Annotated in this window: 51 protein-coding genes (2 of these 51 cut by a window edge); 37 read left to right on the forward strand and 14 right to left on the reverse strand. The window is 63.1% G+C overall.

Annotation, left to right across the window (positions count from 1 at the left end):
- On the forward strand, positions 1-512 hold the 3' portion of the coding sequence (locus tag PQR54_RS22980; RefSeq protein ID WP_408249633.1) for a YhfC family intramembrane metalloprotease. The gene continues 307 nt to the left of window position 1, outside the view; the window shows 512 of its 819 coding nt (coding positions 308-819); the start codon falls outside the window, past its left edge; it ends in the stop codon at positions 510-512.
- A 252-nt stretch (positions 513-764) separates the two neighbouring features.
- Complete coding sequence (locus PQR54_RS22985; protein WP_408249635.1) at positions 765-1,133, forward strand: DUF3022 domain-containing protein; 369 nt, start codon at positions 765-767, stop codon at positions 1,131-1,133.
- A gap of 27 nt (positions 1,134-1,160) precedes the next feature.
- On the opposite strand, the gene PQR54_RS22990 is transcribed toward PQR54_RS22985, so the two are convergent.
- Both PQR54_RS22990 and PQR54_RS22995 read right to left on the reverse strand, forming a co-directional pair.
- Complete coding sequence (locus PQR54_RS22990; protein WP_408249636.1) at positions 1,161-1,598, reverse strand: PGDYG domain-containing protein; 438 nt, start codon at positions 1,596-1,598, stop codon at positions 1,161-1,163.
- 302 nt (positions 1,599-1,900) lie between these two features.
- Positions 1,901-2,422 (reverse strand): Spy/CpxP family protein refolding chaperone, encoded by a 522-nt coding sequence (locus tag PQR54_RS22995; RefSeq protein ID WP_408249638.1) that lies wholly within the window; start codon positions 2,420-2,422, stop codon positions 1,901-1,903.
- Positions 2,423-2,620: 198 nt separating this feature from the next.
- Between PQR54_RS22995 and PQR54_RS23000 the strand changes: the two genes are divergently transcribed.
- The 3 genes from PQR54_RS23000 to PQR54_RS23010 all read left to right on the forward strand — a co-directional run bounded on the left by PQR54_RS23000 (position 2,621) and on the right by PQR54_RS23010 (position 5,453).
- A complete protein-coding gene (locus tag PQR54_RS23000; protein WP_408249640.1) occupies positions 2,621-3,505 on the forward strand; it encodes a LysR substrate-binding domain-containing protein in 885 nt (294 codons plus the stop codon).
- Between the two features lie 168 nt (positions 3,506-3,673).
- Positions 3,674-4,132, forward strand: a complete 459-nt coding sequence (locus PQR54_RS23005; RefSeq protein WP_012433266.1) for an Lrp/AsnC family transcriptional regulator — start codon at positions 3,674-3,676, stop codon at positions 4,130-4,132.
- 223 nt (positions 4,133-4,355) lie between these two features.
- Positions 4,356-5,453 carry a saccharopine dehydrogenase family protein gene (locus PQR54_RS23010; protein ID WP_408249642.1) on the forward strand — a complete coding sequence of 366 codons (1,098 nt, stop codon included), beginning with the start codon at positions 4,356-4,358 and terminating at the stop codon, positions 5,451-5,453.
- Positions 5,454-5,599: 146 nt separating this feature from the next.
- Here PQR54_RS23010 and PQR54_RS23015 read toward each other — a convergent pair whose 3' ends face one another.
- Complete coding sequence (locus PQR54_RS23015) at positions 5,600-6,217, reverse strand: P-loop nucleotide/nucleoside kinase family protein (protein WP_408249644.1); 618 nt, start codon at positions 6,215-6,217, stop codon at positions 5,600-5,602.
- Complete coding sequence (gene cydX, locus PQR54_RS23020) at positions 6,214-6,363, reverse strand: cytochrome bd-I oxidase subunit CydX (protein WP_106313749.1); 150 nt, start codon at positions 6,361-6,363, stop codon at positions 6,214-6,216. Before cydX ends, PQR54_RS23015 begins: the two co-directional genes overlap by 4 nt.
- 378 nt (positions 6,364-6,741) lie before the next feature.
- On the opposite strand from cydX, the gene PQR54_RS23025 reads away from it, so the two are divergent.
- The 12 genes from PQR54_RS23025 to PQR54_RS23080 all read left to right on the forward strand — a co-directional run bounded on the left by PQR54_RS23025 (position 6,742) and on the right by PQR54_RS23080 (position 24,824).
- The gene (locus PQR54_RS23025; RefSeq protein WP_408249646.1) at positions 6,742-7,209 is read left to right on the forward strand and encodes a hypothetical protein; all 468 of its coding nucleotides are present in this window, start codon (positions 6,742-6,744) and stop codon (positions 7,207-7,209) included.
- Between the two features lie 179 nt (positions 7,210-7,388).
- Positions 7,389-8,366, forward strand: a complete 978-nt coding sequence (gene corA, locus PQR54_RS23030; RefSeq protein WP_408249648.1) for a magnesium/cobalt transporter CorA — start codon at positions 7,389-7,391, stop codon at positions 8,364-8,366.
- Between the two features lie 350 nt (positions 8,367-8,716).
- Positions 8,717-9,679: a sugar ABC transporter substrate-binding protein gene (locus tag PQR54_RS23035; protein WP_408249650.1), complete on the forward strand. Its 963-nt coding sequence runs from the start codon at positions 8,717-8,719 to the stop codon at positions 9,677-9,679.
- Between the two features lie 300 nt (positions 9,680-9,979).
- Entirely contained in the window at positions 9,980-11,578 is a 1,599-nt protein-coding gene (locus PQR54_RS23040) for a sugar ABC transporter ATP-binding protein (protein ID WP_408249652.1), read from the forward strand.
- Positions 11,575-12,630 (forward strand): ABC transporter permease, encoded by a 1,056-nt coding sequence (locus tag PQR54_RS23045; protein WP_408249654.1) that lies wholly within the window; start codon positions 11,575-11,577, stop codon positions 12,628-12,630. Before PQR54_RS23040 ends, PQR54_RS23045 begins: the two co-directional genes overlap by 4 nt.
- 168 nt (positions 12,631-12,798) lie before the next feature.
- Complete coding sequence (locus tag PQR54_RS23050; RefSeq protein WP_408249656.1) at positions 12,799-13,839, forward strand: LacI family DNA-binding transcriptional regulator; 1,041 nt, start codon at positions 12,799-12,801, stop codon at positions 13,837-13,839.
- A gap of 596 nt (positions 13,840-14,435) precedes the next feature.
- On the forward strand, positions 14,436-16,205 hold the full coding sequence (locus PQR54_RS23055; protein WP_408249658.1) for a methyl-accepting chemotaxis protein: 1,770 nt from the start codon (positions 14,436-14,438) through the stop codon (positions 16,203-16,205).
- A 404-nt stretch (positions 16,206-16,609) separates the two neighbouring features.
- Positions 16,610-17,371 carry a 2-keto-4-pentenoate hydratase gene (locus PQR54_RS23060; protein ID WP_408249660.1) on the forward strand — a complete coding sequence of 254 codons (762 nt, stop codon included), beginning with the start codon at positions 16,610-16,612 and terminating at the stop codon, positions 17,369-17,371.
- An 829-nt stretch (positions 17,372-18,200) separates the two neighbouring features.
- Positions 18,201-20,123 (forward strand): PrkA family serine protein kinase, encoded by a 1,923-nt coding sequence (locus PQR54_RS23065; protein WP_132374241.1) that lies wholly within the window; start codon positions 18,201-18,203, stop codon positions 20,121-20,123.
- A 126-nt stretch (positions 20,124-20,249) separates the two neighbouring features.
- On the forward strand, positions 20,250-21,521 hold the full coding sequence (locus PQR54_RS23070; RefSeq protein WP_012433253.1) for a YeaH/YhbH family protein: 1,272 nt from the start codon (positions 20,250-20,252) through the stop codon (positions 21,519-21,521).
- A complete protein-coding gene (locus tag PQR54_RS23075) occupies positions 21,518-23,248 on the forward strand; it encodes a SpoVR family protein (protein ID WP_408249663.1) in 1,731 nt (576 codons plus the stop codon). The genes PQR54_RS23070 and PQR54_RS23075 overlap by 4 nt, the downstream gene beginning before the upstream one ends.
- Positions 23,249-23,519: 271 nt before the next feature.
- Complete coding sequence (locus tag PQR54_RS23080) at positions 23,520-24,824, forward strand: MFS family transporter (protein WP_408249665.1); 1,305 nt, start codon at positions 23,520-23,522, stop codon at positions 24,822-24,824.
- Positions 24,825-24,969: 145 nt separating this feature from the next.
- Here PQR54_RS23080 and PQR54_RS23085 read toward each other — a convergent pair whose 3' ends face one another.
- From PQR54_RS23085 to PQR54_RS23095, 3 genes are all read right to left on the reverse strand, one after another.
- Positions 24,970-25,191 (reverse strand): hypothetical protein, encoded by a 222-nt coding sequence (locus PQR54_RS23085; protein WP_012433250.1) that lies wholly within the window; start codon positions 25,189-25,191, stop codon positions 24,970-24,972.
- Between the two features lie 157 nt (positions 25,192-25,348).
- Positions 25,349-26,431: a glycosyltransferase family 2 protein gene (locus PQR54_RS23090; protein ID WP_408249667.1), complete on the reverse strand. Its 1,083-nt coding sequence runs from the start codon at positions 26,429-26,431 to the stop codon at positions 25,349-25,351.
- 213 nt (positions 26,432-26,644) lie between these two features.
- Positions 26,645-26,824: a hypothetical protein gene (locus tag PQR54_RS23095; protein WP_408249669.1), complete on the reverse strand. Its 180-nt coding sequence runs from the start codon at positions 26,822-26,824 to the stop codon at positions 26,645-26,647.
- Positions 26,825-27,000: 176 nt separating this feature from the next.
- On the opposite strand from PQR54_RS23095, the gene PQR54_RS23100 reads away from it, so the two are divergent.
- A complete protein-coding gene (locus PQR54_RS23100) occupies positions 27,001-27,252 on the forward strand; it encodes a DUF1488 family protein (RefSeq protein WP_408249671.1) in 252 nt (83 codons plus the stop codon).
- 53 nt (positions 27,253-27,305) lie between these two features.
- Here the strand turns inward: PQR54_RS23100 and PQR54_RS23105 are convergent, their stop codons facing one another.
- Positions 27,306-28,235: a LysR family transcriptional regulator gene (locus tag PQR54_RS23105; protein ID WP_408249672.1), complete on the reverse strand. Its 930-nt coding sequence runs from the start codon at positions 28,233-28,235 to the stop codon at positions 27,306-27,308.
- A 250-nt stretch (positions 28,236-28,485) separates the two neighbouring features.
- On the opposite strand from PQR54_RS23105, the gene PQR54_RS23110 reads away from it, so the two are divergent.
- Positions 28,486-29,259, forward strand: a complete 774-nt coding sequence (locus tag PQR54_RS23110) for an SDR family NAD(P)-dependent oxidoreductase (protein ID WP_408249674.1) — start codon at positions 28,486-28,488, stop codon at positions 29,257-29,259.
- 18 nt (positions 29,260-29,277) lie between these two features.
- On the opposite strand, the gene PQR54_RS23115 is transcribed toward PQR54_RS23110, so the two are convergent.
- Positions 29,278-30,678, reverse strand: a complete 1,401-nt coding sequence (locus tag PQR54_RS23115) for a DHA2 family efflux MFS transporter permease subunit (protein ID WP_408249676.1) — start codon at positions 30,676-30,678, stop codon at positions 29,278-29,280.
- A gap of 160 nt (positions 30,679-30,838) precedes the next feature.
- Here PQR54_RS23115 and PQR54_RS23120 point away from each other — a divergent pair, with 160 nt between their 5' ends.
- On the forward strand, positions 30,839-31,699 hold the full coding sequence (locus PQR54_RS23120; RefSeq protein ID WP_408249678.1) for a LysR family transcriptional regulator: 861 nt from the start codon (positions 30,839-30,841) through the stop codon (positions 31,697-31,699).
- A 345-nt stretch (positions 31,700-32,044) separates the two neighbouring features.
- Positions 32,045-33,619, forward strand: coding sequence for a methyl-accepting chemotaxis protein (locus PQR54_RS23125; RefSeq protein WP_408249680.1), 1,575 nt, complete (start codon positions 32,045-32,047; stop codon positions 33,617-33,619).
- A gap of 40 nt (positions 33,620-33,659) precedes the next feature.
- Here PQR54_RS23125 and PQR54_RS23130 read toward each other — a convergent pair whose 3' ends face one another.
- Positions 33,660-34,097 (reverse strand): carboxymuconolactone decarboxylase family protein, encoded by a 438-nt coding sequence (locus PQR54_RS23130; protein WP_408249681.1) that lies wholly within the window; start codon positions 34,095-34,097, stop codon positions 33,660-33,662.
- A gap of 239 nt (positions 34,098-34,336) precedes the next feature.
- On the opposite strand from PQR54_RS23130, the gene PQR54_RS23135 reads away from it, so the two are divergent.
- A complete protein-coding gene (locus PQR54_RS23135) occupies positions 34,337-35,386 on the forward strand; it encodes an NAD(P)/FAD-dependent oxidoreductase (protein ID WP_408249682.1) in 1,050 nt (349 codons plus the stop codon).
- Positions 35,387-35,478: 92 nt separating this feature from the next.
- Here PQR54_RS23135 and PQR54_RS23140 read toward each other — a convergent pair whose 3' ends face one another.
- Positions 35,479-35,715, reverse strand: a complete 237-nt coding sequence (locus PQR54_RS23140) for a hypothetical protein (protein WP_408249683.1) — start codon at positions 35,713-35,715, stop codon at positions 35,479-35,481.
- A 193-nt stretch (positions 35,716-35,908) separates the two neighbouring features.
- On the opposite strand from PQR54_RS23140, the gene PQR54_RS23145 reads away from it, so the two are divergent.
- The 5 genes from PQR54_RS23145 to PQR54_RS23165 all read left to right on the forward strand — a co-directional run bounded on the left by PQR54_RS23145 (position 35,909) and on the right by PQR54_RS23165 (position 41,069).
- Entirely contained in the window at positions 35,909-37,882 is a 1,974-nt protein-coding gene (locus PQR54_RS23145) for a PAS domain-containing hybrid sensor histidine kinase/response regulator (protein ID WP_408249684.1), read from the forward strand.
- A gap of 198 nt (positions 37,883-38,080) precedes the next feature.
- The gene (locus PQR54_RS23150; RefSeq protein ID WP_408249685.1) at positions 38,081-39,259 is read left to right on the forward strand and encodes an acyl-CoA dehydrogenase family protein; all 1,179 of its coding nucleotides are present in this window, start codon (positions 38,081-38,083) and stop codon (positions 39,257-39,259) included.
- A gap of 24 nt (positions 39,260-39,283) precedes the next feature.
- A complete protein-coding gene (locus PQR54_RS23155; protein WP_408249687.1) occupies positions 39,284-39,889 on the forward strand; it encodes a class I SAM-dependent methyltransferase in 606 nt (201 codons plus the stop codon).
- Complete coding sequence (locus PQR54_RS23160) at positions 39,886-40,542, forward strand: glycosyltransferase family 2 protein (RefSeq protein ID WP_408249689.1); 657 nt, start codon at positions 39,886-39,888, stop codon at positions 40,540-40,542. The genes PQR54_RS23155 and PQR54_RS23160 overlap by 4 nt, the downstream gene beginning before the upstream one ends.
- 32 nt (positions 40,543-40,574) lie before the next feature.
- Positions 40,575-41,069 carry a DUF421 domain-containing protein gene (locus PQR54_RS23165; RefSeq protein ID WP_408249691.1) on the forward strand — a complete coding sequence of 165 codons (495 nt, stop codon included), beginning with the start codon at positions 40,575-40,577 and terminating at the stop codon, positions 41,067-41,069.
- 10 nt (positions 41,070-41,079) lie between these two features.
- On the opposite strand, the gene PQR54_RS23170 is transcribed toward PQR54_RS23165, so the two are convergent.
- Positions 41,080-42,477 carry an MFS transporter gene (locus PQR54_RS23170; RefSeq protein ID WP_408249693.1) on the reverse strand — a complete coding sequence of 466 codons (1,398 nt, stop codon included), beginning with the start codon at positions 42,475-42,477 and terminating at the stop codon, positions 41,080-41,082.
- Positions 42,478-42,705: 228 nt separating this feature from the next.
- Between PQR54_RS23170 and PQR54_RS23175 the strand changes: the two genes are divergently transcribed.
- The gene (locus tag PQR54_RS23175) at positions 42,706-42,858 is read left to right on the forward strand and encodes a hypothetical protein (RefSeq protein ID WP_408249695.1); all 153 of its coding nucleotides are present in this window, start codon (positions 42,706-42,708) and stop codon (positions 42,856-42,858) included.
- A 291-nt stretch (positions 42,859-43,149) separates the two neighbouring features.
- On the opposite strand, the gene PQR54_RS23180 is transcribed toward PQR54_RS23175, so the two are convergent.
- Positions 43,150-43,290 carry a hypothetical protein gene (locus PQR54_RS23180; protein ID WP_408249697.1) on the reverse strand — a complete coding sequence of 47 codons (141 nt, stop codon included), beginning with the start codon at positions 43,288-43,290 and terminating at the stop codon, positions 43,150-43,152.
- A gap of 492 nt (positions 43,291-43,782) precedes the next feature.
- Between PQR54_RS23180 and mprF the strand changes: the two genes are divergently transcribed.
- From mprF to PQR54_RS23205, 5 genes are all read left to right on the forward strand, one after another.
- Positions 43,783-46,335: a bifunctional lysylphosphatidylglycerol flippase/synthetase MprF gene (mprF, locus tag PQR54_RS23185; protein WP_408249924.1), complete on the forward strand. Its 2,553-nt coding sequence runs from the start codon at positions 43,783-43,785 to the stop codon at positions 46,333-46,335.
- On the forward strand, positions 46,332-47,594 hold the full coding sequence (locus PQR54_RS23190; RefSeq protein WP_408249699.1) for a virulence factor family protein: 1,263 nt from the start codon (positions 46,332-46,334) through the stop codon (positions 47,592-47,594). Before mprF ends, PQR54_RS23190 begins: the two co-directional genes overlap by 4 nt.
- Before the next feature lie 346 nt (positions 47,595-47,940).
- Positions 47,941-49,515 carry a threonine ammonia-lyase, biosynthetic gene (gene ilvA / locus PQR54_RS23195; RefSeq protein WP_408249701.1) on the forward strand — a complete coding sequence of 525 codons (1,575 nt, stop codon included), beginning with the start codon at positions 47,941-47,943 and terminating at the stop codon, positions 49,513-49,515.
- 241 nt (positions 49,516-49,756) lie between these two features.
- Entirely contained in the window at positions 49,757-50,935 is a 1,179-nt protein-coding gene (locus tag PQR54_RS23200; protein ID WP_408249703.1) for a 4-hydroxybenzoate 3-monooxygenase, read from the forward strand.
- A 321-nt stretch (positions 50,936-51,256) separates the two neighbouring features.
- Positions 51,257-52,021 (forward strand): ParA family protein, encoded by a 765-nt coding sequence (locus PQR54_RS23205; protein ID WP_408249705.1) that lies wholly within the window; start codon positions 51,257-51,259, stop codon positions 52,019-52,021.
- Between the two features lie 39 nt (positions 52,022-52,060).
- Here the strand turns inward: PQR54_RS23205 and PQR54_RS23210 are convergent, their stop codons facing one another.
- Complete coding sequence (locus PQR54_RS23210) at positions 52,061-53,311, reverse strand: Hsp70 family protein (protein ID WP_408249926.1); 1,251 nt, start codon at positions 53,309-53,311, stop codon at positions 52,061-52,063.
- Between the two features lie 277 nt (positions 53,312-53,588).
- Between PQR54_RS23210 and PQR54_RS23215 the strand changes: the two genes are divergently transcribed.
- From PQR54_RS23215 to PQR54_RS23230, 4 genes are all read left to right on the forward strand, one after another.
- Positions 53,589-54,725 (forward strand): porin, encoded by a 1,137-nt coding sequence (locus PQR54_RS23215; protein WP_408249928.1) that lies wholly within the window; start codon positions 53,589-53,591, stop codon positions 54,723-54,725.
- Positions 54,726-54,888: 163 nt separating this feature from the next.
- Positions 54,889-55,626: a GntR family transcriptional regulator gene (locus PQR54_RS23220; RefSeq protein ID WP_408249707.1), complete on the forward strand. Its 738-nt coding sequence runs from the start codon at positions 54,889-54,891 to the stop codon at positions 55,624-55,626.
- A gap of 180 nt (positions 55,627-55,806) precedes the next feature.
- Positions 55,807-56,790 carry a substrate-binding domain-containing protein gene (locus PQR54_RS23225; RefSeq protein ID WP_408249709.1) on the forward strand — a complete coding sequence of 328 codons (984 nt, stop codon included), beginning with the start codon at positions 55,807-55,809 and terminating at the stop codon, positions 56,788-56,790.
- 33 nt (positions 56,791-56,823) lie between these two features.
- Positions 56,824-57,177, forward strand: partial view of a tripartite tricarboxylate transporter substrate binding protein gene (locus PQR54_RS23230; protein WP_408249711.1) — the beginning only. 645 nt of this gene lie beyond the right edge of the window; the window shows 354 of its 999 coding nt (coding positions 1-354); the start codon lies at positions 56,824-56,826; its stop codon lies beyond the right edge, outside the window.

Consider the following 57,177-nt stretch of genomic DNA (forward strand, 5'->3'; position numbering starts at 1 on the left):
TCAGGCGCGCGGCGGCGAAGGCCGGCTCCACGTCGCTCGCGGCGGGCGCGAACGACGGCACCGCGCTGACCTACGGCCTCGGCCACGGCGGCGCGGAAGCGTGGCTCGTCGGCGTGCTGGTGCAGATTCAATGGATCCTGTTCGCGGTCTTCGAAAACCGCGGCCAACTGGACGGCTATCTGAGCAATCTGCCGACCGATTCTTTGATGCGCATCCACCTGATTCTCGCCAGCCTGACGCCGCAGACGGCCGGCATTTTCGCGCTCGAACGGGTGGCCGCGCTGGTGTTCCAGATCGGCTTGTCGGTGTTGATGTGGCGTGGCTTGCGGGCCGGCTGGCTCGGCATTCTGCCGCTCGCGATCGGGCTGCATGCGCTGGTGGATGTGCCCGCCGCGTTGTTTCAGGCGCAGCTCGTGCCGCTTGCGGCGGTGGACGCCGTGTATGCGGTGGGAGCGGTGATCGTCGCGGGGTTGTTGTTTCGGGCGTACCGGCGTCCTGTCGTGGCCGCTTGATGGCCGTTCAATGTCCGCTTTGTGTACGCACGACGACGGCGTGAAGACTGCGTGACGACCACGCGATAGGCGCATAGCGGCCGCTTGATTGCCGCGCTGTGCGCGCTCGAAGACCGCGTGACGACCACGCAATAGCTACGCTTAGCCGCATGACGGCCGCTCGATGGCGCGCATGAAACGCGCCCCGTCCTGAGCTGTCACCCGTTCTCTACAATCGGCCTTTTTTCGAGGCCACCCTTTCGGCACACTTCAATGGAAGAAGCTTACCAATACGACTGCGCCAATCCCGAGTTCGAGGAACTGGCGCGCGTCATCAGCGATCTGTTTCCCGAGCAGACGCAGTTCATCCAGCGCGCCGCGGAAGACGGCACGCCGACGCTGGCGATTCACTGGGTGGCGATGCGTTTCGGCTCGACCGCGCGCCGTATCGTGATGACCGTGGTGATCGCACCGGCCGCGTTGGCGCGTTATCGCGCGTTGCCGGCGCGGCTGCGCGGCCGCAGTTTCGCGGTGCTGCGCGCGTATGTCGAAGCGAGCATCGGCTCGCTCGAAGAACAGTATGCGAACGGCGAAGCGGTGCCGCGCGATGTCACCGTGGATCTCGGCGACGAGTTCGCTTAAAGCCCATGCGCAACCGGCTCGATCAGCTCAGTCGGCGAGCCGGTAGACCTTCGCGAAGCGGGCTGCCTGCACCACGCCGTAGTCGCCCGGCGCGTATTGCATGACCCAGTCGCCGGCGACGCCGCGCAACACGTCGCCGCCGTTTGCCGAGCGCGCGAGCGTGAACGCTTCGTGCATCTGTTTGGCCAGCACGACGGCGGGGCGGTTGCGGTACGCGCCGGCTTCGCCATGGGAGACGGCGGCGTCGGCGGGAACGTATTTGGCGTCGAAGCGTGCGCGCGAGACGACCCAGCGCTCGCCCGTCGAGCCCGTGATCAACGCGTCACCGCGCACATAGCGGTTGGGGCCTTCGAGGCTCATCAGTTCGCCTTCGGCGGTGGCGAATTCAACGCTGACCGTTTCGTCTTTGACGACGCGGCAGGCGTCGGCGTCTTGACTCAGGTCGAGATTTTTCAGTTCGGTCATGAAGCGAGCAGGTGTGGAGAGTTTGACGGCGGCGCCGGACTTGAAGTCTTCGGGCCGCGCACGACTCGCATCATGCCAGATGCATCTGACGACCGGTTTCTTTTGCGATGGATGGCGGCGCGGATCGTTTGCTTGTCGCGCGGAATTGCCCAGGGCGCAATAGCCGAAGCGGCGTGTGGACTGCAGGAAAGTTCGACGTGCGGCAAGCGTGAGGGCAGAACCTCTACGGCGCACGGCAAATAAATAATATCCGCCGCGCGCAGCGTGAACAACCGACACTGCGCGCAAGCGGTTTCTTACACTTACGGCTTCACCGTGGCGTCGCTTGCCGGCGCAGGCGCGGCCTTGCCGCCTTTACCCTTGCCCCTGCCATGATGACCATGGCCTTCCACACCACCCGGCTGATGGAAGGTCACGTCAGCCAGCTTTTTCTGTTCCGGCGAGAAGCTGTTGTACAGCGGATCGAACGCATCGACGAGCTTCTTCATGCCGTCCGCATGCGCTTGCGCGATCGTTGCGTATTGCTTCATGTCGTCGAGCGCAGTCACGTTGGTGGCGGCCCGGCGTTGCTGGAACAGTTGGCCCATTGTCTGGCCGTTGCCGCGCATCACGTCGGCGAATGCGTTCCACTGCGATTCCTGCGCCGAGGTGATCTTCAGTTGCGAATGCAGGTAGGCGATGCGGTCTTCGACGTTGCGCTCATGGCCGGCCTTGCCGGCGGGTGCGGAAGCGGCGCTCACCGGTGCCGACGCCGGCGCGGAAGTTTGTGCGAACGCGCCGCTCATGGCGACTGCGGTGGCCAGCATTACCAGTGTTTTTTTCATCGAAACTCCTGATGTCTATTCGAATTAGGACAAGGCTTGCGAGCGAGCGGCCCGTCGTGCAGTGGTCATGCGCGAGTCATGACGATGCACGGCGGCCGGCTGCCCACTTTGCCGTCGCCGCTATTAGTATCACGATATCCCTACAATGCGGCTCTTGTGCGACAAACGCTTACAACCGAAACGATCAGGAAATAGCGGGTGGACAAATTCGTCAGCATGGAAATCTTCGTTGCCGTGGTCGAGGCGGGCAGCCTGACGGCGGCCGCCGAGCGCTTCGACATTTCGTCGGCGATGGTGGGCAAGCATATTCGTTCGCTCGAAACGCGGCTCGCCACGCGGCTGTTGACGCGCACCACACGTCGGCAAAGTCTGACAGAGATCGGCCGGCAGTATTACGAGCAATGCCGGCGCATTCTGGCCGACGTGAGAGAAGCCGAGTCGCTCGCCGAGGCGATGGCCGCCGCGCCGCGCGGCGTGCTCAAGGTGACGGTGCCGCTCACTTACGGCGTGGAAGTCTTCTCCCCGGCGATGACCGAGTTCCTCACCGCATGGCCGGACATCACGCTCGAACTCGATCTGTCGAACCGCATCATCGACCTGGTAGAAGAGGGCTTCGACGCGTCGGTGCGCATTGGCCGCTTGCCGGATTCGAGTTTCGTGGCGCGGCCGTTGAAGCCTTACCGGATGCGCGCGTGCGCGTCGCCCGCGTATCTGGCGCGCGCTGGCACACCGCGCACGCCGGAAGATCTGATGCATCACGAATGCCTCGGGTTTCTGCATTGGGGCCGCGAAGGTTTGTGGCGTCTGGGCGGCGACAACGCGGATGAATGCCAGTTGCGCGCCGGACGGTTTCGCGCGAACAACGGTCAGGCGCTCAAGGTGGCCGCGTTGCATGGCTTCGGGCTGGTGTTGCAGCCGGAGGCGCTGCTGGCGAGAGAAATTGCCAGCGGCGAACTGGTGTCGGTGCTGGAAGATTATTTGCCTGATGGCGCGCCGGTCCATCTGCTGTATCCGCGCGATCGCCGCGCCACGCCCAAGCTCACCAGCTTTATCGATTTCGTAGTCGAACGGTTCGGTGTGTGAGCCTTGGCGGCGGATGCGATGCGGCGTCACACGAGGAACGCCTGCCGGTTCGCGACATCTCGTGCGATTTCACTCGGCGCGTTCATGGCGATCGACCCGGTGACTTTCCCATTCGCCGATGAAGACGCGCGATAATCCGCCTCACCTGAGCCACTTCCTTTTCCCTCGATGAGACCTCCGCGCCTCGACCAACTCGACGACCTCGACCGCAACCTCGTTGCGCTGCTGCAGGCGAACGCTCGCGAGAGCGTCGCCAACCTCGCCCGCCAGCTCGGCGTGGCGCGCACCACGGTGATCGCGCGCATCGCGCGGCTCGAACGCAGCAACGTGATCGCCGGGTACAGCGTGCGGCTCGGCCAGGACGTGCTCGACTCGAGCATCGTGGCTTATGTCGGCATCATCATCGCGCCGAAACATGGGCCTGCCGTGCAGAAACGCCTCGGCAAGATGCCCGAGGTGCAACTGCTGTGCGCGGTGAGCGGCGAGTTCGATTACGTTGCGTGGCTGCGCGCCGATTCGCCTGATCGCCTGAACGATCTGCTCGATCAGATCGGCGAACTGGAAGGCGTGGAGCGGACCACGACTTCGATCATTCTGGCGCGCAAGATCGATCGCGGGATGGTGTGAGGGCCGGCTGACGTTTACGCCATTTTTATACTTTTACGACACATTGGCTGATTAGTTTGTCATAACGTCGAACCTCATGGTCATACCGCAGCATTTTGCGCGTATGAACTGTTTTTGCTTCTCCCTAAACTGTTGCTGAAGGGTACAGCCCGCCGGGCGCCGCGCCACGCGCGCAGCGCACTTCCCAAAGCTGGAGACAGCACACAATAATCAGGAGAAGCGCATGAAAGTAGCCATCGTTGGCGCAGGTTTGATCGGTCACACCATCGCCCACATGTTGCGCGAAACCGGCGACTACGACGTCGTCGCATTCGACCGCGACCAGCACGCGCTCGACAAACTCGCCGCCCAGGGCATTCCGACCCACCGCGTGGATTCCGCCGATGCCGCCGCGCTGCGCGCCGCCGTGCAAGGCTTCGACGCGCTCATCAACGCGCTGCCGTATTACCTCGCGGTGAACGTGGCCTCGGCGGCCAAGGGCGCGGGCGTGCATTACTTCGATCTGACGGAAGACGTGCGCGCCACGCATGCGATCCGCGCGATCGCCGACGACGCCGATCACGCTTTCATGCCGCAGTGCGGTCTCGCGCCGGGCTTCATCGGCATCGCCGCGCACGAACTGGCGAACCGCTTCACGGAAATCCGCGACGTCAAGATGCGCGTGGGCGCGCTGCCGGAATTCCCGACCAACGCGCTGAAGTACAACCTGACGTGGAGCGTCGACGGTCTGATCAACGAGTACTGCCAGCCGTGCGAAGCGATTCGCGACAGCCGCACGCAGTGGGTGCAGCCGCTCGAAGGCCTCGAACATTTCTCGCTCGACGGCACCGAATACGAAGCCTTCAACACCTCCGGCGGCCTCGGCACATTGTGCGAGACGCTGTCGGGGCGGGTCGAGTCGCTCGACTACAAGTCGGTGCGCTATCCGGGCCACCGCAACCTGATGCAATTCCTGCTCGAAGACCTGCGTCTTGCCAGCGACCGCGACACGCTCAAGACCATCATGCGCCGTTCGGTGCCCTCCACGGCGCAAGACGTGGTGCTGGTCTTCATCACGGTGAGCGGCATGCGCGACGGTCAACTGGTGCAGGAAGTCTTCACCCGCAAGATCTTCGCGAAGACGGTGTGCGGCGTGCCGATGAGCGCGATCCAGATCACCACGGCCGGCGCGATGTGCGCGGTGCTCGATCTGTTCCGCGAACAGAAGCTGCCGCAAAAGGGCTTCGTGCGCCAGGAGCAGGTGTCGCTGCGCGACTTCCTCGCGAACCGCTTCGGCCAGTTGTACGAAGGGCGGGCGCTGGAGACGATGGCGACTGTCTGAAGGATCGGCACCGAGGGCCGTGCGACAACGCGGCGACACGCATGAAATGTCTGCCGCGAGCAGCAAAGACGGCTTCGCAGAGAGCCGAGGAAACGCCCCGTTATTCGGGGCGTTTTCGTTTCTATCGACGCCGACGCGACGCCACCCTACACAGGCATAGGCGGCATGAGCGTCGCCGCCCGCGGCTCGCCGACGATGCGCGCGAGCAGGGCTTCATAATCCGATGAGGTAGGCGCGGTATTGTCGAACATCAACAGGTCGTCGCGGATATCGCCGCTCGGCTCGAAACGGCGCTGCCGATATTCGTCCCAGTGCGCGAGTTTGTAGGCGTCGTTCGGATTGGCGCGCTCCAGGATCCGCTGACGCGCGGTCTCTTCCGACGTAAAGACCCACACGACCCGCAACGCCACGTCCGCACCGACTCCGAGCCACGCGCGATCGAACAAACGCCGCTCGCGCACTTCGCGCGAGAGCGGCCCGACGACGATCGCGCTGATGCCGAGTTCGAGATTGTCGCGGGCGGTATCGAGCAGGCCGCGATATTCGGGATCGCGCAGATGCTCGAGGAACAGTGGGCTGTCGCGGTCGTTCGGATCGCCGGTCAGCATGGCCATGGCGGCCGCGCTGTAGCCGCCGTAGAGCGTGTCTTTATCGAGCACGCAGGCGGGCGTGGCGCTCGCTTTCATCAGCGGGCCGTGCAGTTTCTTCGCGAGCGTGGTCTTGCCGGTGCCCGCGTGACCGCAGAAGAAAACCAGATGAGTCACGAAGGCGCGTCCTCGGGCGTGGCGGGTACGGCGCCGGCGCGTTGCGGGTCACGCGTGAACTTGTCGCCGGCCTCCAGCCACATCACGTTGATGATGCCGAAGCCCAACGCCACGCCGATGCCGAGTATCCACGTGAAATACCACATTGCAGTCTCCTTGATCGTATGTCGGACGAGGCCTGACCTGAAGCGTTGCGCATTATCGTTAGAGCGATAGCCAGATGCCTGTGGGCGAAGGTATGCGCTGAAACCGAGGGTAAATCCGCAACGCGGACCTCACATACGATAGCCCACGGAACCGCCCTTTGCAGCGATCATGAAGAAGAACTCGGCGCCGTGCAAGAGGTCGTGGGGTCGGCCGTTCGGCCAGGCTGGCAGAACGGGCGGGCGTTGCTATGATGCATGGCAAAGGTCGGGCAGCAGCAACGGGCAGCAGCAATCAGGATGGCCAGGTATCGTTCTGCATCCCGATCATAAAGAAGACGCCCACAAGCAGGACCATAACCAACAACACGGGAGACCAGCATGCCGACGCGTCCGGACCACCACCGCCAGACCGCGCGCATCGCATTGGCGAAGCTGGGCGCGCTCGCCGCGCTGAGTCTCGGCGTGCTCGCCGGCTGCGCCTCGACACCCGCCGAGCCGGTTCCGTTCAAGCCGGTGCCGGCCGAGCGCATCGTCCAGCCCGGCTACACGGAACCGGGCACGGGGCTCGTCGCCGTGGACGTGCGCCGTGAGCGTTCCCGCGACGTGATCGTCCGGTTTCGCGACGCCCTCGTGTATATCGACGGCGAGCAGGTCACCGATCTGATGAACGGCGAGCACGTGGTCTTCTATCTGAGCCCTGGCGTGCATCGCATCGGCGTGTCGACGCAGTTCGATCCGGTCGTCGAAATGCGCTTCACGGTCACGGCCGATACGCGCTACACGAACCGCGCGTCGGTCACGTTCGGCGACGATCACCGCATCGCGCTGCGCAGGGTCGCGCAATAGAAATGCTCTGCCTTCCGGCGTGGCGAATCGTCGGTCGCGAGGCTTAACAATTCGATACATGGCCTTCGCGCATAGCCCTTAACATGGCGGCTAACGCAAATTCGTTCATGCAGAGCCGTCGCCAGGCTTACGTATCGTAAGCGTTCGGCCGGTCTGTTCCGTTTTCAAGGTAATCCAACATGCTGATCAATTGCGCCGCCTATCAGGACGGCCGGAAGCTGGCAGACATCGACATCGATAGCATCAGCGACTACGTGGCGCGGCCCGAGTGTTTCGTCTGGGTGGCGCTGAAGGACCCGGGCCCGGGCGAGCTGGCCGTGATGAAGCACGAGTTCGGCCTGCACGAACTCGCGATCGAAGATGCGCAGAACGGCCACCAGCGTCCCAAGATCGAGGAGTACGGCGAGTCGCTGTTCGCCGTGATGCACACGGTGGAAATGGACGAAGAGGGCGAACTGCTGATCGGCGAAGTCGACGTGTTCGTCGGCGCCAATTACGTGCTGTCGGTGCGGCGCGGCACCCGCACCGGCTTTCAGAACGTGCGTGCCCGCTGCGAGCGCGAGCCGCAACTGCTCAAGGAAGGCTCGGCGTTCGTGCTGTATGCGCTCGCCGACGACATCGTCGATCGCTATTTCCCGATCATCGAGGCGATGAACAGCGAGATCGAAGCGCTCGAAGACCGCATTTTCGACCGCAACAATTCGGCGGCGTCGCGCGCGATCATTCAGGATCTGTACTCGCTGAAGCGGCGCCTCGTGATCCTGCAGCACCATATCGCACCGCTGCAGGAAGCTATCAGCAAACTGACGGGCGGCCGCATTCCGAGCATCTGCGAAGGCATGCAGGCGTACTTCCGCGATGTCTACGACCACCTCGAGCGGATCGTGAGGATCATCGACGGGCGGCGCGAAATGGTCGTCACCGCCGTGCAGGTCAATCTCGGCATGATTTCGCTGGCCGAGAGCGAGGTGACCAAACGGCTCGGTTCGTTCGCGGCGCTGTTCGCGGTGCCGACCATGATCGCCGGCATCTACGGGATGAATTTCCAGAGCATCCCCGAGCTCCACTACAAGTACGGCTATCCGATCTGTCTTCTGGTCATGCTGAGCGTCGACCTCGTGCTGTACTGGCGCTTCCGCAAGGCCGGCTGGCTCTGATGGCGGGCGGGGTGGCGTTCGTCGGCGCCGCTTCGTGCGTGCACCGCGCGCAATAAAAGTCCAGCATAGGCGGCCCGTCGGCCTGCGATCTTGCGGCCGGCGGTCAATCCGCCACGCACGGACCAAGCGAGGAGCCTTGCCAGACGCCACCTGCCGGCGCGCCAAAACAGCGCGCCGCTTCGATTCGACCGGACGCACAGCATCGTCGCGCAGACTGCGTGCCGATGCACTGCAACACCGCGCATCGTTGACAATCAGAATAGACTGCGCTGAGAATGGGCCTCGCAAACGTTTGCGCACTAATTAAAAATAAGGCTCCGTCGCGAGCCTGACAGACCCTGGAGATATGCATGAGCCAACGCATTCGCCGCCGCATCCTGACGGCCGCCGTCCTCGCTACCGCTACCGCCGCCTTGCCGTTTTCTTCCGCGTACGCGCAGAGCGCGCCCGCGCATAAGCCGAAGGTCGCGCTGGTGATGAAGTCGCTCGCCAACGAGTTCTTCCTCACGATGGAGACCGGCGCGAAGGACTATCAGAAGCACAATCCGTCGCAGTTCGACCTAATCACCAACGGCATCAAGGACGAGACCGATACCGCGAACCAGATCCGCATCGTCGAGCAGATGATCGTCTCGAAGGTCGACGCTATCGTGCTGGCGCCGGCCGACTCGAAGGCGCTGGTGCCGGTCGTCAAGAAAGCGGTGGACGCCGGCATCATCGTCGTGAACATCGACAACCGGCTCGACCCGGACGTGCTCAAGTCGAAAGACCTGAACGTGCCGTTCGTCGGCCCGGATAACCGCAAGGGCGCGCAGAAAGTCGGCGACTACCTGGCGAAGAAGCTGAAGTCGGGCGACGAGGTCGGCATCATCGAAGGCGTGTCGACCACCACCAACGCGCAGCAGCGCACCGCGGGCTTCAAGGACGCGATGCAGACGGTCGGCGCCAAGGTCGTCTCGGTGCAATCGGGCGAATGGGAAATCGACAAGGGCAACGCGGTGGCGTCGGCCATGCTCAACGAGTATCCGAATCTGAAGGCACTCCTCGCCGGCAACGACAACATGGCGATCGGCGCGGTCTCGGCCGTGCGCGCGGCGGGCAAGCAAGGCAAGGTGCTGGTGGTCGGCTACGACAACATCAATGCGATCAAGCCGATGCTCAAGGACGGCCGCGTGCTTGCCACCGCGGATCAGTACGCCGCCAAGCAGGCCGTGTTCGGTATCGACACCGCACTGAAGGCGCTCAGCGGCCACAAGAAGCAGGCGGAACTCTCCGGCGTGGTGGAAACGCCGTGCGATCTGGTCACGAAGTAAGCATCGCCCGGTCAGTGCCGGGGTAAGTCGGGTACGCGGATTTGCGGCGCCGTTTCATGCTTCATGCTCGACCTGCGCTCGCAAACCCGCGTCTATTCAACAAACGCTCAAGAAACCTGCCGCGCCGCCGTTAATTCCAGAGGTAAGCGTCATGACGGTGCCGCGCGACGGGAGGGTGCGTGGCTGTTAGCGCCTGCGCATTCCGCGCATTGGGCCGGCATGACACGGGGCGCAAGGGCCGCAACTTCATACGAGCGAATCGCATGAGGCCGCGGCTGCCGCCCCGGAACCAGGATTGCGATGGATTCAACCGATCACGACGCCGTGCCTGCCGTCCTGTCTGTCAGCGGCATCGGCAAGACCTACGCCGAACCTGTGCTCGCCGACATTTCGCTGTCGCTGCGCGCCGGCGAGGTATTGGCGCTGACGGGCGAGAACGGCGCGGGCAAGAGTACGCTGTCCAAAATCATCGGCGGGCTGGTCGATCCGACCGCCGGCACGATGCAGCTCGGCGGCGTGCCGTACGCGCCGGCGAGCCGCACTCAGGCCGAGGCGCTCGGCGTGCGCATGGTGATGCAGGAGCTGAATCTGCTGCCGACCTTGTCGGTGGCCGAAAACCTGTTTTTGAACCGCTTGCCGCGGGCCGGCGCGTTCAGCTTCGGCTGGATCGACCGGCGCAAGCTGCGCGAAGACGCGCGTCAGGCGATGGCGCAGGTCGGCCTCGACGCGATCGATCCGGACACGCTGGTCGGCGAGCTCGGCATCGGCCATCAGCAGATGGTGGAAATCGCGCGCAATCTGATCGACGACTGCCGCGTGCTGATCCTCGACGAACCGACCGCAATGCTGACCGCGCGCGAAGTCGATCTGCTGTTCGAACAGATCGACCGGCTGAAGGCGCGCGGCGTGGCGCTGATCTACATCTCGCACCGGCTCGAAGAACTCGCGCGGGTGGCCGAGCAGATCGCGGTGCTGCGCGACGGCAGGCTGGTGCATGTCGACGCGATGGCGAACCTGACCAGCGACGAAATCGTCACATGGATGGTCGGCCGGGAGCTCGGTGAGCGGATCGATCTGGGCGTGCGCAACATCGGCGCGCCGTTGTTGAAAGTGGACCGGCTCGCGCGCGGCAAGGTGGTCCGCGAGGTGTCGTTCGAAGTGCGCGCGGGCGAGATTTTCGGCATCAGCGGGCTGATCGGCGCGGGCCGCACGGAGTTGATGCGGCTGATTTACGGCGCGGATCCGAAGGATAGCGGCACCGTTTCGCTGGCGGCAACGCCGGGCGCGCCACCCACGCCGGTGCAGATCGCGTCGCCCTCGGACGCGGTGCGCGCGGGCATCGCGCTGATCACCGAGGACCGTAAAGGCGAAGGCTTACTGCTGCCGCAGCCGATCGCGGCTAACGTGTCGCTCGGCAATATCGGCAGCGTGGCGCGGCACGGCATCGTGGATGCGAAGCGCGAGAACGCGCTGGCGCAGACGCAGATCGCGGCGATGCGGATTCGCACTTCCGGGCCGGGGCAGATTGTCGGCGAGCTGTCGGGCGGCAACCAGCAGAAGGTCGTGATCGGCCGCTGGCTGGCGCGCGACTGCCGCGTGCTGTTATTCGACGAACCTACGCGCGGCATCGACGTCGGCGCGAAGTTCGATATTTATGGCCTGATGGGTGCGCTGGCCCGTGAAGGGCGCGCGCTCGTCGTGGTGTCGAGCGACCTGCGTGAGCTCATGCTGATCTGCGACCGGATCGGCGTGATGTCCGCGGGCAGCATGACCGGTGTATTCGAGCGCGATAACTGGTCGCAGGATGCGTTGCTGGCCGCGGCTTTTGCCGGCTACCGCAGCCGCGAAGCGTTGCTGCACGATGTCCCGGACACCAGCAAAGCAGGGAGTGTGTCATGAGCGAGCAACCGTTGCGGAAAGCATCGGGCGACAAGCCGGGTACGGCGAGCGGCACGGGCACCGTGACCCCGCCGGCCGATCCATCGGCGCCGCTCGCGAGCGGCAAACCGGCCGGCACGCGCTTGGGCTTTTCGAATTACCTCGGGCTCGCCGGCGCGTTGCTCGGGATGATCGTGCTGTTCTCGCTGCTGAGTTCGCACTTTCTGACCTACGACACATTCAGCACGATCGCCAACCAGATTCCGGATCTGGTGGTGATGTCGGTGGGGATGACCTTCGTGCTGATCATCGCCGGGATCGATCTGTCGGTGGGATCGGTGCTGGCGCTGGGTGCGTCGGTGGTGAGCGTGGCGGCGTTGAAGTGGGGCTGGGGCGCGTTGCCGTCGGCGCTGCTCGGCGTCGCCGCGGCCGCGCTGACCGGCACCATCACCGGCGCGGTGACGGTGGGCTGGCGGATTCCGTCGTTCATCGTCTCGCTCGGCGTGCTGGAAGCGGCGCGCGGCATGGCGTATCAGATGACGAATTCGCGCACCGCCTATATCGGCGACGCGTTCGACTTCCTGTCCAACCCGATCGCGCTCGGCATCTCGCCGGCGTTCCTGATCGCGGTGGCGGTGATGGTGATCGCGCAACTGGTGCTCACGCGCACGGTGTTCGGCCGCTATCTGGTCGGCATCGGCACCAACGAGGAAGCGGTGCGGCTCGCGGGCGTCAATCCGCGGCCGTACAAGGTGATCGTGTTCGCGCTGATGGGCGCGCTCTCGGGGCTGGCCGCGCTGTTCCAGATTTCGCGTCTGGAAGCGGCCGACCCGAACGCGGGCCAGGGCGTGGAACTGCAGGTGATCGCGGCCGTGGTGATCGGCGGCACCAGCCTGATGGGCGGGCGCGGTTCGGTGATCAGCACTTTTTTCGGCGTGTTGATCATTTCCGTGCTGGCGGCCGGCCTCGCGCAGATCGGCGCGAACGAGCCGACCAAGCGGATGATCACCGGCGCGGTGATCGTGGTGGCGGTGGTGCTGGATACGTATCGCAGCCGCCGCAAGCGGGCCTGACCGATGAAGGTCACCGCAAGCCGGCAGAGTAACGCAAGCGAGGCAGTCGCAGACTCATAAGCGGTAAAGCGTAAGAATTCTTGGGTTGGGTCGGTCTTCGATGAGGACGTCCGGTGGGTCGCCAGGTGGCGCGGCCGGCGGGTAAAACAGGCGGGAGAGCAACAGGTTATGGCGACGATCAAGGATGTAGCGGCTGCGGCAGGCGTGTCGTTCACGACGGTATCGCACGTGGTGAACAACTCCCGGCCGGTGTCGGCGGACGTGCGCGCGAAGGTCGAGCACGCGATCCGTCAGCTCCACTATGTTCCGTCGGCGGTGGCCCGCTCGCTGAAGGCTCGGGCCACGGCGACCATCGGGCTGGTCGTGCCGAACGCCACCAACCCGTATTTCGCGGAATTGGCGCGCGGCATCGAGGACGGTTGTTCGCGCAACGGCTACTGCGTGTTCTTCTGCAATTCCGACGACGATCCGGCCAAGCAGCGTAACTATCTGCGCGTGCTGCAGGAAAAGCGCATCGACGGTCTGATCGTCGCGTCCGCCGGCGACGACGCCGTGCTCGCGCAGACGCTCGCCAATTCGCACGAGCCGCTGGTTATTCTGGATCGCAACATCGAAGGGCTGAACGCGGATCTGGTGCAGATCGACCACGAGAAGGGCGGCTATCTGGCCACCCGGCATCTGCTCGAACTGGGGCATGTAAGGATCGGCTGCATCACCGGGCCGGTTCAGACGGCGGTCAGCGCGATGCGCGTGCACGGCTTTATCCGCGCGATGACAGAGCGCGGCATCGAGATTCCGCCCGACGCGATCGTGGAAAGCGATTTTTCGGGCACCGGCGGCCACCGTGCGGCCGCGCAACTGTTCGACACGGTCAGGCCAACGGCGATTTTTGCCGGCAACGACATGATGGGCATCGGCGCGCTGCGCGCCGCCGCGGAACGCAATATCAGCGTGCCGCGCGATTGCTCGATCATCGGTTTCGACGATATCGAACTGGGGCGTTTCACCTATCCGGCGCTCTCGACCGTCGGGCAGTCGGTGCGCGCGCTCGGCGATATGGCCGCGCAGACGCTGATCGAACGGATTGCCGGGACCTCGTCGGGCACGCCGCGCGCGCCGGGCCGCCGGCGCGTGGTGTCGCCGCGGTTGATCGTGCGTGAATCCACCGCCGCCTGGGCTGGCTCGGCCAAGCGCGATCTGGCCGCCTGACCGGATACGATGCGCGGATTTCGAACGCGCATTTGCGGGTAGCGGAGCGGTGCTCGCGCGGGCGATTCATTCGGCTAACACGTCGCCTTCGATTTTCACCCGCAGCGGGCCGCTGAACACCTCGGCGGTCCTGTTTGCGTTCTTTGCTGCTGTGCTGAAATAGTGCGCATGTCCTGGCACTGAGCAGCACTCCGGCGCTGGCGCTTGTCGCACGAGGAAAGCGAGTCGCTCGGATTGAACCTTGCGGCGCTCGCTATCGTCGCGCGGGTCGCGCGGAATCCAGCACCTGCGACAAGACGCCGCCAGCACATTGCCAGCCGCCGCAACGGCGTGGCATCTCTCACAGCCGACCCTAAGCCACCGCCGCTCCCGTTCAACATCAACGGCCTGCCGACTGGCACTCTGTCAGCCTCTTGCAATTTATTCCATTGCTTACAGCGCCTTTCTTCCTACCATATAAATCCTTCAAGTACGCGGTCCCCATGCCGTAAACAGAACTATTAGAGCGCGCCATCAAAAACGCGCCACGACGCAGACGCCACACGCCAAACCGCGCTGCGGACGCAGCTCTCATTTTGTTAAGCACAGGAACAAGCATGTTGAACAAGGGCATTACGATCAAGGCGCGGATTGGCCTCACGATGGCTTTTCTCGCCGCGCTGCTCGTCGCCATCGGCGTATTCGGTCTGTTCGGCATGAGCCGTTCGAATGACGCCTATAAGGACACGTTCACCAACGCCATGCCGAGCGCGGTCGATATCGGCAACGCCGAGCTTTTCGCCGCGCGCGAGCGGCTCGCGCTCGATCGCGCGGCGTTCATGATCGGCACGCCGGAAGCGGCGCCGACGCTCGAGCGCGCGCGCAGCATGCGCGCCACGTCCGACATGTGGTGGAAGAAATACATGGACCTGGCGCGCGATGCGGATGAAGACCGCCTCGCGCAAGACGTTGTCTCCAAACGTGAGGCGCTGCATCAACAGATGGACGCCTTCGCGACGATCGTCGCCGCGAACGAGCCGCCCAAACTGGTCGATGGCGCCAAGCGTCTGCAAGCCGCCTACAACGACCTCGCCAATTCCGACGATGCGCTGCGCAAGTACCAGTTCACGTCGGCGAGAGAGGGTTACGACTCCGCGCAAAGCAGCTTCGGCGTGTTCCGCCTGGTTAGCACAAGCGCCTTGCTGATCGGCGTGCTGGCGGCGGTGATCTCGTACCTGACGCTGAGCCGCGCGATCGCCCGGCCACTCGATGCCGCCCTCGGCCATTTCGACGCGATTGCGGCGGGCGATCTGCGCCGCCCGGTCGTCGTGACTTCGCGCGACGAAATGGGGCAGTTGCTCGACGGCATCGCCAAAATGCAGCGCAGCCTCACCGAAACGGTGCGTACCGTGCGCAGCGGCAGTGAATCGATTGCGACGGCTACGCGCCAGATCGCGGCCGGCAATATCGACCTGTCCTCGCGTACCGAAGAGCAGGCGTCGGCGCTGCAGGAAACCGCGTCGAGCATGGAAGAGCTGACCGGCACGGTCAAGCAGAACGCCGACAACGCCCGCCAGGCGAGTTCGCTGGCGGCCAATGCGTCGGAGATCGCCAACAAGGGCAGCGCGGTGGTCGGCCAGGTGGTCGGCACGATGGGCGACATCAACCAAAGCTCGGCCAGGATCGCCGACATCATTTCGATCATTGAAGGGATTGCGTTCCAGACCAACATCCTCGCCCTGAATGCGGCCGTGGAAGCGGCGCGGGCCGGTGAGGAAGGGCGCGGCTTCGCGGTCGTGGCCGGTGAAGTGCGCAGCCTCGCGCAGCGTTCGTCGGCGGCGGCGAAGGAAATCAAGGAGCTGATCGATACGTCGGTGGAGCGCGTGCAGTCGGGCTCGGCGCTGGTCGACGAAGCCGGCCGCACCATGACCGAGATCATCGGCGCGGTGCAGCGCGTGACCGACATCATGGGCGAAATCGCCGCGGCCTCGGAAGAGCAGAGCAGCGGCATCGATCAGGTGGCGCGCGCCGTCACGCAGATGGACGAAGTCACGCAGCAGAACGCCGCGCTGGTCGAAGAAGCGGCGGCTGCGGCTTCTTCGCTCGAAGACCAGGCCGGCAAACTGCGTACCGCGGTGGCCGTGTTCCAACTCGAGGAAAGCGGTTACAAGGCGCCCGTGAGTACGCCGCCCAAGCGCGCGTCGACACCGCTGCGTTCGGTGGTCGCACGCAAGGTCTCGCACGCTCGCGCTGCACAAGCCGCGCCGCACGCCGCGATTGCAGCGAAAGCACCGGCCGCGGCGGCGCAGCCCGCTGCCGCAACGACACGCGCGCCGGCTAAAGCGACCGCTAGTGCGGGCAGCGATCAGGATTGGGAAACGTTCTGAGCGCAAGGCGTTCGCAACATTCATTCCCGGCGCCGCAGCCAATCCCATTAGATGGGTAGGTGCTGTGAAAGAAGACACCGCCTCGCTTCAAAAGACCGCGATTGCACGGGCATTCGCGGTCTTTTTTTATGGTGTGCGCATTAAGTAACGTTTGCGGCATCAGTCGGCACCCTGGCGAGCGCCATGATCCGGTACATTGACGGACGCACCGAAGCAACTGTGCCTGGTGAACGCTGCCCGGCATGGTGTGCGGCAGGCGCCGCTGGCACTTAGTCCGCGCGCGTGCTTGCGCCGCCTTCGACCGCCGCAATGCATGGCCTAACGCATGGCCCGACGCATGGCCACCCCCCCACCAGCACGCCGCCACAACCAACCGCTCAATGCGCCAGCCACAAAGGACCGACATGACGCCATACGACCTCGCGAACCGCCTCGTCGAAGCACGCCGGCAGCATCGCCCGATCGATGCGCCCGCACCCGACAGCCTGCCGCCCGATGCGGCCACCGCATACGCGATCCAGCAGGCGGTCATCGCAGGTCTCGGCGACTCGACCGGCGCCTGGAAGATCGGCGCCAAAGCGCCGGGCGGCGCTGCCGCGGGCGCGCCGATTCCGACCTCGCTGGTGCTGCGATCGCCGGCGCGCGTCGCGCATGACGGCTTCTTCAGGGTGCTGGTCGAGCTGGAAATCGCCTTCCGTTTCGCCGAGGCCATCGAACCGCGCGGCCGGGCCTATGCGCGCGACGAGGTGCTCGCGAAGGTCGGCGTCGTCTTGCCGGCGATCGAGATCGTCGACAGCCGCTTCACCGAGTGGCCGAATGTCGCGCCGCTCGCGCAGCTCGCCGATGCCCAGAACAACGGCGCGTTGATCACGGGGCACCCGGTCGCTTATGCCGGGCTCGCGCGCGGCTTCGACTTCGTGTCGCCCGAACTGGAACTGAGCCTGGACGGCGCTTCGCTGCTACCCGAAGCCACCGGCAATCCGGCCGGCGACCCGCGCGAACTGCTGGTGTGGTTCGTCAACCATTGCGCCGCCATGGGCATTACGATCGAGCCCGAGTGGACTATCACCACCGGTTCGTACGTCGGCGCACACAGGCTGGACCAGGCGGGCGTCGTGCGCGGCCACATCGACGGCCTTGGGGAAGTGGAGATTGAACTGACCTGAAAGAGCCGCGCTCGCAACAACGCGCTTGTAACAGCACATTACGAAGCTTCATCAAAACGGCTGCCTGAGGGTGGCCGTTTTACATTCCCGTGCATCTGTGACTGCGGCTCTGCCGTATACACCTATTGAAGCGATACATGGCGAGGTCGTCATCCAGTTATACACGTGGCTAACCATGCTCACGACGCGGTTAATGCGCACACTTCCCGCACGGCGATTCATGACACGCCATGTAAATGACGCGGAACAAAACCGTTCATGAGTTGACGAACCGCATGAAGCTGCACGGACTTTGCTTAAGCGTGAGACGGCGCGAGAGACGCACATGAAGCGCGCATGAACATGTAACAGGCCTGTGTCGCTGTAGACCGAACGCTCGTGTCGCGCGTTGAGGAAAAAGCACCCGGACACAGAAAGCGTGTAGACGTCCGCGCTTTTAGCAACAAAGTGTGCGTGTGCAGACATGCCGTCCGATATTGCAGTGGGATCGTTCGATGAACGTAACGGCTGGTGCAAGAGAGTATTGCAGAGTGTTGCGGGACACTTCGATGAGCATCGAGCAGCATTGCAGTAGAGTGCTGCTGAGGCGGCAGGGCAGCAGTAGAAGGGCAGCGACGTGTGACCGCAATCGCAGCGGTATGAGCGCAAGATTGTAGGTGGTCGAAACTTTGTTTCCAAGTGAGGAATTGTTGGGAGGCGAATACGGCGCGATTTTCGCAACGTAGTTCGTGAAAAAAAATTTAAAAGGGTTTAGGATGAATTCGAGCGATGTCGTTTCCGAATAGCGCGCCGCGCACGACATCGGTCTAGACTTCGGCGAGGAGGTAGCATGGATATCTACAGCAGTTTCGCGACCCGCTTCGAGAAAACGCGAGAAGATGAGCTCTCGCTCGAGGAGTATCTCGCGCTCTGCAAAGACAATCCCGCCGCGTACGCCACGGCTGGCGAACGCATGTTGACGGCGATCGGGGAGCCGGAACAGATCGACACTCGTAACGATCCGCGCATGTCGCGCATCTTCGCGAACAAGGTCATCAAGGTATACCCCGCATTCCGTGAGTTCTACGGAATGGAAGAGGTGATCGAGCAGGTGGTCGCCTACTTCCGCCACTCGGCTCAGGGGCTCGAAGAAAAGAAGCAGATCCTTTATCTGTTGGGCCCGGTCGGCGGCGGTAAATCATCGATCGCGGAACGTCTCAAGCAGCTCATGGAACGCGTGCCGTTCTATTCGATCAAGGGCTCGCCCGTGAACGAGTCGCCTCTCGGTCTGTTCGACTACGAGGAAGATGGCCCGATTCTCGAAGAACAATATGGTATTCCGCGCCGCTACCTGAAGAGCATTCTTAGCCCGTGGGCGGTCAAGCGCCTGCACGAATTCAACGGCGACATCCGCAAGTTCCGCGTGGTGCGCCGTTATCCGTCGATCCTTCGCCAGATCGGTATAGCCAAAACCGAGCCGGGCGACGAAAACAATCAGGACATTTCGTCGCTGGTCGGTAAGGTCGACATCCGCAAGCTCGAACAGTACGCACAAGATGACGCGGACGCATACAGCTACTCCGGTGGCTTGTGTCTCGCCAATCAGGGCCTGCTCGAATTTGTGGAAATGTTCAAGGCGCCGATCAAGGTCCTGCACCCGCTGCTTACCGCCACCCAGGAAGGCAACTTCAAGGGCACCGAAGGCTTCGGTGCGATCCCGTTCGACGGCGTGATTCTGGCTCACTCGAACGAGTCCGAATGGAAGGCGTTCCGCAACAACCGCAACAACGAAGCACTGCTCGACCGGATCTTCGTGGTGAAGGTGCCTTACTGCCTGCGCTACGGTGAAGAGGTCAAGATCTACGAGAAGCTGCTGCGTAATTCGTCGCTGGCGAATGCGGTTTGCGCGCCGGGCACGCTGAAAATGATGGCGCAGATGTCGGTGCTCACGCGCCTTCAGGAGCCGGAGAATTCGAGCCTGTTTTCTAAGATGCAGGTGTACGACGGCGAGAATCTCAAGGACACCGATCCGAAGGCCAAGTCGTATCAGGAGTACCGCGATTTCGCGGGCGTGGATGAAGGGATGACCGGCGTGTCGACCCGCTTCGCGTTCAAGATCATGTCGCGCGTCTTCAACTTCGACTCGACCGAGGTCGCGGCCAATCCGGTGCACCTGATGTACGTGCTCGAACAGCAGATCGAACGCGAGCAGTTCCCGCCGGAAACCGAGCAGAAGTATCTGTCGTTCATTAAAGACGTGCTCGCCTCCCGCTACGCGGAGTTCATCGGCAAGGAAATTCAGACTGCTTATCTGGAGTCGTATTCCGAGTACGGTCAGAACATCTTCGATCGCTATGTGACGTACGCTGACTTCTGGATTCAGGATCAGGAGTTCCGCGACCACGACACCGGCGAGAGTTTCGATCGCGCGGCGCTGAACGCCGAACTGGAGAAGATCGAGAAACCGGCGGGCATCAGCAACCCGAAGGACTTCCGCAACGAGATCGTGAACTTCGTGCTGCGCGCGCGTGCTGCCAATGGCGGGAAGAATCCGGCATGGGTCAGCTACGAGAAGCTGCGCGTCGTGATCGAAAAGAAGATGTTCTCGAACACGGAGGAACTGTTGCCGGTGATTTCGTTCAACGCCAAGGGCTCGGCGGAGGAACAACGCAAGCACGAAGACTTCGTCAATCGCATGGTGACGAAGGGCTATACGCCGAAGCAGGTGCGCTTGCTGTGTGACTGGTATCTGCGCGTGCGCAAGTCGTCATGATGCGTATTGCGTGCCGCCCGCGCGGTCCGACCGCGCGGGCTCCCTGCGAGGCGCAAGCTGCATGGACATAGCGTTGCCTTGGGCAGCTACGTCTCGCAAACGCGATATTACAGCGGGAGACCGGGCGTGCTTCATCAAATTATCGACCGCAGGTTAGCAGGCAAGAACAAAAGCATTGCGAATCGCGAACGTTTTTTGCGTCGCGTTAAGAACTACATTCGTCGCGCCGTTTCGGAAGCCGTGCGCGACCGCAGCATCAAGGACATTCAGAACACCCAGAGCATCACCATCCCGCGCAAGGACATCGCGGAACCGTCGTTCCGGCATGGCCCCGGCGGCAAGCGGGAAATGGTGCATCCGGGCAATTCCGACTACATCCGCGGCGACAAGATCCAGCGCCCGCAAGGGGGCGGCGGCGGAGGCGGGGGCAATCAGGCCAGCAATGAAGGCGAGGGTCAGGACGACTTCGTGTTCGAGCTGAGCCGCGAAGAATTCATGCAGTATTTCTTCGACGATCTCGAACTGCCGCGACTCGTCAAAACCCATCTGCTTGCCGTGCCGACGTGGAAAAGCATCCGCGCGGGCTGGGCTGCCGAAGGCACGCCGAACAACATCGACGTGGTCCGTTCGCTGCGCAGCGCGCTCGGCCGCCGCATCGCGCTCGGTGCGCCGCTCGTGAACCAGCTGCACGAGATGGAACGGCAGCTGGAAGTCATGAAGGCTGATCCCGACGATCGTCGCGAAGAGATCAAGCTGCTCGAAGAAGAGATTCACCATTTGCGCGGCCGCATCTGGCGGATTCCGTTCATCGATCCGTTCGATCTGCGTTACGTGAATCGCGTGAAGCAGCCCACGCCGTCCAGCCAGGCCGTGATGTTCTGTCTGATGGATGTGTCCGGTTCCATGGACGAGCAGCGCAAGGACCTCGCCAAGCGTTTCTTCATCCTGCTGTATCTGTTCCTCAAGCGTAACTACGAGAAGATCGAAGTGGTGTTCATTCGCCACCACACGCGCGCCGAAGAGGTCGACGAAGACACGTTCTTCCATTCGACGGAAAGCGGCGGCACGGTGGTGTCGAGCGCGCTGGAGCTGATGCAGAAGGTAATGGACGAGCGTTATTCGCCGACTGAATGGAATATTTACGGCGCTCAGGCGTCCGACGGCGACAACTGGACCGACGACTCGCCGAAGTGCCGCAAGATACTCTCGGATGACATCCTGGAGAAGGTGCGCTATTTTGCGTATATTCAGGTGACGCCGGAAGAACAGAATCTGTGGCTTGAATATGCGCAGTTGGCCTTGAGCCAGCCGCACATGGCGATGAAGAAAGTCGAGACCGCGGCTGACATTTATCCGGTGTTTCGCGAGTTGTTCGAAAAGCAGGCGGCGAATTCATGACGAACAAGCACCTGCACGACGAAGCGCACGGCGAGCCAGCGAACGGCGCGCCGCAGCGCGGGAAAGGCGTGCCGCAGCAGCAACAGTCGGGGCATGCCGAGGCAACGGCGGACGATACCGGAACCGCCGCAGCCGGAGCAGTCGACACCGCTGCAGCACGGGGACACACCGGAACGCCCACTCAGGGGCAAAGGGAAGTCCGTATGAACGTAGCCGATAGACGGCCTCTGCCGTGCCCGTCCGACTGGACCTTCGAATTGATCGAAGAGTACGACTCGCATATTGCCCGTGTTGCAGAGCAATATGAACTCGACGTGTATCCGATCCAGCTCGAACTCATCAGCGCCGAACAGATGATGGATGCGTACGCGTCCGTCGGTATGCCGGTGAACTACCGTCACTGGTCGTTCGGCAAACACTTTCTCTCCACCGAAAAAAGCTACCGTCGCGGGCAGATGGGGCTGGCGTACGAGATCGTCATCAATTCGAACCCCTGCATCGCGTATCTGATGGAAGAGAACACGATGACGATGCAGGCGCTCGTCATCGCCCATGCGGCCTATGGGCACAACTCGTTCTTCAAGGGCAACTATCTGTTCAAGCTGTGGACGGATGCGCACGCGATCATCGACTACCTCGTTTACGCGAAAAATTACATCGCGGAGTGCGAGGAGCGTTTCGGGCTCGACCGGGTCGAGGAACTGCTCGACTCGTGCCACGCGTTGATGAACTATGGCGTGGACCGTTACAAGCGTCCGCAGAAGCTGTCGCTGCAAAAGGAGTTTGCGGCGCGCCGTGAACGCGAGGCCTATCTGCAGTCGCAGGTGAACGAACTGTGGCGCACCTTGCCGACCCGGCATACGCCGTTGCCGGAGGAGGTCGAGGAGCGTTATCCGCCGGAGCCGCAGGAAAACCTGTTGTATTTCGCGGAGAAAAACGCGCCGCTGCTGGAGCCGTGGGAGCGGGAAGTGATCCGCATCGTGCGCAAGGTCGGCCAGTATTTCTATCCGCAACGGCAGACCCAGGTGATGAACGAGGGTTGGGCGACCTTCTGGCACTACACCTTGCTCAACACCATGTACAACCAGGGCAAGCTGGAAGACGGCTTCATGATGGAGTTTCTCCATTCGCACAGCAACGTGGTCTACCAGCCGCCGGTCACCAAGCCGTACTACAGCGGTATCAATCCGTACGCACTCGGGTTTTCGATGATGAGCGACATTCGCCGCATCTGCGAAACGCCCACGGAAGAAGACCGCAAGTGGTTCCCGGAACTGGCGGGCAGTCCGTGGCTCCCGGCCATGCACTACGCGATGCGCAACTTCAAGGACGAGAGTTTCGTCGCGCAGTATCTGTCGCCGCATCTGATCCGCGAAATGCGCCTTTTCTCGGTGCTCGACGACGACATGCGCGACGCGCTCGAAGTCTCGGCGATTCATGACGACAGCGGCTATCAGTACGTGCGTCAGGCGTTGTCGCGCCAGTACGACATGCATCACCGCGAGCCGAATATTCAGGTGTGGGCGGTGAATACGCGCGGCGACCGGAGCTTGACGCTGCGGCACTTCATGAGCGACAACCGGCATCTATCCGGCGATAGCGAAGAAGTGCTCAAGCACATGGCGCGGCTGTGGCAGTTCGACGTGTATCTGGAAAGCGTCGATGAGAATGGCACGGTCCGCAAGCGGTATGAGTGCCGTTATGTGCCGCCAGCGGTGAGAGTGTGACCGGTGGGTTGCAACGCAATGCGCTAGGTTCGGCGCGATAAACATAAGCCAGCTCCTATTCGAGCTGGCTTTTTTCTTATATGCGGCGCAGCAGATTGAGACGCGAGCGCCGCTGCGCGACAACGTCGCCACCTAACCGCTCGAACAAAGCCCCAACTCTTCCTTGCGATTCTGTAAAATTAGCTCGCGCGAGATAAACACTCCCGCGCACGCGATCTGACGGCGGCGCCACCACGGTGACCTCCGTTCAATTACAAGGATAGAGACCAGCATGACCGACCTAACCGACCAAACCGTGGCCTCGGCTCACGACACCCGGCGCCGCATCTTCGCGATCGTTGGCGCTTCATCGGGCAATCTCGTCGAGTGGTTCGACTTTTACGTGTATTCGTTCTGCGCGCTGTACTTCGCGCCGGCGTTCTTCCCGAGCGGCAACACCACCACGCAGTTGCTGAACACGGCGGGCGTGTTCGCGGCCGGCTTCCTGATGCGTCCGATCGGCGGCTGGTTTTTCGGCCGCCTCGCCGACAAGCACGGCCGCCGCACCGCGATGATGGTGTCGGTGTTCATGATGTGCGGCGGCTCGCTCGTGATTGCCGTGCTGCCCACCTACGCGCAGATCGGCGCGCTGGCGCCGGCGCTGCTGCTGGTCGCGCGGCTGTTCCAGGGCTTGTCGGTGGGCGGCGAGTACGGCACCAGCGCGACCTACATGAGTGAAGTCGCGCTCAAGGGCCGGCGCGGTTTCTTCGCGTCGTTCCAGTACGTCACGCTGATCGGCGGGCAGTTGTGCGCGCTGCTGGTGCTGGTGGTGCTGCAGCAAACGCTTTCCACCGATGAGCTGAAAGCATGGGGCTGGCGCGTGCCGTTCGCAATCGGCGCGGTCGCGGCATTGATCGCGCTGTATCTGCGTAAATCGCTCGACGAAACCACCACCGCCGAAACCCGTCAGCGCAAGGAAGCCGGCACGCTGCGCGGCCTGTGGCTGCACAGAGGCGCGTTCATGACGGTGCTCGGTTTCACGGCCGGCGGCTCGCTGATTTTCTACACGTTCACCACCTACATGCAGAAGTACCTGGTCAACACGGCCGGCATGCACGCGAAGACGGCCAGCAACGTGATGACCGCGGCGCTCTTCGTCTACATGGTGATGCAGCCGGCGTTCGGCGCGTTGTCGGACCGCATCGGCCGCCGTCGTTCCATGCTGTTCTTCGGCTTCTTCGCGACCATTGGCACTGTGCCGCTGCTGCACGCGCTGAAAGACGTGACGAGCCCGTATGCGGCCTTCGGTCTGGTCGTGGTGGCGCTGGCGATCGTCAGTTTCTATACGTCGATCAGCGGCCTGATCAAGGCGGAAATGTTCCCGCCGGAAGTGCGTGCGCTCGGCGTGGGGCTTTCGTACGCGGTGGCGAATGCGATCTTCGGCGGCTCGGCGGAGTATGTGGCGCTGTGGCTGAAGTCGGTCGGCAACGAGTCGATGTTCTACTGGTACGTGACCGCGCTATGTGCGATTGCCGGCATCGTTTCGCTGCGGATGCGCGATCCGTCGAAAGAAGGGTATTTGCGTCTCGAGCCTTGACGCTTTGAATCGAGGCCCGCTCGCTCGCGAAGTACGTTCGGGCGATGCATGAGAACGGCGGTCCGGAGCAACCCTGGCCGCCGTGTTTTTTTGTTCGCGTGAGCCGCGATGCAAACCCGCAGCGCATCGAGGCCAAGGCGCATGCTCAAGCCACGACGATCTCCGTGCCCAACGCATGCAACAGATCGCGCAGCGTCTCGGCTTGCGCCATCTTTGCGTCGCTGCGTAAATGAATCTGCAGCGCTCGCCCCGCGATTCCGTCGACGGGTTGCGCGAGCCATAACTCCACGGCGAGGCCCAATCCTTCAGGCTGGTTGACGACGACGGGTTCGATCACACGCGGCTTGAAACAGGCACTGTCGGACATGCGAGTTACCTCGGGACTGGTAAAGGTGCGCTTTCATCGTAATCAGTGCGCCACAACGGACCAAGCAACAAATCCGTGTTTGCTTAGCATGGGATGCTTAGCACAAAACACGCTTATTGCTGAGGGCTTGCACGCGTTGCGCGCCGGCGGCGGCGCGTCAGACCGGTTCCGAACCATCGCTGACCAGTTCGGAGACGAGTTCCTTCACCACGGCGGCCGGCTCCGCGGCCACGACGGGCGCGGCCGCCACCGCCGCAACCGCGGCCGCCGCGACGGCCTGCTGAGGCGCGCTCAGCGCGGCACGCGCAAGCGTCAGAAGATGATAGTAAAGCCGCGTGCTCAACCCGTAGTTGTACGCGAACAGATGCGTGAAGGCGACCTTGAACCCGTCGAGCACCTGACTATTTCTGGCGTGAACCGACACCACGATCGGCGCGAGCCGGCGCAACGCCAGCTTGCGCGACGGCTCCAGTTGCGCCGGCAGCTGCAACGCCTTGACGAACGCATACGCGCTGACCGTAGGCGCGACCGCTGTGCCGCGCGTGCTATGCGAGATCGAGCTCGCCGTCTTTCGATACACCGACACATAGTCGTGCAGATAGAACACCTCGCGTGCGGCGAGACAGAGTTCGGTGCCGAATACGAAGTCGCAGCACACGCCGTACTCTTCCCGGTAGCCGATCCGCTTCACGAGTTCGGCGTTGGCCATCCAGCCGTTATTCGGAAACATCTGGATCAGACCGGTTCGGCCCGGCTGCGACTGCAGGCCTTCGGCGTCCTTCGTACGCCGAAATGCGGCGTTCAGCTTCGCGCTCGCCTCGAAGTCGATGGCGCCGCCGTGATCGGCTTCGTACTGGTCGCCGAATGCCACATCGAGTTGCGGGTGGAGCGTCCATAGCGACACGAGTTTTTCCACGCCGTCGGTGGTGAGCAGGTCGTCGTCGTGGATCAGCAGGATCTTGTCGCCGCTCGCGCGCTCGAACAGGCTCGCGACATTGCGCGCCTGGCCGAGCGGCGGCTGATTCTTCACATAGCGCACGCGCGGTTCGTGCGCGTAACGGGCCGCGATCAACCGCTCAGTGCGCGCGTCCTTCGAGTCATCGCCGATCACGATCTCCAGATCGTCGTAGCTCTGCGCGAGGCACGAGTCGATGCACGTTGCGATCAGCTCAGGGCGATCGCAGGTCGGCAGACAGATGGACACGTGGGGGCGGTGAGGGGGAGTCGAGGAGATGGACATGAGCGTCGCCTTTGTTATCTGTTGAGGGGCGGCAGCTGGTCCGCTTGGCGCACACGTCGCTGCAAGCAGAAAAATAGTCCATCACGCGGAAAAAATAATCGGTAAAAAACAGGAAGAAATGTTTGGCTTATGAAAGCCGTCAGAAGGGAAAAATTTATGCGGCTTCGCTAGCGAAATGCAGCAAAGCCGCTCCCGGATTGGCGCTTAATCTAATCAGCCGACAGGCGGCTCGCCCTCGCCGGGTTTTTTGCCCGGATTGTCCGACGGCGCTTGATCGCGCCCTTCGTCGTCGCGTTCCGGCAGCTTGCTCTTCTCGTTGTCGCTGTGCGCGGCAGGCTGCGGATGTTCGATATCGGCCGGTTTGTCTTGGGCGCTTTCTTTGGTTTCGCTCATGATCCTCTCCTGGTTGGATGACATGAGCATTGCAGCAAACGGCAGACCTGGGCTCGTCTCTCGTGTTCTGATCGGGGCTGGCCATCCCACCGCGCGCACTTACAAACAAGCTCTTGACCCGTGCCCCCATTCAGCGCACCGTGGAAGGAGAACCCTATATATCCCGGGAGTACGAAATGTCCCTCAACTTCCCGAATCCCAGCCGCAGCTACGACGCCTCGCATCACTGCGTGAATTTCTGGGGCTACGACAATGCGCGCGAAATCGCTTTCACCGTCAACCGTTCGGTGATTTCGAATCTGAGCCCGAGCGTGGGCTCCGACGAACCGGCCCTGCTTGCCGCGTTCGACCAGCATCGCGAGCAGATTCTCACGCTCGCGCGCGGTCTGTACATCGGCGGCCCGCAGAACCGTTATACGATTACCTGACGCGGCGCAGCGCACACTGTTGTGCCGTTGCGCGGACGTCGCCGGACACGGCCTCAAGCCGCCGTTTCGCGCGGCGCGCCGCCGGTCAGCGACACGATGAAGTCGTAAAACGCCCGCACCTTCGCCGGCGGATGATGCCGCGAAGGGTAGAGCGCATACAGCGGATAAACCTCGTCGCCCCAGTCGGGAAATAGTTCGACGAGTTTTCCGCTCGCCATCAACGACTCGCTGCCGAGCGAGAGGATCTGCGCGACGCCCTGGCCCGCCGTGCAAACGCTATGCAGCGTGCCCACGTCGTTCACGGTCAAACGACCCTGCGGCGTGATCACGATTTTCTTGCGGCCGCGATGAAATTCCCAACAGAACGGGTAGCCCGTAAGCGGATCGCGAAACTTGATGCAGACATGCTTGCCGCTTTCGAGCTCAGCCGGATTCACCGGGTGCCCGTGCTTCTTCAGATACGACGGCGCGGCCACGGTGAGAATCCGCGTGTCCAGCAGTTTGCGCGCGATCAGTGTCGACACCGGCGGATCGCCGAAACGGATCGCCAGATCGAAGCCGTCGCCGACCAGATCGCCCATCTGATCGCGGGTGACCAGTTCGAGCTGCAGATCGGGATGCTTGTCGATAAAGCCGCCCAGCCGTGGCCCGAGCACGAGGCGCGAAAAGAACGGATCCATGTTCACGCGCAAACGTCCGCGCACGGCAGTCGCGCCCTGCGCGGCGGAAGCCGCTGCTTCTTCGAGTCCGCCCAGCAGCGGCACGATCTGTTCGTAGAAGCGCCGGCCTTCGTCGGTCAGCGTGACAGAACGCGTGGTGCGGTCGAAGAGCCGGATGCCCAGACGCGCTTCGAGCCGCGCGACCGAACGGCTCACCCCGGATTGCGACATGTCGAGCGCTTCTCCGGCTGCCGCAAAACTCCCGCAATCGACAATCGCCGTCAAGACGCCCATGCCGTTCAGCATGCGCTCGTCAAATGGCATGTGATAGTCCTTTGTTATTCGTTAATGCGTGACATGCTAACGCGAAAATCCGTTTGAATTCACGCGTGGGTTCGGGGAAACGCCGCCTGGTAAGGTGGACGAATGATGTCGTGTCATGAGTGGAATGACAGCCAGGCTATCGCGTCAGTCGAGTGGCGGGCGTTAATCTGTTGGCGTTCGCCCGAAGTACCAGGACATGTGATTCTCGTCATGCATCGGGCATATTCGAATTGAACAACGAGGACGTCCCATGTCGCGAATTTTTATTACCGGTTCCGCAGATGGTCTCGGTCAGATGGCCGCGCGTCTGCTCGTCGAGGCGGGCCATCAGGTGGTGTTGCATGCGCGTAGCGCGGCGCGCGCCGACCAGGCGTTGCAAGCCGTGCCGCAAGCGCAAGCCGCGCTGATCGGCGACCTGTCGAGCATCGCGGCCACGGTTGCGCTCGCGGACCAAGTCAACCAGCTAGGCCTTTTCGATGCGGTGATTCACAACGCGGCGGTCGGCTATCAGGAGCCGCGCCGGGTCGCCACCGTCGACGGCTTGCCGCACGTGTTCGCGGTCAATACGCTGGCGCCGTACATTCTCACTGCTTTGATCGAGAAGCCGAAGCGGCTCGTTTATCTGAGCTCGGGCCTGCATCGCAGCGGCGACGCAAGCCTCGACGATCTGGCCTGGGAGCGTCGCCCCTGGCGGGGCACGGCGGCGTACTCGGACTCGAAACTGCACGACGCGTTGCTGGCGTTCGCGATGGCGCGGCGCTGGCCGCAGGTGTTGTCGAATGCGCTGGAGCCGGGTTGGGTGGCGACGAAAATGGGCGGCCCGGGCGCGCCGGACGATTTGCAGGCCGCGCCGAAAACCCAGGTGTGGCTCGCCGTCAGCGACGAGCCGGCGGCCACCGTCAGCGGTGCGTACTTCTATCACATGAAGCCGTGCGAGACGCACCCGGCCGTGCGCGACGTCGCCGTTCAGGAGCGTTTGATCGAGGCGTGCGCGGGATTTTCCGGCATCCGCTTGCCGGACTGAGGTGATGCAAGGCCTGGATCAGCGCCCCGCGCCTTGCGTCGCTTGCCCGCGCACCGGGCGCGAAGCAGGCGCTTCGTCGAGGTGGCGAAACACCCACGCCGACACCAGTGTGATCACGCCGACGCACACGAAGGCGAGCCGAAAACCGAGCGCGGCCGATCCGACTTGCGCCGAGAACAGATTCACCAGCCCGCCGCCGATCGACACGCCCAGCCCGATGGCCAGCATCTGCACCATCGAAAAAAGGCTGTTGCCGCTGCCGGCATCTTCGTGCGAGAGGCCTTTGAGCGTGACGCTGTTCATCGCCGCGAACTGCATGGAGTTGGCCGCGCCGAACACGGCGAGAATCGCGATCTCGACCACGAGCGGCGTGCCGCGCGTAATCAGTGCGAACGCAACGATCGACGAACCGACGATGATCGTATTGACCAGCAGGAACGTGTCGTAGCCGTAGCGGCGCACGAGCGGCGCGATCCAGCGTTTGGCGACGGTGCCGGCGAGAGCCGCGGGCAGCATCATCAGACCGGAATGCAGCGGCGAGTAGCCCAGTTGCAGTTGCAACAGCAAGGGCACGAGAAACGGCACGGCGCTCGAACCGATGCGGCACACCAGGTTGCCGATCAGGCCGACGCTGAAGTTCGGCTCGCGAAACAGCGACAGTTTGAAGAGCGGATTAACGCGGCGTCTTGCATGCGGGATGTAGGCCAGCGCACTGACGGCGGCGAGCGCGAACAGCGCCACCGACCATGCCACGCGGTGCGTGGGCATCGGCGAGTCGACGGCGAGCGAGAACGCGATCATGCACAACGACAGCAACCCGCAGCCGACGAAGTCGAACGGCGGCGCCTTTGCTTCGCCATGCGACGGCAAGAAGCGCTGCACAGCGTACAACCCCACGGCGCCGATCGGCACGTTGATCAGGAAAATCCAGTGCCACGTGATCGCCTGAACGAACCAGCCGCCGAGCGTCGGCCCGGCGATCGGCCCCAGTTGCCCGGCCACAGAAATGAACGCGAGCGCCGCGACATACTGATCGCCCGTGACGCTGCGCAGGACGGCGAGCCGCCCGATCGGCAGCAGCATCGAGCCACCCACGCCTTGCAGCACGCGCGCCATCACCAGTTGGCCGAGCGTATGCGCGCTCGCGCAGCAGATCGAGCCGAGTACGAACACGAGAATGGCGGCGAAGTAGACGCGCCGCGTGCCGAAGCGGTCGGCGAGCCAGCCGGAGGCGGGCGTGAGCATCGCCATGGTCAGCGTGTAGGCGACCACGATCGGCTGCATCGCGAGCGGTGCGACATGCAGGCTGTTCGCAATCGACGGCAACGCGGTGTTGACGATCGTCGTGTCGAGCGACTGCATGAAAAAGCCGGCGGCAACGATCCAGAGCAAAGCGGTCTGGGAAGAATCCTTGGTCATCTTTTAACGGAGCCGCAGCGCGGCGGCATTGGCGGCCGCCCCGGCTCCGAGCATTCAGTGGGGCAATTCCGTCATCATATTGACATCCTCGTCAATCGGGAACCCCACTAAGGGCATTGACTATTATCGACTTTGCCGATGAGCAGCGCGACAATGCCCCATGCTCAATCCCATCTGGCTCAAGACCTTTTCGACGGTCGCGGCCTGCCACAGCTTCACCGAGGCGGGGCGGCGGCTCAATCTGACGCAATCAAGCGTCAGCGAACACATCCGGCGGCTCGAGCAGAGCGTGGGCCGGCGGCTTTTCGTACGCGACACCCATTCGCTCGCGATGACGCCGGACGGCGAAGCCATGCTCGCGCACGCCAGCGTGATTCTGCAGGCGCTCGCGCGGGCCGAATCGCAGTTTCGCGCGCCGCGTCTGAAAGGCCGCGTGCGGCTCGGTTCATCGGACGACGTCGCGCTCGGCCCGCTGCCCACCGTACTGGCGGCGTTTCGCGACGCGCATCCGGATGTCGAGCTGGAAATCACCATCGGCATGACAGGCAAGCTGTATGAACTGCTCGACGCGGGCGCAATCGATCTGCTGGTCGGCAAGCGGCGTCTCGGCGACCGGCGCGGCGTGCCGCTCTTCACCGGGCGGCTGGAGTGGCTGGCGCGCGCCGGTACGCTGGTCGATCTGAGCCAGCCGTTGCCGCTGATTCTGGTCGCCGAACCGAGCGTGACGCGCGCCGTCGTGCTTGACGCGCTTGCCGAGGCGGGCTTTAGCTGGCAACTGGTCTGCACGAGCAGCAGCCACGCCGGGTGCATCGCGGCCGCGCGCGGCGGGCTCGGCATTACGGTTCGTCCGCAGTATCTGGCGGCGCGGGGTCTCGCGGCGCCCTTGAACATGGCGAGTCTGCCGACGCTGCCGTCGGTGGAATTCATCGCGCTGGCGGCGAAACGGCTCAGCAGGCCGGCGGGCACGCTGTTGCAATTGCTGCACGACAGCGATCTGCGCGGGTCGTGGATCGGGGAATAGCGGCCAGGCGTGAGGCGTTAGGACCGACGCCACGCATGGATATAACGCTGACGGATTGCGCATCCGCACAAAGACTCTGCGTGGTGCGTTCTGTATAGCTAGGATTCCAGAATAATCCGCAGAATGGTGTCGCTGTTTGCGCTGTCCACCGGCGAAACAGGCACGCCGCGGCCTGTTGCGCGTTTACCGCGCCCGCGAAATTTTGTTTTTTCGGCGGAAGGCGAATCGCTATACTTTCCATATACGGTTCATTGTTCCATATAAGGAACATTCAATCGTTCACGTGCGCTGGGGCCGCACGTCATAAGCCAGAGCGCCGAACCAGCCAGAGCGATAAAAACCACGATGACCAAGAACCTGACCATCAATCTTCGGATCGCGATCACCATCGCGTTTCTCGGCGTGCTGCTGATCGCCACCGGCGTGCTTGGCATTCTCGGCATGCACGAAAGCAACTCGGCGCAGCGCGACGCCTACACGGTGCATTTCGCTTCCGTCGTCGCACTTGGCAAATCGGGCACGGCCATGTCGCGGGCGCGTTTCGGGCTCGACTGGGCAATGAGCAATCCGCGCTCGCCGCAACTGAATGCGCAACTCGAACGTGCGCGCATGCTGCTCGGCGATTCGGATAAATGGTGGAACAACTTTCGCGATCTGCCGAAAACGCCCGACCTGCAGCGCCTCACCGACGACCTCGACGCGAAACGCACCGCCGTGCGCCGCGACGGCATCGACAAACTGATCGAGGCGATCCGCACCGGCGACGCGAGCTGGATGGACGAAACCCGCGCCAACCGTCTGATCGGCCTTTACACGGCGATGAACGCGAGCCAGGGCGCGCTGGAGGACTATCTGAACCAGCAGGCGAGCGACGCCAACGAGCGGTCGGTCACGCTCTTTCATACGCTGTTGGCCGCGTGCATCGGCAGCATTCTGCTCGGGCTGACGGTTGCGTTCATCAGTTGGCGCACGCTGCGCCGCGCGATCATGGCGCCGCTGAACGACGCGTTGCGCCAGTTCGACGCGATCGCCGCCGGCGAGCTGACGACCCACGTGCCGATTCGTTCGAACGACGAAATGGCGACACTCTTGCGCGGTGTCGCGTCGATGCAGGACAAGCTCGGCGCCACGGTCACCACGGTGCGAGCCGGTTCACATTCGATCGCTTCGTCGACGCAGCAGATCGCCGCCGGCAATCTCGATCTCTCGCAACGCACCGAGGAACAGGCCGCATCGCTCGAAGAAACCGCGGCGGCGATGGAGCAGCTCACGTCGACCGTGCAACTGAACGCGGAGAACGCGCATCACGCGAGCGAACTCGCGTCGCGTGCTTCGGAGATGGCCGCGCGCGGGCGCACGTCGGTCGGCAGCATGGTGGAGACGATGCGCGTGATTCACGCGGGTTCGTCGAAAATGACCGGCATCATTACCGCAATCGAAGGCATTGCGTTTCAGACCAATATTCTCGCGCTGAACGCGGCCGTCGAGGCGGCGCGCGCGGGCGAGGAAGGGCGCGGTTTCGCGGTGGTGGCGGGCGAGGTGCGCAGTCTCGCGCAGCGTTCGGCGGCGGCCGCGAAGGAAATCGGCGCACTGATCGCGGAGTCGACTTCGCGCGTCGAGAGCGGCGCGGGGCTCGTCAATGAGGCGGGCGATACGATGCAGGAAATTGAGGCGGCGATCGACCGCGTGGCGCGTATCGTCGGCGAGATTGCGGCGGCGTCGAAAGAGCAGAGCGAGGGCATCAGGCAGGTGAGCCTCGCCGTCACGCAGATGGACGAGGTCACGCAGCACAATGCGGCGCTGGTCGAGGAGAGCGCGGCGACCGCGAACTCGCTCGCGGATCAGGCGCGGCAATTGAGCGAATTGACCGCGGCCTTCAAAGTCGCGAGCGATGCGGCGCAGCGCGAACCTGCGTTCTAACTGAAGCGGACTGAACTGATTGCTTCTGGGCGCGGGGCGCTCAGGCCGGCAGCTTGCGGAACGAAATCGCGAAGCGATTCCATGCATTGATCGCGGAGACCAGCAGCGTCAGATCGACCAGTTCTTCGTCGCTGAAGTGCGGGCGCACGGCTTCCCAGACGGCGTCGGGCACGTGCTCTTGCGATACCAGCGTCAGCGCTTCCGTCCATTCGAGCGCGGCGCGTTCGCGGTCCGTGAAGAACGGCGTTTCACGCCAGACCACCACGGTTGCCAGACGGCGGTCGGTTTCGCCGCCCTTGCGGGCGTCGGTGGTGTGCAAATCGACGCAGTACGCGCAGCCGTTGATCTGCGAGGCGCGCAGACGGACCAGTTCGGTCAGCGATTTTTCGAGCGCCGATTTGCCGATGCGTTCTTCAACGCCGATCATGGCCTTGATCGCGGCGGGGTTGGCTTTGTAGAAGTCGAGACGTTGTTCCATGATTCACTCCTGAGTTGGGTTGGACGCATTCCGTGATGCGATGAGTGAAGATTAGGCGCTCGACTGGTTCCGGGAAATAGCCGATTTCGAGTATTTTCAGGTAACCACTTCGACTCGGCGGCGACGCACGCATGCGGCACGCCGAGCGTCCTTACCGGTGGTAATGGCATCGTTGCCGGGCATCGGACGATTCGGTATGGTGGGTCATTCACCCATCTATCCATCTGAAGAGATTGCGCATGACTTCCGCCGCAGACCAACAACCGCCGCCGATCCGCACCGACGTCCTGATCGTCGGCGCCGGCCCCGTGGGGCTTTTCGCCGCATTCGAGGCGGGCGTGATCGGCCTGTCCTGCCAGATCGTCGACGGGCTCGATAAGGTCGGCGGCCAGTGCATCGAGCTCTATCCGGACAAGCCGATCTACGACATTCCCGCTATTGCGTCATGCACCGCGCGTGAACTGGTAGAGCGCCTGCTGGCGCAATGCAAGCCGTTCGATCCGCCCATCCATCTCGAACAACGGGTCGAGTCGGTCGAACAAAACGACAACGGACGCTGGACGGTACGCACCGATCGCGGCCTCGTGTTCGATGTCGCGGCGATCCTGCTGGCTGCCGGCAACGGCGCATTCGTGCCGCAGAAGCTGGCGCTGGCCGAAGCCGTGCCGCTGGAGTCGCGTCATGTGCACTACAGCGTGCCGCGTGTCGCGGACTTCGCCGACAAGGTCGTGGTCGTGGCGGGCGGCGGCGATTCCGCGCTCGACTGGGCGCTGGCGCTGCGCAAGGTCGCGCGCCGGGTGACGCTGGTGCATCGGCGCCCCGGTTTCAGTGCGGCTGATTCGAGTGTCGCGTCGATGCGGCGCGCGGTCGAGGCGGGCGAGATGGACTTCATAGTCGGTGCGATTGCGGGGCTCAACGTCGAAGGCGATGCGTTGAAGTCGATCACGTTGCGACATATCGAGGGCGAGACGCAGCTCGCGGCCGAGCATCTCGTCGCGCTCTATGGACTCGTTGCCGATCTCGGGCCGATCGCGCAATGGGGGCTATCGATTCACGCCGGGCGCGTCGATGTGGATACCTCGAATTACGAGAGTTCGCGGCCCGGCATCTTCGCGGTGGGCGACATCGCCAACTATCCGAACAAGCAGAAGCTGATACTGTCGGGTTTTCATGAGGCATCGCTGGCGCTGCGGCGCGCGTACTCGTACGCTTATCCGGACAAAAAGCGCGTGCACGTGCATTCAAGTTACGACGCAAAGCTGGCGGAAAAGGTCAGCGCCGCCGGGTGACTATCTTGCGGAGATAACGAGTCTCTGATTGATCGAGCCGGTAGCGATCCGCAGACCACTACCGGCCACTACCGGCTCTTTTCTACACGCCGTTATTTCCCGGCGGGTTGACTCCCGGCCGCGGCCGCGCTGGCTTCTTTGTCCTTCTTCCTGGCCTCGTGATGGCCGATCGCGCAGCCGGCCGCCGCGCCCGCTACCCCGTGGCCCCCCGCGACGTGGCCGGCCACGCCGCCCACGACAGCGCCTTTCGTACAGCCTTCGGCTTGCGCGGCGGTGCAGGTGAGTGTCAGCGCGGCAGCGAGAGCGAGGGTGGTGAATGCCTGTTTCAATTGCGACTCCTGTTGTTTGATGACGTTGCGATGAGGGAGTAGCAATTGCGGGGCCCGGCGATCGAGCCGGCGCTTTTCTCGACGCGGACTCTGGCGCCGGGCCTTTCGCGCTGACCTCAGGTGAAACCATAGGCGAAGCAGGCGGCGATCGGCGGTGTATGCTTTTGGCCGTAGCCCTTAATTTCTGACCACAATGAAACAGCTTGATGTCCCTTCCGCCGGCGAAAACGGCAAGCCCGCCAAAGTCCCGGCCGCGGCCCGCCCGAGGGCGTCTGTCGAGGTCGATTACTGGGCACTGCTGGAGGCAATCGAAGACTATGCGATCTTCCTGCTCGATCCGTCCGGGCGGATCGTGAGCTGCAACGCCGGGGGGCACAAGCTGACAGGTTACTCAGAGCAGGAGATCGTCGGCGAGCACTTTTCGCGCTTCTATACCGAGGAAGCCGTGGCGCGCGACTGGCCCGCCTACGAACTGCAACAGGCTTCGCTGACCGGCCGCTTCGAGGACGAAGGCTGGCGTAAGCGCAAGGACGGCACGACCTTCTGGTCGAATGTCGTGATCACGTCGATGCGCAACGACGCGGGCATACTCACCGGCTTTGCCAAGATCACGCGCGATCTGAGCGCGCAACGCGAGTACGTCGAAGCGCTGCGTCAAAGCGAAGAGCGTTTCCGTTTGCTGGTCGACTGCGTCAAGGATTACGCGATCTTCATGCTCGATCCGCAAGGGTACGTGGTGAGCTGGAATTCGGGCGCCGCGCGCATCAAAGGCTATACGCGCGAGGAAATCGTCGGCCGGCATTTCTCGACCTTCTACGTACCCGAGGAAGCGGCGGCGGGCAAGCCCGCGCGCGAACTGGCGATTGCCCGGCAGATCGGCCACGTCGAGGACGAAGGCTGGCGCGTGCGCAAGGACGGCACGACCTTCTGGGCCAACGTCGTCATCACCGCGGTGCATGACGAATCGAACCGGCTGCGCGGCTTCGCCAAGGTCACGCGCGATCTGACCGAGCGGCGTCAGCGTGAAGAACTGGAACGTTCGGGCGAACGCATGCGCCAGTTTCTCGCGACCCTCGCCCATGAATTGCGCAATCCGCTGGCGCCGGTACGCAACGCGATCGGCGTGATGCAACTCGAAACCGGCGTGAGTCCCACGCTGGCGCGTTCGCGCGATCTGATCGACCGGCAGGTCACGCATCTCACGCGCCTCGTCGACGATCTGCTCGACGTCGGCCGGATCATGTCGAACAAGGTCGAGTTGCGCCTCGGCCGTGTCGATCTGTCCGAGGTCATGGCGCGCGCGATCGAGGCCGCCCGACCGTTCACGGATGCGCACGAGCAGCGGGTCGTCCAGCATATGCCCGACGAGTCGGTGATCGTGCGCGGCGACATGACGCGCCTCGTGCAGGTGTTGCAGAACCTCTTGCACAACGCGGCAAAATTCTCGCCGGTCGGCAGCGCCATCGAGGTCGCGGCGCGCATCGACTACCACATGGCCGTGCTCGAAGTGCGCGATGCGGGTTGCGGCATTCCTGTGCGCTCACTCGACCGGATCTTCGAGTTGTTCGCTCAGGAAAAAGACGGGCAGAATTCCGGCGAGGGCGGTCTCGGCATCGGCCTCACGTTGTGCAAGTCGCTCGTCGAGATGCACGGCGGCAGTATTATCGCGAGCAGCGAAGGGCCGGGCTGCGGCAGCACCTTCACGCTGAGTCTGCCGCTGGCCGCCGCGCCGCCCGAAGCGACGGGCGATGAGGCGAACGCGGCGAACACCGAAGTCGGGCCGCTGCGCATTCTGCTGGTCGACGACAATCGCGATTCGGCTGACAGTCTCGCTATGCTGCTCGAACTCAAAGGCCACGAGGTGCGCATTGCCTACGAGGGCGAGCAGGCGGTGCAGGTCGCGCCGCGCTTTGTGCCTCACCTCGCGGTGATCGACATTGCGATGCCGAAGATGGACGGCTATCAGACCATCGCGGCGCTGCGCGCGATGCCCGAACTTTCCCAGACCCTGTACGCCGCCATGACCGGCTTCGGCCACGCGAGCGATCGCAAGCGTACCCGCGAAGCCGGTTTCCATGCGCATCTCGTGAAGCCGGTTGGACTCGAGCTGTTCGATGCGCTGCTCGCCGACGTGGAAGCGCGGCGCAGCGGACGCGGTCGCGGTTAGCCCTTCGACCGGGGCACGCTTCCTTCATACCAGCGCGGTGTGACGGCTTGCGTGCGTCGGCATTCCTGATTCCTGAAGAAAAGTGCTGCGTGTCCCGGCGTTCCGCGTCCGAGGCACGCCGCTTGCTGTGGGTCTTTTGTGCGCGGCGGCCCCGTGAGAGTCCGCCGGCAATCGATCGAACAGCTTCAGGGAGGCACGATGCTCGATATGCGTGATCGTGCGGCCGGCGTCAATGCGCGGCCGCCGCAAAGCCCCGGCATGACCGCGTCACGCGATTCTCATGCAGCCGCGAGCAGGACCCGGAAGGACGCGCAAGCTGCTGGGTCGCTTGAAAAATTTCTGCGTGATACGCCTTTCGATCCCAACGACTCCGCCGCGCTCGGCGACGTGTTGCGCGCGCTGGTCGAACGCGGCTTCGACCGCGCGCCTTTTTTGCCTTTGCCCGGCCATGGCGAGACGCTGGTGCGCTGGCGCAGCCTCGCAGCGGTGGCCGCATGCGATCTCGGGCTCGTCAAGCTGTTCGAAGGACACACGGATGCGCTCGCGATTCTCGCCGAGCTTCACGGCCCCACGCCGCCCGTGGACAGCCGCTGGGGTGTCTGGGCCGCCGAGCCGCCCGATGCGCGCGTGCAGGCGCTCAAAGTAGGAATCCGAAGCGACGGCGAGGACCTTCGTCTCACCGGCACGAAAGCCTGGTGCTCGGGCGCGCGTGTCGTCACCCATGCGCTCGTTACCGCATGGTTGGACGATGAGCCGGTGCTGGCGGCCGTCGCGATGAATCAGCCGTCCATCTCGATCGACACGTCGAAGTGGCAAGCGGTCGGCATGCAGGCCACGGCAAGCGCCGACGTGAGCTTCGATCAGGCATCCGCGACGCTGGTGGGCGGCGCGCATTCCTATGTACAACGTCCCGGCTTCTGGCACGGCGGCGCCGGTATCGCCGCATGCTGGTATGGGGCCGCCGCGCAGATCGCACAGATGCTGCGCGCGGCGTGCACGCAGCGCGTGGATCCGCATCGGCTCGCGCACCTCGGCGCGGTCGAGGTCGCACTGGCCGGCGCAGCCGCGGTATTGCGAGAGACCGCCGCATACATCGACGCCAATCCGTTAGCCGACTCGCAACGCGAGACCATGCGCGCGCGCCTCGTGGTGGAAGAGGCCGCGACCGCCGTGATGAATCACGCGACGCGTACGCTTGGCGCCGGCCCGTTGTGCCGCAACGCGCGCTTCGCGCGTGCGCTGGCGGATCTGCCGGTGTTCCTGCGGCAGAGCCACGCAGAGCGCGATCTCGCCGCGCTCGGCGAATTGATCGTTGCGGCGCAAGCCGCTGAAGGACGCGATGGTCCGGATGCCGGAGGTGCCCCGTGGATGCTCTGACGCCCTACACGGAGGGCCGCTGACATGAGCTCAACGGCTACCTACTTCGATGAACTCTATCGACACAGCGACGACCCCTGGAAGTTGCGCGAAGGCTGGTACGAGAGCCGCAAGCGTTCGTTGACGCTCGCGTTGCTGCCGCGTCCGCGCTACCGGAACGCGTTCGAACCCGGCTGCGCGAATGGCGAACTGACCGTCGAGCTGGCGAAGCGCTGCGACATGCTGCTCGCGGCGGATCTGCACGAGCGCGCGGTGCAGCTGGCGCGCGAGCGCGTCGCTGACCTGACGCACGTGCGTGTCGAACAGCGCACGGTGCCGCTCGAGTGGCCGACCGAGGCCGGCCCGTTCGATCTGATCGTGATCAGCGAGTTCGCCTATTACCTCGATTCGGCGGAACTCGAAACGCTGGCTGCACGGATCGCCGCTTCGCTCACCACGGACGGCACGCTGCTCGCCTGTCACTGGCGCAGACCTTTCGCCGAAGCGCTCGAATCCGCCGATACCGCCCATGCGCTATTCGACACACGCTGCGGCCTCACACGTCTCGCGCATCACGATGAAGCCGATCTGCTGATCGATGTCTGGTCGCGCGACGCACGCTCGGTCGCGCAACGCGAGGGGCTCCTATGATCGGCGTCATCGTTCCGGCGCATAACGAAGAGGCGTTGCTCGCGCCTTGTCTCGCTGCCTTGATCGCCGCCTCGCGCCACGAAGACCTGGCGGGCGAAACGGTGCGCATCGTGGTCGTGCTCGACGCATGCGACGACTTCACCGGTGCGATCGCGCGGGCCTACGGCGTCGAGACGCTGACGGTGAAGGCGCGCAATGTCGGCATTGCGCGCGCGGCCGGTGCGGATTTCCTGCTGGCGGACGGCGCGCGCTGGCTCGCGTTCACCGACGCCGACAGCCGCGTGTCGTCAGGCTGGCTGGTCGCGCAGCTTTCGCTCGAAGCGGATGCGGTGTGCGGCTCGATTGCCGTCGACGACTGGACCGCGCATCCGCACAGCGTGCGCGAATATTTCCGCAAGACCTACGTGGATGCGGACGGTCATCGTCACATTCACGGCGCGAACCTCGGCGTGTCGGCCGACGCCTACCGGCGCGCGGGCGGCTTTCCGCCGCTCAAATGCAGCGAGGACGTCGCGCTGGTCGACCGGCTCATCGCGATCGGCGCGCGCATCGCGTGGAGCGCGGCGCCGCGCGTGATCACGAGCGCGCGCGCGGCGGCTCGCGCTCGGGGCGGCTTCGGCGATACGCTTGCTTCGTGGGCGGCCGCCGGGTAAGCGGTCGCCGCTCGCTGTCAAAGGAGGGCGGCATGATGGAAGCGAGCTTGCTGCTATTCGGCCAAGGCCGAACGCTCGACCCGCTGCAGATGGCCATGCGCGCGATCGTCGTGTTTCTGATCGCGCTGGTGCTGATCCGGATCTCGGGCCGGCGCTCGTTCGGACAGCGCTCGCCGTTCGATTCGGTGGTGGTGATCCTGCTTGGCGCGACATTGAGCCGGGCCATTGTCGGAGCGTCGCCGTTTATCGCCACAGTGGGGGCGTCGTTCGTGATCGTCATCTGTCACCGGGCGCTGGCGTGGGCATGCATGCGCTCGCGCGCGCTGGAGCGGCTGGTGGGCGGCGTCGAGCGCGAGGTGTTCAGCAATGGTGAGTTCAACGCGCGCGAGATGGACGCCGCGCTGATCAGCCGAACCGATGTTCAGGAAAGTGTGCGGCAGAAAACCGGCTCACGTTCGATGGAAAACGTGGCCGCGGCGATTCTCGAACGCAACGGCGAAGTGAGCGTGATCCGCAAGAAGGCGTGAGCCGAACGGGTCAGCCCCGGCCGCCGCGCGCGATTTCCTCGCCGGCGCCGCGCGGCATGCGCAGCGTGACCGGAATCGACGCGAACGAGCACAGCCCGACCACCAGAAACGCCGGCCAGAAATCCGACCATGTGATGCCCGGATGCCCGTGCAACACGCGCGAGATCTGCAGCACGATGCCGCCGATCGTCACGCCGAGGCCGAGCGACATCTGCTGCACGACACTGCCGAGACTCGTGGCGCGGCCCACGTCGCGGCTCGCGATTTCCGCGTAAGTGAGCGAGTTCAGACTCGTGAATTGCAGCGCCGGGAAGAAGCCGCCGAGCAACACGACCACCCAGATGATCCAGGTCGGCGTGCCGGGGAAAAACAGTCCGCAGGCCGCGATCGAGAGTCCCGACAACGCGGCGTTCACTACCAGCACCGAACGGAAACCGAAACGATGCAGCACGCTCGAGGCGACCGTGCGCATGAACATGCCGCCGAACGCGGACGCGCAGGTGATCAGGCCGGATTCGAACGCGCTCATGCCGTGGCCTTCCTGCAGCATCAGCGGCAACAGGAACGGCAGTGCGCCGAGACCGATCCGGAACAATGAACCGCCGAGCACGCTTGCCTGGAATGTCGGCACCTTGAAAAAGCGCAGGTCCAGCAGCGGCAACGGGACGCGCTGCGCGTAGGCGACATAGCCTGCGAGCAGCACGGCGCCGCACGCGCACATGCCGAACGCGTCGCGATTCGAAATCAGTTCGCCGCCGACCAGCGACAGCCCGAGCAGAAGCAGCACCGCACCCGCCGCCGACAGAAAAAAACCGATCCAGTCGAGCGGACCCGGATCCGGCTCGCGCGTATTGGCGATGTGCCTGTTGGTCAGATAGATGCCGAGAATGCCGATCGGCACGTTGATGAAGAAAATCAGACGCCAGTGCAGATACGTGGTGATGAAGCCGCCGAGCAGCGGCCCCGCGGCGGGGCCGAGCATCGCGGGAACGCTCAGATAGTTCATCGCGCGGATGAAGTCCGCCTTGTGCACCACGCGAAAGATGATGATCCGCCCGACCGGCACCATCATCGCGCCGCCCACGCCTTGCACGAACCGCGCGAGCGTGAAGGTGGCGAGAGAATTCGACGCGGCGCACAGCAGCGAACCCGTCACGAAGATGCCGATCGCCGTGCGGAAGATCGTGCGTGCGCCGAACCGGTCGGCGAGCCAGCCGCACACGGGGATGAAAACGCCGAGCCCCAGCACATAGCTCGTGACCGCGATTTTCAACGTGACCGGATCGCGCCCGAAGTCGCGCGCCATGGCGGGTAGCGCGGTCACGATCACGTTGGCATCGACGCTTTCCATGAACATCGCGCACGCGACGATAAGGGGCGCAATCAGGGCTTTCTGGACGGCGGTCATGAAGGCGGGATGCGGCGAACGGTCGCGGGCAAAGGGGTCATTATTGCACCTGTACGGTGCGGATTGTTAACAGCGGGGGAGCCGATATCACCCTTTTTAGGATTGGGGTGGAAGCGCATGTGACCGTCGTGCAACAGTCTGCGGCTTTATTGATATTTGTTGCGGTGCGGCAGGAGATGGTTATAATCGGGTTATTGCCTAGGTATAAACCCTATACAGGAGTCCGCCATGAACACCGCTTCCAACGCTTCCGCCGTCCGCGCTACCGTCGCCGCCAACAACACGTTCTTCGGCAAGATGCGCGCCTTGGCTCTCCATGCACTGAACCTGCACCTGCAAAACTGCGCCGTGATCGCCGAAGCGCATCGCCGTCCGGAGTAAGACAACGGCCGCGCGCCGCATGCGCGGACCGATAGAGCAGGGCGCGGACATGCATTTCTGTCATTCGCACGACGCCACTGCCTAGCATTATTTCTGCGTTACTTATGCCGCCAGGCCGCGACATCACCGCGGGCCGCCGGCATGCGCAGCGAGCGCTGCGCGATCCGGTTCTTCCATCATTCGAATGTCGTTGCAGTGGCGGCACGCGCTTCGTTGCGCCGTGCGAACGTCATTCGTGACGCCTCTCGTGTTCTGATCTCGTACGGCATCGTGCCGTACGTCGTGGCTTGATTAGTCGTGGGCGCGGCTCGATATCTTTACCGCGGTCTTGCGTTCCCTGGTCGCTCGCGTGGCCAGTGCGCTCATCAACAGCGCCATCGACACCAATCCGACCAGATACACGCCCGCCATCATCCAATCCTGTTCCGCCATCTTCATTCTCCTTCGAGTACCGAAATTCACCCGGCAAATGCGCCGCGTTTCACTGAGCTATTGCTCTCGATTACGGCACGCGAAGCGCAAATCTTGATGCTGCTTTTCAACGCATCGAGCAATACGGCATGCGCACACCATCGACGCAACGTCGAATCTTCATTCGCAGCGCGCAAATAGCGTTTAAACTTCAGCCCCCTGTCAGCTATCAGGCGCGTCTCATCGCGGCCCAACCGGCAATATCGACCGTTTTATTCACGCAGATAGCCGCGGCGCGCCGCTCGGCGCAGTCAGATCCAATGGCCGGCTAAGGTTAAACCCCGCAATACGGCTGACACTGTCAACCTTTTTACCCCTGTGCCGTTATCCATTTGTAATCGCCAATAACCGGCGATGCCGCGGCAGACGATCCGTCGTCGCAACAGTTCCACGCAAGGCCCAGCATTGACCATGTTCCATCGATATAACTATAAATTCGACCGGCTAGGCGCGATGTTCGACCGTGCATCGAAAACGCTCGGCAACCGGGGACTTCTCTCGCCCCTGCTCGCGCTTGTGATTGGCGTGTTGCTGCTGGTCGTCTTGCAACATCTCTCGCAAGCAGTCGACTACCGCTCGGTGATGCGCGAACTGCGTCGACTGACTGCCGGCGAATGGACCGCCGCGCTCGGCGCTACCGCACTCAGCTATGTGGCGTTGATCGGCCGCGATGCCGTCGGTTTGCGCTATCTGGGCGCGGTCGTGCCGCGTGTGGCGCTGTGGATCGGCGCCACGGCGGGCTCGGCGCTCGGCAACGCCACCGGCTTCGGCGCGCTGACGGGCGGTGCCGTGCGCGCGCGCGTTTATGGCGTGGCGAGCGTCACGCCCGCGCAGATCGGCCGCATGACGGTGTTCACGAGCGTGTCGCTCGCGCTCGCGCTTGTACTGATGACGGCGCTCGGCATGGTCGGCGTGGCCGGCACGCTCGCACCGATGCTGCATCTCGAACCTGTCACGCTGCGTTGGATCGGCATGGCGCTGCTCGCCGTGCTCGCATTGGCGGCCGCCGCCTGCCGCGGCGAAACGCGCCTGGTGCGCACGCGCTGGCAGTGGCTCTCTTTCGATATCCCCGCACGCCGCGATCTGCTCGCGCAAGTGGCGCTCGCGGTGCTCGACGTGGTGGCCGCGGGCCTCGCCTTGTGGGCGCTGCTGCCGCATGCGGACGTGAGCTTCGTGACCTTCATCACGGTGTACGCCGCGGCCATGCTGCTCGGCATGATCGGCCACACGCCCGGCGGCGTCGGCGTGTTCGAAGCGGCAATGGTGTTCACGCTGAACGGCAGCGTGCAAACGCATCAGATGGTTGCCGCCTTGCTCGCGTATCGCGCGATTTACTTCGGTGTCCCGTTGATCGTGTCGGCCGCGCTGCTCGCCGGTTTCGAAGGCCGCGCGCTGAAAAGCCGTTTGCCGCTGCAACATGCCGCTGCGGCGTCGAAGCTCGCGCCGCTGTTTCTGAGTCTCGTCACATTCGTGGTCGGCGGCATGCTGGTGATTTCCAGCGCGACGCCCGCGTTCTGGCAACGCATTCACATGCTGCGCAACGTGCTGCCGCTGTGGGTGCTCGAAAGTTCGCAGATGCTTTGCAGCGTGCTCGGCGTGCTGCTGCTGTTCGTCGCGCGTGGTTTGCTGCGGCGCCTCGATGCCGCGTGGTGGATGACGCTTCTGCTGGCGGTGCTGAGTCTCGCGTTGTCGCTGACCAAAGGGCTTGCGTTCGTGGAAGCCGGCGTGCTCGGCATGCTGGTCGCGTTGCTGCTGTCCACGCGCCGGCGTTTCAACCGTCATTCGTCGCTGTTCGCGGAGCGCTTTACGGCGGGCTGGCTGGTGTCGGTGGCGATGGTGCTGATGCTGGCCACATGGGTGATGCTGTTTGCTTTCCGCGACGTGCCTTACACGCGCGACCTGTGGTGGCAATTCGCTTTCGACGAACGCGCGCCGCGTGCATTGCGCGCGACGCTGGCCGCGAGCCTGTTCGCCGCGACATTCTCGTTCTGGCAGCTGCTGCGTCCCGCGCCGGGGCGCTTCGTCAAACCGGCGCCGCAAGATCTGCACGACGCGGCGCGCATCGTACGCGCGCAGGAACGCAGCGACGCCGGCCTCGCGCTGATGGGCGACAAGAGTTTTCTGTTCTCCGAGTCGCGCAAGGCTTTCCTGATGTACGCGAAATACGGCCGCACGTGGGCCGCTTTGCACGATCCGGTGGGTCCGCGCGAAGAGTGGGCCGGTCTCATCAGCAAGTTCGTCGCGCTCGCGCACGCGCACGGCGGGCGCGCGGCGTTCTACCAGGTGCGCGCCAACGCATTGCCGCTTTACCTCGACGCGGGCCTCACGCTGATGAAGCTCGGCGAGGAAGCGCACGTCGTGCTCGACGATTTCGACCTGAAGGGCTCGCATCGCGCGCATCTTCGCTATGCGTTAAAGCGTGGCGAGCGTGACGGCTTCACCGTCGAAGTGATCGATCAGGCGAACGTGCCCGCTTCGCTCGACACGTTGCGCGAGATTTCCGACGGTTGGCTCGACAGCCGCGACGCGCGCGAAAAGAGCTTCTCGGTGGCCGCTTTCACGGACGAATACCTCGCCGCGCAATCGGTGATGCTGGTGCGCCAGAACGGCGAGCCCGCTGCCTTCGTCACCTTCATGACGACCGACATGAATACCGAGGCGACCGTCGGCGTGATGCGTCATGTGGAAAGCGCGTCGCCGTATGCGATGGAATATCTGTTCACGCAACTGGCGCTGCATCTGAAGCAGGCGGGTTTCCGCTCGCTCAGTCTCGGCATCGCGCCGCTCTCCGGCATGCAGCCCACACCGCTGGCGTCGCGCTGGCACCGGTTCGCCGGCATCGTATGGCGCTTCGGCGGCCGTTTCTATAACTTCCGCGGACTGCGTGCTTTCAAGAGCAAGTTCCAGCCGCATTGGGAGCCGCGCTATCTCGCGGCGTCGGGTTCGGTCGGCGTGTTCTTCACGCTCGCGGACCTGTCATTGCTGGCAGGAGGCCGGCGTTCATGACATTGCATTCGTTGTTCAAGCTCGCCGTGGCGGCGAGCCTCGTGACCGCTGGCGCGCTCGCGCACGCGGCAACCACCACGGTGCCCGGCGGCCGTTATGGCGACGTCACGGTCACTCAGCCGAGCGGTCCGTTACGCGGCTTCGTGGTGCTGTATTCGCAAGCGAGCGGCTGGAGCGCGGCGGACCAGCAGAGCGCTGATGCGCTCGCCAAGGCCGGCGCGTTGACCGTCGGTGTCGATACGGCTCGCTATGCCGCGAATCTGGTCGCGAAGAAAGAGGCCTGCCATCAACTGGTGGGCGATGCGGAAGCGTTGAGCCATCAACTCGAACGGCAATCGCAGTCGAGCCATTATTTCGCGCCGATCGTCGCGGGCACGGGCCAGGGTGCCACGCTCGCCATGCATGTGCTCGAACAGGCGCCGTCGAATACGATTGCCGGCGCGGTCGCGGTGGACGCCGAGCGCACGCTCGATGCGCGCTTTCAGCCTTGCCCGCCGGACCCGACGATTATCCGCGACAAGGTGCCGGGCTTCGTCGAAAAGGCGGCCACGGGTAACGCCGATCGCGCGCGCCTCGTCGCGTTGCTCACGCCGCATTTGCAGGCCGTGTCGACGGGTGATGACGACGTCTCCGATCTGCCGCTCATCGAATTGCCGGCGGCGCATCCGAACGGCCTGATGGCGATCGTGATTTCCGGCGACGGCGGCTGGCGCGATCTCGACAAGACCATCGCGCAGGCTTTGCAGAAAGACGGCGTCTCCGTGATCGGTTGGGACAGCCTGCGCTATTTCTGGAGCGAGAAGCCGCCCGCGCAAACCAGCCGCGACCTCGCGCGCGTGATGCAAACCTACGGCGCGCGCTGGAACGCGCAGCATATCGCGCTCGTCGGCTATTCGTTCGGCGCGGATGTGATGCCGTTCGCCTATAACCGTCTGCCGGAAGCGCTGCGCGCGAAGGTATCGCTGATCGCGCTGCTCGGCTTTGCGCCCGATGCCGATTTTCAGATTCGCGTGGGCGGCTGGCTCGGCATGCCGGCCAGCGACAAGGCATTGAAGGTCCAGCCGGAATTGACGCGCGTGCCGCCCGCCATCGTGCAGTGCTTTTACGGCGAGAACGAGAAGGACACCTTGTGTCCGACGTTGACCAAAACCGGCATCGAGGTGATTCGCACGTCTGGTGATCATCACTTTGGCGGCGATTACAACTCGCTGGAAAAGCGCATTCTCACGGCGTTCAGGAAGCAGAGCGGGGTGCGTTGATCGTCGCATCGCGCAGACTCAGCGTCGTCGTCGCGATGCTGTTCATGACGGCGGGTAAGCCTGGCGGCGAGCGCATGCCGCAGCCATGCGGAGAGCTCGCCGCGGCGCGCATCGCAATCAGCGGGGATTGACAAAGCGCCTCAAGTCAACGAAGATCCAACGCATGAACTGCCTCCACATCCGTATTGCGCTGATCATTAGCATCATTCATCGAATGGTGGGTTAGCGCGCGTCGGATAGCAGTGACACATAACCCGCCCCACGAGGCGGGTTTTTTTATGTCCGCTTGCAGCCTGCCTCCTGGTGAACTCTCTGCTGATTCGTCCTTGCCGCACAGGAGCTTGCCTTGTCGTTACACCAACTCAAACAGGCCGCCGAAGCCGCCGATAGCGTCGCGCTTCGTCACGATTACCTGAAGAAGACACTGACCGCGCGCGTCTACGACGTGGCCCGCGAGACCGAACTCGAACGCGCGCCGAATCTGTCGGCACGTCTGCGCAATCCGGTGTATCTGAAACGCGAGGACAACCAGCCGGTGTTCTCGTTCAAGGTGCGCGGCGCGTACAACAAGATGGCGCATATTCCGTCTGAAGCGTTGGAGCGTGGGGTGATTACGGCGTCGGCGGGCAATCATGCGCAGGGCGTGGCGTTGTCGGCGGCGCGCATGGGCGTGAAGGCGATCATCGTGGTGCCGGTTACGACTCCGCAGGTCAAGGTCGATGCGGTGCGCGCACACGGCGGCCCGACTGTCGAAGTGGTGCAGTTCGGCGAATCGTATAGCGACGCCTATGGCCACGCGGTGAAGCTCCAGGAAGAGCGTGGCCTGACCTTCGTGCATCCGTTCGACGATCCGTACGTGATCGCCGGCCAGGGCACGGTCGCGATGGAGATTCTCAGCCAGCACCAGGGCCCGATTCACGCGATCTTCGTGCCGATCGGCGGCGGTGGACTTGCGGCGGGCGTGGCTGCGTACGTGAAATCGGTGCGGCCGGAGATCAAGGTGATTGGCGTCCAGACCGATGATTCGTGCGCGATGGCGGCGTCCTTGAAAGCCGGCGAGCGGGTCACGTTGAACGAAGTCGGTCTGTTCTCGGACGGCACGGCGGTGAAGCTGGTCGGTGAAGAAACCTTCCGCCTGTGCAGCGAATATCTCGACGATGTACTGCTCGTGAATACCGACGCACTCTGCGCCGCGATCAAGGACGTCTTCCAGGACACCCGCAGCGTGCTGGAACCCGCGGGCTCCTTGGCCGTGGCAGGCGCCAAGCAGTATGCGGAGCGCGAAGGCATCGAGAACCAGACGCTGATCGCGATCACGTCGGGCGCGAACATGAACTTCGACCGCATGCGCTTCGTGGCCGAGCGCGCCGAAGTCGGTGAAGCGCGCGAAGCGGTGTTCGCCGTGACGATCCCCGAAGAGCGCGGCAGTTTCCGCCGCTTCTGCGAACTGGTCGGCACGCGCAGCGTCACCGAATTCAACTATCGCATTGCAGATGCGAACTCCGCCCATATCTTCGTGGGCGTGCAGATCAGGAATCGCAGCGAGTCGGCGCAGATCGCGGGCGCGTTTGAAGCGCACGGCTTCGCGACCGTCGATCTCACGTTTGATGAACTCTCGAAGCAACACATCCGCTACATGGTCGGTGGCCGCTCGCCTTTGGCACACGACGAGCGCCTGTTCCGTTTCGAGTTTCCAGAGCGGCCGGGCGCGCTGATGAAATTCCTTTCGTCGATGGCGCCGAACTGGAATATCAGCCTGTTCCACTATCGCAACCAGGGCGCGGACTACAGTTCGATTCTGGTCGGCATCCAGGTACCGGACAGCGAGAACGAGGCGTTCAACAAGTTCCTCGCCACGCTCGGCTATCCGAACTGGGAAGAGACGCAGAATCCGGTGTATCGGATGTTTCTCGCGTCGTAGAGCGGCTCGGGGTTTACCTTGATCCGCCGCAACGCTGTGCGAACGGCGAGTCGTCAGGCGAACGGGCCACAAGCCCCGTCTGGGCGGCCTTAGGGCTCAATTGCGCTTACCAGTTGCATGTGCCCGAGCGAGGTTTATATCTTTAAATTAGATACGACCTATCCGCCATATCGCGTTGCGCGATACCGTATGTGATCGTCAAACTGAGCGCAAATCTAACCCCGCATTCAGGAGACAACTCATGCGTACTCAAGTTGGCATCATTGGTGCCGGGCCTGCGGGCCTGCTGCTTTCTCATCTCCTCCATCTGCGCGGCATCGACTCCGTCGTGCTCGAGTCGCGCAGTCGCGATCAGATCGAATCCACCATCCGTGCCGGCGTGCTCGAACAAGGCACGATGGACCTGTTGACCGAAGCCGGCGTCGGCGCACGGATGAAAGCGGAAGGCGCGCTGCATCACGGCTTCGAACTGGCTTTCGAAGGCAAGCGCCGGCGCATCGATCTGACGGGACTCACGGGACATTCGATCACGGTCTACGCGCAGCACGAAGTGATCAAGGACCTCGTCGCGGCGCGCGTGGCCGACGACGGCAAGCTGCGTTTCGGCGTCTCGGAGACGTCGATTCACGGCATCGATACCGACACGCCGTCGATCCGCTATCGCCACGAAGGCGAAGCGTACGAATTGCAGTGCGACTTCGTGATCGGTTGCGACGGTTCGCAAGGCGTGTCGCGCGCAGCGATTCCGCAGGCGTTGCGCAAGGACTTCGAACGTGTGTATCCGTTCGGTTGGTTCGGTATCCTGTGCGAAGGGCCGCCGTCATCGGATGAATTGATCTACGCGCGTCACGAGCGCGGCTTCGCGCTGATCAGCACGCGCTCGCCGAACGTGCAGCGCATGTATTTCCAGTGCGATCCGAAGGACTCCGTCGAGAACTGGTCCGACGACCGCATCTGGGCGGAACTGCATGCACGAGTCGACTCGCACGACGGACAGCAGATCGTCGACGGCAAGATCTTTCAGAAGAACATTGTCGGCATGCGCAGTTTCGTATCGAACACCATGCAACATGGCCGGCTGTTTCTCGCGGGCGACGCCGCGCATATCGTGCCGCCCACCGGCGCGAAGGGTATGAATCTGGCAGTAGCCGACGTGCGCGTGCTGACCGAGGCGCTGAATGCGTTCTACGTGGACAATCGTACGGATCTGCTCGACGGTTACAGCGCGACAGCGCTCAAACGCATCTGGCGCGCCGAGCATTTCTCGTACTGGATGACCAGCATGATGCACCGTATCGAAGGCGCGTCGCCTTTCGAGCAGCAGCTTCAGGTGGCCGAACTCGAATACGTGACGACGTCGCGCGCGGCGGCCACCGCGATGGCGGAAAACTACGTCGGCATCGCAGGCGCTCAAGCGTGAGCGAGCAGGGCGCGTCGCATCGGATGATCGGGCGACGCGTGTTAGCGACGATCTCATCGCGCAGAAAGGCGGTCATCTGCGTGCACGCGGTTGCTTAGGCAAACTGATCGTGTCGAAACACCGATTGCGATTCACTTATCGCGGTACGCACTGATCGCAAGCTATGTCGATCGAAAAATTCACCGCGTATGCGAATTGACCAGGCCGGATTGGACACAAGTGAAGGCCTTCGAAAACTATTCATAGGGACGCACCTCGCGCTGTCATTTTGCCAGGGTAAGCTGTGCCTTTGGTGCGTTTTCATAATAGGGGCAGAGGTCAATGCGGCGCGTGATATTCAACCAGAAGGGCGGTGTGGGCAAATCGACTATCGTATGCAACCTGGCGGCCATCAACGCCAGCGAGAACCTGCGTACGCTAGTCATCGATCTGGACCCGCAAGGCAACTCCAGCCAGTATCTTCTAGGCAAGCAGGCCAGCGATCTCAAGCCCAACGTCGCGGACTTCTTCGAAACGGCCTTGAGCTTCAGCTTCCGGCCAACGCCGGTCTCTACGTTCATCCACCCCACGCCGTTCGAGAACCTCCATGTGATGCCCTCGCATCCGGATCTCGACACGCTGCACGGCAAGCTCGAATCGCGCTACAAGATCTACAAGCTGCGTGACGCGTTGAACGAACTGGATGAGTACGACGCGATCTACATCGACACACCACCGGCGCTGAATTTCTATACCCGCTCAGCGCTGATCGCGGTGGAACGCTGCCTGATTCCGTTCGACTGCGACGACTTCTCCCGTCGCGCGCTGTACACGCTGCTCGACAACGTCAAGGAAATTCAGCAGGACCATAATCCCGGTCTGCAAGTCGAAGGAATCGTGATCAACCAGTTTCAGCCGCGCGCAAGTCTGCCGCTTCAACTGGTCGAGGAACTGATCAGCGAGGGCTTGCCTGTGCTGGAGTCGCGACTGTCGACGTCCGTGAAGATTCGCGAGTCGCACCAGTACGCGAAGCCGATGATTCACTTCGATCCCCGTCACAAGCTCGCTCAGGAGTTCGTGGCGTTGCATCGGGAATTGATTGACTAGCCGGCGCCGCGAGGCAACCTCATCGAGGTGAATCTGCCGCTAGCCAAACACCCGTTTTGCGTGGATGCCGAGGCCGGTGGCCACGCTCGCTAGCGGATCGCCGAACACGAGTTCGGCTTCAGGAAACGCGCCCGCAATGGCGCGCGTTAACGAGGCGAGGCCCGTCGATCCGCCGGTGAAATACACGGCATCCACTTTGCCCGCAGCGATGCCGGCCAGCCGCGCCGTCTCCCGCGCGGCGTGAACGATCCGCGTTCTTTCCTCGCGCGTGGCGTCGACGAGTTGCTGTTCGTCGAAAGCGACGCTCAGGCCCGGCTCGATCGGGTCGATCTCGATCAGCGTATCGCCCCCAGCCGCAATCGCGATCTTTGCCCGTTCCGCACTCGCGGCGAGCGCATGGCCGAGCCGCCGGTCCACCACTCGCATCAGCCGGTCATGATGAAGCGGGTTCCGGTACAGATGGCGCGTGAGCCGCAGCTCGGTTTGCCGCCTTGGCGTGTAGAGCGAGTTGATCAGATGCCACGTCGCCAGATCGAAATAGGCGCGATTCGGTATTTCACGTCCTTCCTTGTCCAGGCTGCGGTAACCGGCCTCTCGCAGAATGGCTGCCAGTTCGACCCGCCGGTCGACATCCGTTCCCGCGACATGCACACCGTGATGCGCAAGCACGTCGTCCTTCCGATCCATCCTCGACATTCGCTGCGGACCTACCCGCACCAGTGAGAAGTCCGACGTGCCTCCGCCGATGTCGGCGACCAGCACGACTTTTTCTTCTCCGAGCCGCGATTCGTAATCGAACGCCGCGGCGAGCGGCTCGTACTGGAATTCGAGGTGGCGAAAACCCACTGAGCGCGCGGCGGCTTCGAGCTGCCGTTGCGCGCGGGCGTCGGCGGCCGGGTCGTCGTCGATGAAAAACACCGGGCGGCCGAGCACCGCGCGATCGATCGGCGCGCCGACACGCGTTTGCGCGCAGTCCTTCAGATGCCCGATGAACATCGCGATCACGTCGAGATACGCGATTGCCGATCCGTCGCCCAGGGCCGTGCTGGATTCCGCGATGCCCGTCCCGAGGATGCTTTTGATGGCCCGCATCAGGCGGCCGTCGAAACCGTCGACGTAGGCCGCCAGCGCGGCGCGTCCGAATGCGTGAGTGTGGTCGTCGCTGTTGAAGAAGATGGCCGTCGGCAGGGTAGTGGCGCCTTTTTCAACGGAAGCGAGTGCGATGCGGTCGCGGTCCGGGACCGCTACGGCTGAATTTGAGGTGCCGAAATCTATTGCGCAGTAAGCCATATCGATGCCGAGTGTCAGGAAAACCCTGGGTGTGTAAAATGTTGACATTTATCATAAAACCTTCGACACTCCGTTTCAAGTTGTGACGCATCAACGAAACCGGCTGTCACGGCGGGTTGCGTCGCCGAAGCAGGGAAGTGCGGAATCTGGCTGTAAGGCAGTTGAAGGTGGAAGTTCGAGGGCGGCGGTGGAGGCCGAAACCCGAATCGAGGAATTCCTTTCAATCTGATATAAAAATTAGGAGACTTAAGTGAACACCCACAAGGCTCAGAAGCTGATGTGTGCGGTAGCACTAGGAGGGTTGGCTGGCGCGGCGCATGCGCAGAGCAGCGTGACTCTGTATGGATTGATCGACGCCGGCATCAGCTACGTCAACCACGCGCAGAACGCGTCCGGCGGCAGTTCCAGCTTCGTCAAGTTCGACGACGGCATCAATGGCGGCAACCGCTGGGGTTTGAAGGGCGGGGAAGATCTGGGCGGCGGCTATAAGGCCATTTTCACGTTGGAAAATGGCTTCGGTCTTGCCGACGGTTCGATCAGCCAAGGCGGCGCGCTGTTCGGCCGGCAGGCTTTCGTCGGCATATCCAAAAGCGGCGTGGGCTCGTTCACGATGGGGCGCCAGTATCCGTTCTCGCACGACTACCTGAACCGCTATTCGACGGGCGGCCTCACTGCCGGCGACGCCTACGCCTATCACATCGACACGCTCGATCTGCTGACCTCGGTGCGGATCAACAACTCGGTGAAATTCGACAGCGTGCGCATGTACGGCTTCAAGGTCGGCGCCATGTACGGCTTTTCGAATGCGGCGGGCGAGTTCGGCGGCTCGAACGGCGACAACGGTAATGGCGGCTCGTCCCGCACCTACAGTTTCGGCGTCGACTACAAAAACGGGCCGTTCAGCATGGGCTTCGCCTATACGGACATCACGTATCCGCTGCAGGAAGTGCCGCCGCTCAAACTGACGCTCGCCAATCTGGATCCGCTCGGCGAACGGGATCTGCGCACCTTGGGTCTCGGCGCCAAATATCAGTTCGGCAAGGTACTCGGCTACGCGCTATGGACCAACACCCGGCTCGAGAACCTGGATCACACGGCCGCCACGCTGAACATTTACGAAGGCGGCGTGGTGTATCAGGTCACCGCGCCGCTGGAGGCCGCGCTGGGCTACACGCGTACGCAGGTTCGAGGGTCGTCGACGGGCACGTGGAACCAGATCAACAGCAGTGTCGAGTATTCGCTTAGCAAGCGCACCAGCGTGTATGCGCTGGCGATTTACCAGAAGGCGTCCGGGAACAACGACGGTGTACCGGTTCAGGCAATGATCGGCAAATCGACGAGTTACTTCGGCAACTCGGGCAGCGATGCGCAGAACCAGTTGGCTTTCCGGATCGGCATGCGGCATCGGTTTTGAGGGCGATACGCATGAGCATGTCGTACGCCGGCAAGTGGGCCTGACGTGAAAATGTCAGTGAGATGGCAAACGTGTCAGGCCCGCTACACGGGCGTTTCGCGAGGATGAGATCGTGAAAAGTAAAGTGTTGACATTTTTCAGGGTGCCACATAGACTCGTTTTCATGGAAACTGATCACATCTCCCCAACCGTCTCGCTGGCTGATTTCCGGGCGCATACATTGACCGGCGTCGTGCAGCACGAGATCGAGCGAATGATTTTGAGCGGCGAGTTGAAGCCGGGGCAACGGCTCAACGAGAAGGCCGTCGCGGACAAGCTTTCGGTGAGTCGCGGGCCCGTGCGCGAGGCGTGCCGCGCGCTTGCTGAACTCGGCCTCGTGTATCTGATCCCGCAGCGCGGCGTGTTCATTCAGCGCGTCACGCGAGACGATGCGATCGAAGTCTACGATCTGCGCGCGGGGCTCACGGCATTGTCGGCGTCGTTGCTCGCACCGCTCCTGACCGACGACATGGCGACCCAGCTCGACGCCTATGTCGACGAGATGCAGGAAGCCGCGCAGAAAGGCGATTTTTCGCGCTTCGATCCGTTGAACCTCGAGTTTCACGACTACATCGTGCGATCGACGGGCAACTCGCGATTGATCAAGCTGTATCGCGGTTTCGTCAAGGAATTCCATCTGTTCCGGGTGCATGGCATGGTTCAGCGTGGCGCGTTGCTGCAGTCGAATGAAGAGCACCGTGAGCTCGTCAACGCGCTGAAATCCCGCAACGCGAGCCTGAGCTACGAGATGAGTTTCAGTCACGTGTCGAAGGGCAAGGAGCGCATGCTCGTCGCGTTGGACGGCATGGTGAAATCCGGCGAGGAAGCGGTAGCGCCTCCGGCCACGGATCAGATCGCCTGACGAAGCGAGCCACAGGAAAAACCGAAGCAGGGCCGCGTTCGAAGAGCGCGGATTAATGGGTGCCCAACGTTGAGTCGGGCGCACGAGTATTAGTTTGCACTACGAATAACGTACGAATATTCCAGCTTGTTTTAAGCACTATTCTCCAGTTTCCATATCAGCCTACGGCGCTTTACTTCTATGCTTGAACTATCGCTGGCTTGTCAGATTACCGACCGTACACGTGCGCTGATCGACGGAAAGGTCGCGATCGACGGATGCAAGGTCAACTTCGTGAATGGGCCTGCCGAAGAACTCTTTCAACGCGCATTCCGTCACGGCGAATTCGATATCTCGGAGCTGTCGCTCGGCACGCATCTGTTGACCACCGCGCGTGGGCAAACCAGTTACATCGGCGTGCCGGTGTTTCTGTCGCGCTCGTTCCGTCATTCGGCAATCTATATCCGCAACGATCGCGGTATCGATTCTCCCCAGGCGCTAAAGGGCCGCCGTATCGGCGTGCCCGACTTCCAGCAGACGGCGGGCATCTGGGTGCGCGGCATGCTCGCGGACGAATACGGTGTGAGCAGCCGCGATGTGCAATGGGTGATCGGGGGCCTCGAGCAGGCCGGCCGCGAGGCGCGAGTGCCCTACAACCTGCCTTCCGAGATTCAGGTGGAACCGATCGCCACGGACCAGACACTCGCGCGTCTGCTCGACAAAGGCGAGATCGACGCACTGATCGCGCCGAAGCCGCCATCGTGCTTCGGCCGCAATGAACACGTGCAGCGGCTCTTTCCCGCTTTCCGCGAAAACGAGGAGGCGTGGTTCCGCAAAACACGGCTGTTCCCGCCCATGCACATGGTCGGCATTCGCCGCTCGCTCGTCGAACAGCATCCGTGGTTGCCGGTCAACGTGTTTGCCGCGTTCAGGAAGTCGCGCGATATCGCCCTCGGCGAACTCGCGATTACCGACACATTGCGCGTGATGCACCCGTGGATCACATCCGAATACGAGTGCGTCAAATCCCTGATGGGCGACGACTACTGGCGCTACGGTCTGAAAGAGAACCGTCTCGACCTCGACACGTTGCAGCGTTATGCGAAAAGCGACGGCCTGATCCAGGACGAGGTGCCGATGGAGAAACTCTTCGCCGCCAGCACCTTCGACGCATTCAATTTTTAAACCGCAATAGAGCACCATAAACAGGAGACGAAAGTGAAGAGGAGGCTTGAGACATCGAGTGTCGCGCGAGGCATCTACGTTGCGTTGCTTGCAGCGTGCGCGACGCTCGCGAACGCCGCGGACGCATGGCAGCCCCGACGCCCGGTCGAGATCGTGGTGCCGAGCGCGCCCGGCGGCGGACTCGATCTGGTCGCGCGCACGTTGCAGAGCGTGATTCAGCAGGAGAAGCTCTCGCCCAAACCCGTGACGGTCATCAACCGTCCGGGCGGTGGCGGCACGGTCAGCATCGCGTACATCAATTCACACGAAGCCGACGGCCACTTCGTCACGGTCCAGGCGCTGCCGCTGATCACCAACCGGATCACGGGCCTTTCCACCGTAGGCATC

The organism is Paraburkholderia phytofirmans, from assembly GCF_046028095.1.
In the GTDB taxonomy this organism is placed as follows: domain Bacteria; phylum Pseudomonadota; class Gammaproteobacteria; order Burkholderiales; family Burkholderiaceae; genus Paraburkholderia; species Paraburkholderia phytofirmans_A.

What these genes read in the sequence shown, in the direction of transcription:
- PQR54_RS22985 (WP_408249635.1), top strand. Translation starts at nt 765, where the DNA reads ATGGAAGAAGCTTACCAATACGACTGCGCCAATCCCGAGTTCGAGGAA.
- PQR54_RS22990 (WP_408249636.1), bottom strand. Translation starts at nt 1,598, where the DNA reads ATGACCGAACTGAAAAATCTCGACCTGAGTCAAGACGCCGACGCCTGC.
- PQR54_RS22995 (WP_408249638.1), bottom strand. Translation starts at nt 2,422, where the DNA reads ATGAAAAAAACACTGGTAATGCTGGCCACCGCAGTCGCCATGAGCGGC.
- PQR54_RS23005 (WP_012433266.1), top strand. Translation starts at nt 3,674, where the DNA reads ATGAGACCTCCGCGCCTCGACCAACTCGACGACCTCGACCGCAACCTC.
- PQR54_RS23010 (WP_408249642.1), top strand. Translation starts at nt 4,356, where the DNA reads ATGAAAGTAGCCATCGTTGGCGCAGGTTTGATCGGTCACACCATCGCC.
- cydX (WP_106313749.1), bottom strand. Translation starts at nt 6,363, where the DNA reads ATGTGGTATTTCACGTGGATACTCGGCATCGGCGTGGCGTTGGGCTTC.
- PQR54_RS23025 (WP_408249646.1), top strand. Translation starts at nt 6,742, where the DNA reads ATGCCGACGCGTCCGGACCACCACCGCCAGACCGCGCGCATCGCATTG.
- corA (WP_408249648.1), top strand. Translation starts at nt 7,389, where the DNA reads ATGCTGATCAATTGCGCCGCCTATCAGGACGGCCGGAAGCTGGCAGAC.
- PQR54_RS23035 (WP_408249650.1), top strand. Translation starts at nt 8,717, where the DNA reads ATGAGCCAACGCATTCGCCGCCGCATCCTGACGGCCGCCGTCCTCGCT.
- PQR54_RS23040 (WP_408249652.1), top strand. Translation starts at nt 9,980, where the DNA reads ATGGATTCAACCGATCACGACGCCGTGCCTGCCGTCCTGTCTGTCAGC.
- PQR54_RS23045 (WP_408249654.1), top strand. Translation starts at nt 11,575, where the DNA reads ATGAGCGAGCAACCGTTGCGGAAAGCATCGGGCGACAAGCCGGGTACG.
- PQR54_RS23050 (WP_408249656.1), top strand. Translation starts at nt 12,799, where the DNA reads ATGGCGACGATCAAGGATGTAGCGGCTGCGGCAGGCGTGTCGTTCACG.
- PQR54_RS23055 (WP_408249658.1), top strand. Translation starts at nt 14,436, where the DNA reads ATGTTGAACAAGGGCATTACGATCAAGGCGCGGATTGGCCTCACGATG.
- PQR54_RS23060 (WP_408249660.1), top strand. Translation starts at nt 16,610, where the DNA reads ATGACGCCATACGACCTCGCGAACCGCCTCGTCGAAGCACGCCGGCAG.
- PQR54_RS23065 (WP_132374241.1), top strand. Translation starts at nt 18,201, where the DNA reads ATGGATATCTACAGCAGTTTCGCGACCCGCTTCGAGAAAACGCGAGAA.
- PQR54_RS23075 (WP_408249663.1), top strand. Translation starts at nt 21,518, where the DNA reads ATGACGAACAAGCACCTGCACGACGAAGCGCACGGCGAGCCAGCGAAC.
- PQR54_RS23080 (WP_408249665.1), top strand. Translation starts at nt 23,520, where the DNA reads ATGACCGACCTAACCGACCAAACCGTGGCCTCGGCTCACGACACCCGG.
- PQR54_RS23085 (WP_012433250.1), bottom strand. Translation starts at nt 25,191, where the DNA reads ATGTCCGACAGTGCCTGTTTCAAGCCGCGTGTGATCGAACCCGTCGTC.
- PQR54_RS23090 (WP_408249667.1), bottom strand. Translation starts at nt 26,431, where the DNA reads ATGTCCATCTCCTCGACTCCCCCTCACCGCCCCCACGTGTCCATCTGT.
- PQR54_RS23095 (WP_408249669.1), bottom strand. Translation starts at nt 26,824, where the DNA reads ATGAGCGAAACCAAAGAAAGCGCCCAAGACAAACCGGCCGATATCGAA.
- PQR54_RS23100 (WP_408249671.1), top strand. Translation starts at nt 27,001, where the DNA reads ATGTCCCTCAACTTCCCGAATCCCAGCCGCAGCTACGACGCCTCGCAT.
- PQR54_RS23105 (WP_408249672.1), bottom strand. Translation starts at nt 28,235, where the DNA reads ATGCCATTTGACGAGCGCATGCTGAACGGCATGGGCGTCTTGACGGCG.
- PQR54_RS23110 (WP_408249674.1), top strand. Translation starts at nt 28,486, where the DNA reads ATGTCGCGAATTTTTATTACCGGTTCCGCAGATGGTCTCGGTCAGATG.
- PQR54_RS23115 (WP_408249676.1), bottom strand. Translation starts at nt 30,678, where the DNA reads ATGACCAAGGATTCTTCCCAGACCGCTTTGCTCTGGATCGTTGCCGCC.
- PQR54_RS23120 (WP_408249678.1), top strand. Translation starts at nt 30,839, where the DNA reads ATGCTCAATCCCATCTGGCTCAAGACCTTTTCGACGGTCGCGGCCTGC.
- PQR54_RS23125 (WP_408249680.1), top strand. Translation starts at nt 32,045, where the DNA reads ATGACCAAGAACCTGACCATCAATCTTCGGATCGCGATCACCATCGCG.
- PQR54_RS23130 (WP_408249681.1), bottom strand. Translation starts at nt 34,097, where the DNA reads ATGGAACAACGTCTCGACTTCTACAAAGCCAACCCCGCCGCGATCAAG.
- PQR54_RS23135 (WP_408249682.1), top strand. Translation starts at nt 34,337, where the DNA reads ATGACTTCCGCCGCAGACCAACAACCGCCGCCGATCCGCACCGACGTC.
- PQR54_RS23145 (WP_408249684.1), top strand. Translation starts at nt 35,909, where the DNA reads ATGAAACAGCTTGATGTCCCTTCCGCCGGCGAAAACGGCAAGCCCGCC.
- PQR54_RS23150 (WP_408249685.1), top strand. Translation starts at nt 38,081, where the DNA reads ATGCTCGATATGCGTGATCGTGCGGCCGGCGTCAATGCGCGGCCGCCG.
- PQR54_RS23155 (WP_408249687.1), top strand. Translation starts at nt 39,284, where the DNA reads ATGAGCTCAACGGCTACCTACTTCGATGAACTCTATCGACACAGCGAC.
- PQR54_RS23160 (WP_408249689.1), top strand. Translation starts at nt 39,886, where the DNA reads ATGATCGGCGTCATCGTTCCGGCGCATAACGAAGAGGCGTTGCTCGCG.
- PQR54_RS23165 (WP_408249691.1), top strand. Translation starts at nt 40,575, where the DNA reads ATGATGGAAGCGAGCTTGCTGCTATTCGGCCAAGGCCGAACGCTCGAC.
- PQR54_RS23170 (WP_408249693.1), bottom strand. Translation starts at nt 42,477, where the DNA reads ATGACCGCCGTCCAGAAAGCCCTGATTGCGCCCCTTATCGTCGCGTGC.
- PQR54_RS23175 (WP_408249695.1), top strand. Translation starts at nt 42,706, where the DNA reads ATGAACACCGCTTCCAACGCTTCCGCCGTCCGCGCTACCGTCGCCGCC.
- PQR54_RS23180 (WP_408249697.1), bottom strand. Translation starts at nt 43,290, where the DNA reads ATGGCGGAACAGGATTGGATGATGGCGGGCGTGTATCTGGTCGGATTG.
- mprF (WP_408249924.1), top strand. Translation starts at nt 43,783, where the DNA reads ATGTTCGACCGTGCATCGAAAACGCTCGGCAACCGGGGACTTCTCTCG.
- PQR54_RS23190 (WP_408249699.1), top strand. Translation starts at nt 46,332, where the DNA reads ATGACATTGCATTCGTTGTTCAAGCTCGCCGTGGCGGCGAGCCTCGTG.
- PQR54_RS23200 (WP_408249703.1), top strand. Translation starts at nt 49,757, where the DNA reads ATGCGTACTCAAGTTGGCATCATTGGTGCCGGGCCTGCGGGCCTGCTG.
- PQR54_RS23205 (WP_408249705.1), top strand. Translation starts at nt 51,257, where the DNA reads ATGCGGCGCGTGATATTCAACCAGAAGGGCGGTGTGGGCAAATCGACT.
- PQR54_RS23210 (WP_408249926.1), bottom strand. Translation starts at nt 53,311, where the DNA reads ATGGCTTACTGCGCAATAGATTTCGGCACCTCAAATTCAGCCGTAGCG.
- PQR54_RS23215 (WP_408249928.1), top strand. Translation starts at nt 53,589, where the DNA reads ATGTGTGCGGTAGCACTAGGAGGGTTGGCTGGCGCGGCGCATGCGCAG.
- PQR54_RS23220 (WP_408249707.1), top strand. Translation starts at nt 54,889, where the DNA reads ATGGAAACTGATCACATCTCCCCAACCGTCTCGCTGGCTGATTTCCGG.
- PQR54_RS23225 (WP_408249709.1), top strand. Translation starts at nt 55,807, where the DNA reads ATGCTTGAACTATCGCTGGCTTGTCAGATTACCGACCGTACACGTGCG.